The 54,102-nt window shown below is 60.1% G+C and carries 66 protein-coding genes (1 of these 66 only partly in view); 34 read left to right on the forward strand and 32 right to left on the reverse strand.

Translation table 11 applies throughout. From position 1 onward, the window contains the following. From repB to ACP15S_RS19315, 7 genes are all read right to left on the reverse strand, one after another. On the reverse strand, positions 1-811 hold an 811-nt coding region (gene repB / locus ACP15S_RS19285), incomplete at its 3' end, for a plasmid partitioning protein RepB (protein ID WP_425041312.1). A gap of 73 nt (positions 812-884) precedes the next feature. Next, a complete protein-coding gene (gene repA, locus ACP15S_RS19290; protein WP_425041313.1) occupies positions 885-2,102 on the reverse strand; it encodes a plasmid partitioning protein RepA in 1,218 nt (405 codons plus the stop codon). Between the two features lie 515 nt (positions 2,103-2,617). Then, positions 2,618-2,956 (reverse strand): DUF736 domain-containing protein, encoded by a 339-nt coding sequence (locus ACP15S_RS19295; protein WP_013959932.1) that lies wholly within the window; start codon positions 2,954-2,956, stop codon positions 2,618-2,620. A gap of 821 nt (positions 2,957-3,777) precedes the next feature. Continuing rightward, positions 3,778-5,634 (reverse strand): ParB/RepB/Spo0J family partition protein, encoded by a 1,857-nt coding sequence (locus ACP15S_RS19300; RefSeq protein ID WP_425041314.1) that lies wholly within the window; start codon positions 5,632-5,634, stop codon positions 3,778-3,780. Between the two features lie 133 nt (positions 5,635-5,767). Then, on the reverse strand, positions 5,768-6,136 hold the full coding sequence (locus ACP15S_RS19305; RefSeq protein ID WP_425041315.1) for a hypothetical protein: 369 nt from the start codon (positions 6,134-6,136) through the stop codon (positions 5,768-5,770). A 529-nt stretch (positions 6,137-6,665) separates the two neighbouring features. Then, a complete protein-coding gene (petA, locus tag ACP15S_RS19310) occupies positions 6,666-7,223 on the reverse strand; it encodes a ubiquinol-cytochrome c reductase iron-sulfur subunit (RefSeq protein WP_425041316.1) in 558 nt (185 codons plus the stop codon). A gap of 108 nt (positions 7,224-7,331) precedes the next feature. Then, entirely contained in the window at positions 7,332-7,856 is a 525-nt protein-coding gene (locus ACP15S_RS19315; protein ID WP_425041317.1) for a hypothetical protein, read from the reverse strand. 76 nt (positions 7,857-7,932) lie between these two features. Here ACP15S_RS19315 and ACP15S_RS19320 point away from each other — a divergent pair, with 76 nt between their 5' ends. Beyond that, positions 7,933-8,496: a Crp/Fnr family transcriptional regulator gene (locus ACP15S_RS19320; RefSeq protein WP_425041318.1), complete on the forward strand. Its 564-nt coding sequence runs from the start codon at positions 7,933-7,935 to the stop codon at positions 8,494-8,496. Here the strand turns inward: ACP15S_RS19320 and ACP15S_RS19325 are convergent. From ACP15S_RS19325 to ACP15S_RS19345, 5 genes are read right to left on the reverse strand one after another with little or no spacing between them, the layout of a single operon-like run. Beyond that, complete coding sequence (locus tag ACP15S_RS19325; RefSeq protein WP_425041319.1) at positions 8,493-8,942, reverse strand: DUF411 domain-containing protein; 450 nt, start codon at positions 8,940-8,942, stop codon at positions 8,493-8,495. The genes ACP15S_RS19320 and ACP15S_RS19325 overlap by 4 nt on opposite strands. A 3-nt stretch (positions 8,943-8,945) precedes the next feature. Next, positions 8,946-9,854, reverse strand: a complete 909-nt coding sequence (locus ACP15S_RS19330) for a sterol desaturase family protein (RefSeq protein ID WP_425041371.1) — start codon at positions 9,852-9,854, stop codon at positions 8,946-8,948. Further along, entirely contained in the window at positions 9,854-10,852 is a 999-nt protein-coding gene (locus ACP15S_RS19335) for a cation diffusion facilitator family transporter (RefSeq protein ID WP_425041320.1), read from the reverse strand. The genes ACP15S_RS19330 and ACP15S_RS19335 overlap by 1 nt, the downstream gene beginning before the upstream one ends. A gap of 1 nt (position 10,853) precedes the next feature. Beyond that, positions 10,854-11,513 (reverse strand): TVP38/TMEM64 family protein, encoded by a 660-nt coding sequence (locus tag ACP15S_RS19340; protein ID WP_425041321.1) that lies wholly within the window; start codon positions 11,511-11,513, stop codon positions 10,854-10,856. A 3-nt stretch (positions 11,514-11,516) separates the two neighbouring features. Beyond that, positions 11,517-11,903 carry a DUF6010 family protein gene (locus ACP15S_RS19345; RefSeq protein ID WP_425041322.1) on the reverse strand — a complete coding sequence of 129 codons (387 nt, stop codon included), beginning with the start codon at positions 11,901-11,903 and terminating at the stop codon, positions 11,517-11,519. 245 nt (positions 11,904-12,148) lie between these two features. Between ACP15S_RS19345 and ACP15S_RS19350 the strand changes: the two genes are divergently transcribed. The 8 genes from ACP15S_RS19350 (at position 12,149) to ACP15S_RS19385 (ending at position 18,915) form a co-directional block, all read left to right on the forward strand. Beyond that, positions 12,149-12,877, forward strand: a complete 729-nt coding sequence (locus ACP15S_RS19350; RefSeq protein WP_375231067.1) for a response regulator — start codon at positions 12,149-12,151, stop codon at positions 12,875-12,877. A gap of 5 nt (positions 12,878-12,882) precedes the next feature. Continuing rightward, on the forward strand, positions 12,883-14,328 hold the full coding sequence (locus tag ACP15S_RS19355; RefSeq protein ID WP_425041323.1) for an ATP-binding protein: 1,446 nt from the start codon (positions 12,883-12,885) through the stop codon (positions 14,326-14,328). Between the two features lie 121 nt (positions 14,329-14,449). After that, positions 14,450-15,022 carry a L,D-transpeptidase gene (locus ACP15S_RS19360; protein ID WP_425041324.1) on the forward strand — a complete coding sequence of 191 codons (573 nt, stop codon included), beginning with the start codon at positions 14,450-14,452 and terminating at the stop codon, positions 15,020-15,022. An 84-nt stretch (positions 15,023-15,106) separates the two neighbouring features. After that, positions 15,107-15,451: a copper resistance CopC family protein gene (locus tag ACP15S_RS19365; RefSeq protein ID WP_375231041.1), complete on the forward strand. Its 345-nt coding sequence runs from the start codon at positions 15,107-15,109 to the stop codon at positions 15,449-15,451. Positions 15,452-15,454: 3 nt separating this feature from the next. Beyond that, positions 15,455-16,321, forward strand: a complete 867-nt coding sequence (locus ACP15S_RS19370; RefSeq protein WP_425041325.1) for a copper resistance D family protein — start codon at positions 15,455-15,457, stop codon at positions 16,319-16,321. Continuing rightward, positions 16,318-17,703 carry a multicopper oxidase family protein gene (locus tag ACP15S_RS19375; protein ID WP_425041326.1) on the forward strand — a complete coding sequence of 462 codons (1,386 nt, stop codon included), beginning with the start codon at positions 16,318-16,320 and terminating at the stop codon, positions 17,701-17,703. The genes ACP15S_RS19370 and ACP15S_RS19375 overlap by 4 nt, the downstream gene beginning before the upstream one ends. Further along, on the forward strand, positions 17,700-18,176 hold the full coding sequence (locus tag ACP15S_RS19380; RefSeq protein ID WP_375231038.1) for a c-type cytochrome: 477 nt from the start codon (positions 17,700-17,702) through the stop codon (positions 18,174-18,176). The genes ACP15S_RS19375 and ACP15S_RS19380 overlap by 4 nt, the downstream gene beginning before the upstream one ends. Positions 18,177-18,186: 10 nt before the next feature. Continuing rightward, positions 18,187-18,915, forward strand: coding sequence for a DsbA family protein (locus ACP15S_RS19385; protein ID WP_425041327.1), 729 nt, complete (start codon positions 18,187-18,189; stop codon positions 18,913-18,915). Here the strand turns inward: ACP15S_RS19385 and ACP15S_RS19390 are convergent. Together ACP15S_RS19390 and ACP15S_RS19395 are read right to left on the reverse strand one after the other, a co-directional pair. Next, positions 18,902-19,102: a heavy-metal-associated domain-containing protein gene (locus ACP15S_RS19390; protein ID WP_425041328.1), complete on the reverse strand. Its 201-nt coding sequence runs from the start codon at positions 19,100-19,102 to the stop codon at positions 18,902-18,904. The genes ACP15S_RS19385 and ACP15S_RS19390 overlap by 14 nt on opposite strands. A 53-nt stretch (positions 19,103-19,155) precedes the next feature. Continuing rightward, entirely contained in the window at positions 19,156-19,449 is a 294-nt protein-coding gene (locus tag ACP15S_RS19395) for a DUF2933 domain-containing protein (RefSeq protein ID WP_425041329.1), read from the reverse strand. A gap of 207 nt (positions 19,450-19,656) precedes the next feature. On the opposite strand from ACP15S_RS19395, the gene ACP15S_RS19400 reads away from it, so the two are divergent. Then, entirely contained in the window at positions 19,657-22,167 is a 2,511-nt protein-coding gene (locus ACP15S_RS19400; RefSeq protein ID WP_425041330.1) for a heavy metal translocating P-type ATPase, read from the forward strand. A 12-nt stretch (positions 22,168-22,179) separates the two neighbouring features. After that, positions 22,180-22,581, forward strand: coding sequence for a Cu(I)-responsive transcriptional regulator (cueR, locus tag ACP15S_RS19405; RefSeq protein WP_338551266.1), 402 nt, complete (start codon positions 22,180-22,182; stop codon positions 22,579-22,581). An 82-nt stretch (positions 22,582-22,663) separates the two neighbouring features. Here the strand turns inward: cueR and ACP15S_RS19410 are convergent, their stop codons facing one another. The 3 genes from ACP15S_RS19410 to ACP15S_RS19420 form a co-directional block, all read right to left on the reverse strand. Continuing rightward, positions 22,664-24,778, reverse strand: coding sequence for a protein-disulfide reductase DsbD family protein (locus tag ACP15S_RS19410; protein ID WP_425041331.1), 2,115 nt, complete (start codon positions 24,776-24,778; stop codon positions 22,664-22,666). Positions 24,779-24,794: 16 nt separating this feature from the next. Further along, entirely contained in the window at positions 24,795-25,208 is a 414-nt protein-coding gene (locus tag ACP15S_RS19415) for a rhodanese-like domain-containing protein (protein WP_425041332.1), read from the reverse strand. 101 nt (positions 25,209-25,309) lie between these two features. Then, the gene (locus ACP15S_RS19420; protein WP_425041333.1) at positions 25,310-26,092 is read right to left on the reverse strand and encodes a DsbA family protein; all 783 of its coding nucleotides are present in this window, start codon (positions 26,090-26,092) and stop codon (positions 25,310-25,312) included. Positions 26,093-26,265: 173 nt separating this feature from the next. Between ACP15S_RS19420 and ACP15S_RS19425 the strand changes: the two genes are divergently transcribed. Together ACP15S_RS19425 and ACP15S_RS19430 are read left to right on the forward strand one after the other, a co-directional pair. Continuing rightward, positions 26,266-26,778 (forward strand): disulfide bond formation protein B, encoded by a 513-nt coding sequence (locus tag ACP15S_RS19425; RefSeq protein ID WP_425041334.1) that lies wholly within the window; start codon positions 26,266-26,268, stop codon positions 26,776-26,778. 211 nt (positions 26,779-26,989) lie between these two features. Further along, positions 26,990-27,631: a L,D-transpeptidase gene (locus ACP15S_RS19430; protein ID WP_425041335.1), complete on the forward strand. Its 642-nt coding sequence runs from the start codon at positions 26,990-26,992 to the stop codon at positions 27,629-27,631. 19 nt (positions 27,632-27,650) lie between these two features. Here the strand turns inward: ACP15S_RS19430 and ACP15S_RS19435 are convergent, their stop codons facing one another. Continuing rightward, complete coding sequence (locus tag ACP15S_RS19435) at positions 27,651-27,881, reverse strand: hypothetical protein (RefSeq protein WP_425041372.1); 231 nt, start codon at positions 27,879-27,881, stop codon at positions 27,651-27,653. 219 nt (positions 27,882-28,100) lie between these two features. Here ACP15S_RS19435 and ACP15S_RS19440 point away from each other — a divergent pair, with 219 nt between their 5' ends. Both ACP15S_RS19440 and ACP15S_RS19445 read left to right on the forward strand, forming a co-directional pair. Next, positions 28,101-30,467, forward strand: a complete 2,367-nt coding sequence (locus tag ACP15S_RS19440; RefSeq protein WP_425041336.1) for a heavy metal translocating P-type ATPase — start codon at positions 28,101-28,103, stop codon at positions 30,465-30,467. Between the two features lie 96 nt (positions 30,468-30,563). Continuing rightward, positions 30,564-31,040: a L,D-transpeptidase family protein gene (locus tag ACP15S_RS19445; RefSeq protein ID WP_425041373.1), complete on the forward strand. Its 477-nt coding sequence runs from the start codon at positions 30,564-30,566 to the stop codon at positions 31,038-31,040. Between the two features lie 35 nt (positions 31,041-31,075). Here ACP15S_RS19445 and phnE read toward each other — a convergent pair whose 3' ends face one another. Genes phnE through ACP15S_RS19465 form a run of 4 tightly spaced genes read right to left on the reverse strand, consistent with a single transcriptional unit; the run spans position 31,076 to position 35,368 of the window. Then, a complete protein-coding gene (phnE, locus tag ACP15S_RS19450; protein ID WP_338551259.1) occupies positions 31,076-31,834 on the reverse strand; it encodes a phosphonate ABC transporter, permease protein PhnE in 759 nt (252 codons plus the stop codon). Beyond that, positions 31,834-32,616, reverse strand: coding sequence for a phosphonate ABC transporter ATP-binding protein (locus tag ACP15S_RS19455; RefSeq protein ID WP_425041337.1), 783 nt, complete (start codon positions 32,614-32,616; stop codon positions 31,834-31,836). Before ACP15S_RS19455 ends, phnE begins: the two co-directional genes overlap by 1 nt. Next, the gene (locus ACP15S_RS19460; RefSeq protein ID WP_425041338.1) at positions 32,613-33,488 is read right to left on the reverse strand and encodes a phosphate/phosphite/phosphonate ABC transporter substrate-binding protein; all 876 of its coding nucleotides are present in this window, start codon (positions 33,486-33,488) and stop codon (positions 32,613-32,615) included. Before ACP15S_RS19460 ends, ACP15S_RS19455 begins: the two co-directional genes overlap by 4 nt. Further along, entirely contained in the window at positions 33,488-35,368 is a 1,881-nt protein-coding gene (locus ACP15S_RS19465) for a cytochrome c peroxidase (RefSeq protein ID WP_425041339.1), read from the reverse strand. The genes ACP15S_RS19460 and ACP15S_RS19465 overlap by 1 nt, the downstream gene beginning before the upstream one ends. Positions 35,369-35,461: 93 nt before the next feature. Between ACP15S_RS19465 and mntR the strand changes: the two genes are divergently transcribed. Continuing rightward, on the forward strand, positions 35,462-35,932 hold the full coding sequence (gene mntR, locus ACP15S_RS19470) for a manganese-binding transcriptional regulator MntR (RefSeq protein WP_338551255.1): 471 nt from the start codon (positions 35,462-35,464) through the stop codon (positions 35,930-35,932). Between the two features lie 33 nt (positions 35,933-35,965). Here the strand turns inward: mntR and lspA are convergent, their stop codons facing one another. The 8 genes from lspA to ACP15S_RS19510 form a co-directional block, all read right to left on the reverse strand. After that, positions 35,966-36,448, reverse strand: coding sequence for a signal peptidase II (gene lspA / locus ACP15S_RS19475; protein WP_338551254.1), 483 nt, complete (start codon positions 36,446-36,448; stop codon positions 35,966-35,968). A gap of 84 nt (positions 36,449-36,532) precedes the next feature. Further along, positions 36,533-36,988, reverse strand: a complete 456-nt coding sequence (locus ACP15S_RS19480; RefSeq protein ID WP_425041340.1) for a DUF411 domain-containing protein — start codon at positions 36,986-36,988, stop codon at positions 36,533-36,535. Between the two features lie 3 nt (positions 36,989-36,991). Continuing rightward, the gene (locus ACP15S_RS19485) at positions 36,992-38,146 is read right to left on the reverse strand and encodes a M23 family metallopeptidase (RefSeq protein WP_425041374.1); all 1,155 of its coding nucleotides are present in this window, start codon (positions 38,144-38,146) and stop codon (positions 36,992-36,994) included. A 215-nt stretch (positions 38,147-38,361) separates the two neighbouring features. Next, on the reverse strand, positions 38,362-38,988 hold the full coding sequence (locus ACP15S_RS19490; RefSeq protein ID WP_425041341.1) for an SCO family protein: 627 nt from the start codon (positions 38,986-38,988) through the stop codon (positions 38,362-38,364). Beyond that, entirely contained in the window at positions 38,988-39,428 is a 441-nt protein-coding gene (locus ACP15S_RS19495) for a copper chaperone PCu(A)C (protein WP_425041375.1), read from the reverse strand. The genes ACP15S_RS19490 and ACP15S_RS19495 overlap by 1 nt, the downstream gene beginning before the upstream one ends. A gap of 50 nt (positions 39,429-39,478) precedes the next feature. Continuing rightward, positions 39,479-40,138, reverse strand: a complete 660-nt coding sequence (locus ACP15S_RS19500) for a DsbA family protein (protein WP_338551251.1) — start codon at positions 40,136-40,138, stop codon at positions 39,479-39,481. Further along, positions 40,135-40,557: a disulfide bond formation protein B gene (locus tag ACP15S_RS19505; RefSeq protein WP_425041342.1), complete on the reverse strand. Its 423-nt coding sequence runs from the start codon at positions 40,555-40,557 to the stop codon at positions 40,135-40,137. The genes ACP15S_RS19500 and ACP15S_RS19505 overlap by 4 nt, the downstream gene beginning before the upstream one ends. A gap of 5 nt (positions 40,558-40,562) precedes the next feature. Beyond that, a complete protein-coding gene (locus tag ACP15S_RS19510; protein ID WP_425041376.1) occupies positions 40,563-41,126 on the reverse strand; it encodes an SCO family protein in 564 nt (187 codons plus the stop codon). Between the two features lie 207 nt (positions 41,127-41,333). Between ACP15S_RS19510 and ACP15S_RS19515 the strand changes: the two genes are divergently transcribed. The 6 genes from ACP15S_RS19515 (at position 41,334) to ACP15S_RS19540 (ending at position 44,836) form a co-directional block, all read left to right on the forward strand. Beyond that, the gene (locus ACP15S_RS19515; protein ID WP_338551249.1) at positions 41,334-41,762 is read left to right on the forward strand and encodes a MerR family transcriptional regulator; all 429 of its coding nucleotides are present in this window, start codon (positions 41,334-41,336) and stop codon (positions 41,760-41,762) included. Positions 41,763-41,853: 91 nt separating this feature from the next. Further along, a complete protein-coding gene (locus ACP15S_RS19520) occupies positions 41,854-42,615 on the forward strand; it encodes a transglutaminase-like domain-containing protein (protein ID WP_338551248.1) in 762 nt (253 codons plus the stop codon). After that, a complete protein-coding gene (locus ACP15S_RS19525) occupies positions 42,605-43,543 on the forward strand; it encodes a cation diffusion facilitator family transporter (RefSeq protein WP_425041343.1) in 939 nt (312 codons plus the stop codon). The genes ACP15S_RS19520 and ACP15S_RS19525 overlap by 11 nt, the downstream gene beginning before the upstream one ends. A gap of 16 nt (positions 43,544-43,559) precedes the next feature. Next, positions 43,560-44,102, forward strand: coding sequence for a methyltransferase family protein (locus ACP15S_RS19530; protein ID WP_338551246.1), 543 nt, complete (start codon positions 43,560-43,562; stop codon positions 44,100-44,102). Between the two features lie 290 nt (positions 44,103-44,392). Then, a complete protein-coding gene (locus ACP15S_RS19535; RefSeq protein ID WP_044025801.1) occupies positions 44,393-44,605 on the forward strand; it encodes a helix-turn-helix domain-containing protein in 213 nt (70 codons plus the stop codon). Positions 44,606-44,638: 33 nt separating this feature from the next. Next, complete coding sequence (locus ACP15S_RS19540; RefSeq protein ID WP_148264524.1) at positions 44,639-44,836, forward strand: hypothetical protein; 198 nt, start codon at positions 44,639-44,641, stop codon at positions 44,834-44,836. Between the two features lies 1 nt (position 44,837). Here the strand turns inward: ACP15S_RS19540 and ACP15S_RS19545 are convergent, their stop codons facing one another. Further along, positions 44,838-45,086 (reverse strand): hypothetical protein, encoded by a 249-nt coding sequence (locus ACP15S_RS19545; RefSeq protein ID WP_044025800.1) that lies wholly within the window; start codon positions 45,084-45,086, stop codon positions 44,838-44,840. A 158-nt stretch (positions 45,087-45,244) separates the two neighbouring features. Here ACP15S_RS19545 and ACP15S_RS19550 point away from each other — a divergent pair, with 158 nt between their 5' ends. Beyond that, positions 45,245-45,709, forward strand: coding sequence for a helix-turn-helix domain-containing protein (locus tag ACP15S_RS19550; protein ID WP_425041344.1), 465 nt, complete (start codon positions 45,245-45,247; stop codon positions 45,707-45,709). Further along, complete coding sequence (locus ACP15S_RS19555) at positions 45,706-46,284, forward strand: PIN domain-containing protein (RefSeq protein ID WP_084066302.1); 579 nt, start codon at positions 45,706-45,708, stop codon at positions 46,282-46,284. The genes ACP15S_RS19550 and ACP15S_RS19555 overlap by 4 nt, the downstream gene beginning before the upstream one ends. A gap of 15 nt (positions 46,285-46,299) precedes the next feature. Here ACP15S_RS19555 and ACP15S_RS19560 read toward each other — a convergent pair whose 3' ends face one another. Next, positions 46,300-46,878 carry a hypothetical protein gene (locus ACP15S_RS19560; RefSeq protein ID WP_425041345.1) on the reverse strand — a complete coding sequence of 193 codons (579 nt, stop codon included), beginning with the start codon at positions 46,876-46,878 and terminating at the stop codon, positions 46,300-46,302. Between the two features lie 128 nt (positions 46,879-47,006). Here ACP15S_RS19560 and ACP15S_RS19565 point away from each other — a divergent pair, with 128 nt between their 5' ends. The 10 genes in view from ACP15S_RS19565 to ACP15S_RS19610 are tightly spaced (at most 21 nt apart) and all read left to right on the forward strand, a layout consistent with a single transcriptional unit that may run on beyond the window. Next, complete coding sequence (locus ACP15S_RS19565; RefSeq protein ID WP_318527446.1) at positions 47,007-47,363, forward strand: hypothetical protein; 357 nt, start codon at positions 47,007-47,009, stop codon at positions 47,361-47,363. After that, positions 47,326-47,928 (forward strand): lytic transglycosylase domain-containing protein, encoded by a 603-nt coding sequence (locus ACP15S_RS19570; RefSeq protein ID WP_425041346.1) that lies wholly within the window; start codon positions 47,326-47,328, stop codon positions 47,926-47,928. The genes ACP15S_RS19565 and ACP15S_RS19570 overlap by 38 nt, the downstream gene beginning before the upstream one ends. A 21-nt stretch (positions 47,929-47,949) precedes the next feature. After that, a complete protein-coding gene (locus ACP15S_RS19575; protein ID WP_013959853.1) occupies positions 47,950-48,231 on the forward strand; it encodes a TrbC/VirB2 family protein in 282 nt (93 codons plus the stop codon). Next, the gene (locus tag ACP15S_RS19580) at positions 48,231-48,509 is read left to right on the forward strand and encodes a type IV secretion system protein VirB3 (protein ID WP_425041347.1); all 279 of its coding nucleotides are present in this window, start codon (positions 48,231-48,233) and stop codon (positions 48,507-48,509) included. Before ACP15S_RS19575 ends, ACP15S_RS19580 begins: the two co-directional genes overlap by 1 nt. Beyond that, positions 48,499-50,880, forward strand: coding sequence for a type IV secretion system protein B4 (locus tag ACP15S_RS19585; RefSeq protein ID WP_425041348.1), 2,382 nt, complete (start codon positions 48,499-48,501; stop codon positions 50,878-50,880). Before ACP15S_RS19580 ends, ACP15S_RS19585 begins: the two co-directional genes overlap by 11 nt. After that, positions 50,871-51,056: a hypothetical protein gene (locus ACP15S_RS19590; RefSeq protein WP_425041349.1), complete on the forward strand. Its 186-nt coding sequence runs from the start codon at positions 50,871-50,873 to the stop codon at positions 51,054-51,056. Before ACP15S_RS19585 ends, ACP15S_RS19590 begins: the two co-directional genes overlap by 10 nt. After that, positions 51,053-52,159 carry a lytic transglycosylase domain-containing protein gene (locus ACP15S_RS19595; RefSeq protein WP_425041350.1) on the forward strand — a complete coding sequence of 369 codons (1,107 nt, stop codon included), beginning with the start codon at positions 51,053-51,055 and terminating at the stop codon, positions 52,157-52,159. Before ACP15S_RS19590 ends, ACP15S_RS19595 begins: the two co-directional genes overlap by 4 nt. Next, the gene (locus ACP15S_RS19600) at positions 52,156-52,929 is read left to right on the forward strand and encodes a type IV secretion system protein (RefSeq protein WP_425041351.1); all 774 of its coding nucleotides are present in this window, start codon (positions 52,156-52,158) and stop codon (positions 52,927-52,929) included. Before ACP15S_RS19595 ends, ACP15S_RS19600 begins: the two co-directional genes overlap by 4 nt. After that, positions 52,926-53,324, forward strand: coding sequence for a hypothetical protein (locus ACP15S_RS19605; protein WP_425041352.1), 399 nt, complete (start codon positions 52,926-52,928; stop codon positions 53,322-53,324). Before ACP15S_RS19600 ends, ACP15S_RS19605 begins: the two co-directional genes overlap by 4 nt. After that, positions 53,324-54,102, forward strand: partial view of a type IV secretion system protein gene (locus ACP15S_RS19610; protein WP_425041377.1) — the 5' portion only. It continues 235 nt past the right edge of the window; 779 of the gene's 1,014 nt are visible here — the first part of the coding sequence; it begins with the start codon at positions 53,324-53,326; its stop codon lies off the right edge, out of view. Before ACP15S_RS19605 ends, ACP15S_RS19610 begins: the two co-directional genes overlap by 1 nt.

Consider the following 54,102-nt stretch of genomic DNA (forward strand, 5'->3'; position numbering starts at 1 on the left):
GGGTGGCTTTCGCCGCCCGGCGCCGGGGTGCCCTGCCCGCCTCGGTCACCTTGCTGTGCAGAATTTCGAACTTTGTGTCGCTGTCGAGCTGGTCAAACCCCTCCGTGGCCAGGATACGGTCGGCCACCGCGACATTGCTTTTGACCGCCATCAGCTTCTTGAAGTCTTCCCAGCGGTCGCGCCCGATCTGCTTGGCGGGTCCGATCGCGGCGATGACATGGCCCGGCACGGTCCCCGCCACCGACAGCATGCGCGACAAGAGCGTGCCGTCGATGGTCAGCGCCTGCTGGATCACCTCCTTGGCCTGGCCGAGATCATGCAGGTTCCTGGCGAACAGCGCCTTCTCGATGAAGGAAAGATCGGCCCGGGCGGTGTTCTCCTGGCCCTGCGCCAGCACATGGGCGACATCGTCCATCTCCTTGACCACGGCGCGGACCGGACGTCCGAGCGCGCGCGCGACGCGGACCCGGCGATGCCCGAAGACGACCATGTAGCGATTGGCGGCCTCCGGATGCGGCCTAAGCAGGACCGGCGTGTCCTGTCCGCTTGAGGCGATTGACGCCTTCAACTCCTCGAAGGCCTCGTCATCGCCGCTGAGCCGGTCATTGACGAAGGAGGCATCGATCAGGGCGGGATCGATCTCGACGATGGTTTCGCCTTCGAGAAGGCGTTTGGAGTTTTCGGCGAGACTGTCGATCGAAACCTTCATGGATTTCGAGGCACCCCGCATCGCGTAGCTCGAGCGGCCCCCATCGACCGGCGGGTCTGTCGGCTGCCCGATCACGGATTTCAACAGGTCTTTTCTGGCCATGATGCCCTCCTTTCCGGCGCACGCGATCGCCCGTCTGCACGGCTGTCAAAACGCATCTGCACGGCTATCAAACTCATGGGCTGTCGCGCCCCCAGGCCTGATGCACGAGACCGGCGATCTCGTCGTTGACGGCGTTCAGAGAGGTGATCGCGCGGTCATAGGTCGACCGCACGAACTGCGCCCGCTCGACCTCGTAAAGCGTCTGCTTGGTGATCCCGGCATCCGAGATCGCCGTCGACTTCACCATCTGCGCTTCGAGCATCTGGTTGGGAAACATTGCCTGCAGGAAGCCGACCATCTGCTTTTGCGGCCCATCGGTGGGTTCGAACCGCGTGACGAGATAGCGGAACCATTTGAGCCGCATCTCGGCCCCGGCTTCGCGGATGGTGCGCAGGATACCACCCAGCATCAGAAGGAACTGGCTCATCGACATCACGTCGAGCATCTGGGGATGCACGGTGATCAGCACCGAACTCGAGGCTGTCAGTGCCGTTAGAGTCAGATATCCAAGCTGAGGCGGGCAATCGATCACCACCACGTCGTAGCGGTCTTCGACCTCTTCCAGCGCTTTTGAGATGCGGGTGAAGAAGGCGCGGCCTTCGGAGGGGTCGCGACTGGTGAGGGCCACCGGCGTGTCGTATTCGTATTCCTGCAGATCGAGGCTGGCCGGGACGATATCGAGGTTCGGGAAGTTCGTGGGCCGGATGACCGCGCTGATCGGCTGGCGTTCCGCATCATAGCGCAGAGTCTCGTAAAGCGAGGAAACAGAGTCTAATTCAGGCTGAATCCCGTGCAACGCGGTGAGCGAGGCCTGGGGATCGAGATCGACCGCCAGCACACGGTGGCCTTTGAGCGCCAGGTGCTGCGCTAGATGGGCGGCGGTCGTCGTCTTGCCGCTGCCGCCCTTGAAGTTGACGACGGAGATGACATGCAGCTCTTCGCCTTCGGTGCGGTGGGGCAGGTACCGCCGCTTGCCCGGACGGCCATGGGCATCGAGATAGGCGCGCAGCTCGAGCATTTGTGCTGCGGAATAGGATCGCCGCCCAGAGGCCGAGGTTTGTGGCTCCGGCCCTTTGCCCTCCAGATGAAGCTTCTTGATCGTCGACTGCGTGACGCCGAGGAAATAGGCCACCTCGGCGAGAGAAAACTGCCGCAGACCCTTCTGGGCATCGGGGGGGTATTGTTCCTGACGCAAGATATTGAGTCGATCGGAAATCAGTTCTCCTTGCTGGAGAATGATTTCATCGAAGGCCAACTCGCCTGTATCTTGCCGGAATGGTGCTGTCGCCATCCTGCCGCCTCGCCTAATATCGCTTTTATCGCGATTTCTTTCGTTAAACTGTGACTACCGCGGAAGTGGGTTATCCACAACGATTTTTTCAGCGGGCGGCAAAGCACTGCCGGATCATGGCACAGATCGGGGAGACCACAAGACACCGCAGATAGGGCAAAAGGGACCGCAATATCTGGTAGGGTGCAATGCCAGTCCAGTCCATACGTCTTTGCGAAGAAGGCGGCGGAATTACTATAGATGGTTGTTTTTAAACATATTTCTAGATTTGCACGGCTGTCAAGAAAGATAAATCACGATCCGAGCACAAGGGCCGTGGCGCCAGATGGCCGTTGCCTGCGACCACCCGTGCAGGCTTGTGCCACAATCACGGTCGTCTGCACGGAGCGCACCGGGGTCTCGCTCGGAGGATCCCGGCAAGAAACACCCCCAGCCCACCCATAGGGGAGAATCGGGCCCCGATTCTCAGGCCCAAGCCCGGGTGGGTTGGCCGGGTGTCCCGGCCAACCGCGGGCTCACGCGGCCTCTTTGGGGCCCCAGGGGATCACCGCCTGCAGGGTCGGGTCGTCCTGATGCGCCGCCTGGCCGAGATTGGCATTGAACCCGTAGTCCCGGATCGTCAGCGTGAAATAGTCCGCGCCGGTCTCCCGGTTCTGTTTGCGCCAGATGCCGCCGCATTCGACGAGACGGCCGCGGGGCGAGCGGCCGAGCACCCGGTGGGTGGGTGCCATCGGATTGTCGCTCGTCACGGGTTCCACAGAGATGTCGAGATCGAAGGTCAGGGTCGAGATCGACCCGGTGCCTTTGGCGGTGCCGATCTCGGCGGCGTCAAATTTGATGCAGTTCGGGGTCATTGCGTGTCTCCTTGTCTGGTGTTGCAATGCCGGTGACCAAAGCAGGGAGCCCTGGGGCAGCACCGCAGGCGCAGCGCAGCGGAGAAGGGCAGGGGGGCGCCCTTTTTGACCCGCGCGGAATGCCCGGCACGGGCAGGGGAAAAAGACGGGCCCCAACCTTTGCGGCTCCCGGGGTGCCCTGCCACCGGCGACGCTCAGCAACACCGGTCGGAGACGGGCCGGACCCCCGGACAACAACAGGTGCCCGCCACGATCAGCGCCAATGGCTTGGACAGGATCTGCGCCTCGGCAACGTATGTCGCCGGAACGCAAGGACAGCACGCCATCCCGCCTCTCACCCGGGAACTTGCTGGCCTGGCTCCGGCACCGGTCACCGCCATGGGTCCCATGCCGCAAACCTTGGAGGCCGCTGCACTCAGGCTTAGCCCCAGGCGATCCCGTGAGATACCAATCAGGGTTTCGGCACAGGTCGCAGCGGACAGGCCACCTGTCCGAGCGCCATGCCGGCGCACCGGGTGTCAGGCTCCCGCCCCGCCACATGGGCCACTGGGGGCGAGCCACTGGCCGCAACGGCGCGCCCCGGAGCTGCCACAGGCGGTCACTCCACGCCCCGCAGGCCCGACGCCCCCCCTGAGTGTCTCCCCGGCCCCTCCCGTCGCGCAGCGACCCCCGCGCGGGCAGCGCCGGTCCGGCGGCGGGGCAGGGGGCATTCCTCTGCCCCACCGCCGGACAATTTTGGGCCATCCCGTACCCGTGCTTGACCGAGCACAAAAAAAGACCCCGCCGGAGCGGGGCCAGGTGGTCTTCCCACGAAGGAAGGCTCAGAGGCAATCCGGGACCCAGATCGCCAGCTTGTCTTTCTGCTCGGAGGTCAGCCCCATGAGTTTCTGCGTGGTCGCATCGCCGATCAGCTTTTCCAGCTTCTCGGCCTTCTCCGCCTTCTTGAGTTTGCCGAAGGCCACCACGCGCGCGTCGCGGCTATCGCAGTCGAGAAAGGTGCAGAGCAGGTCGGTCAGCACCCCGGCGGAGACGCGCGAGAAGAAATTCTCCGCCGTGGGCGTCCAGTGGGCTCGAATATCGGCCTTGGCCTCGGCGGCGATGGCTGCAAAGAAACCTTCGTTCCCGGCCTGATCGGGCAGGGCGCGCGCGAAAGCTTCGGTCAGGACCGCGTTGCGGGCCTTCTTGCCGCTGGCCCGAAAGGCGGCGAAGGCCTCCTCCAGATCATCGACGCGGGTACCGGTCTGCCACGCGGCGGTCGGGTCGAGACCGTGATCAAGCCGCGGCTCGCGGTCAAACCCATCCTCGATGCTCGGGACGTTGTTGGGACGTCCGAGGCGCAGATCAAAGAGGCTTTCGAACGACCCGGAGGCTTCCGACAGGCCGAAGGCCAGAAGATCGAGCACAAGGTCCGGCTTGGCCAGAAGGGCCGATTGCACCGCCGCCAGCCGGATCGCTTGCATGTCGGCCCTCAGCTTCTGGGAGTAGGGGGATTTCGGCGCGGGGGCAGGGCGGTCGGGGGCTGTAAGAACGCCCGCCGCGAGGGCCGCATCCTTGTCTTCGGGGCGCACCAAACCAGCAGTGATCTCCACCTTACCCGATTGATTTACAAGGATAAGGCAACCGGAGACGCGCTTCTGGTCGTCGGTGTATGAGCCGTCGAGGGTGGATTGCAGATCGGCCAGCCGCGCCTCGCCGTCCGCGTCGAGCACACCCGCCTCGCACATCTCGGCAAGTTGGTCGTAATCCTCGGCCTCCGCGTCGCTCAGATCGCCCTCGACCGGGTAGAGCCGTGTCAGCTTGGCTTGGTCGATTTCATAGTAGTTGAGCCATGGCTCGCGCTTGGCCTCGGCCCAGAGCCAGCCCGCATCCGACACCAGCGCGGCACGGGCCGCCTCAAGCCGTTCGTCAAAGAGATCATCCAGCAGAGCCGGATCGGTGAAATAGACCGCCTGCGAAAACAGGTCCCGCGTGATCGCGCCGCTTGCGGCCTCATAGGCCTCTTGGCCGACAAAGAGCGCGCGGCGGTCACTGCCGGTCACCGCTTCGGGGGTGAGCGCGGATTTCAGTTGCGCCTCCGAGATCGGCTGCCCCTTGATCTGCTCGAGAAGGGTGAGCGTCAACGCCGCATCCTCCGACAATGTGAAGGCCTTGGCCGCGCCGAGGGTGATCTCGCCTGCCGCCAGCGCATCAATGACCGGAGCGGGCAAGGCGGCAAGGGCCAGCCGCTGATAAACGCGGGACTCGCTGGTGGCGAAGGCCAGCGCGATATCGGGCACCGTCGCGCCCTTGCCCGTCATCGCCCCGAAAGCGCGGATTTCATCCGCCGGGGTCAGGGCTTCACGCGCGGCATTTTCGGCATTGGCCCAGATGGCAGCTTCCTCGGCATCCTCGGTGATGCGCACCGGGACGGTGACCGGGGCAGGGGTTTCGGCCTCGGTGGCGATCTTCTGCAATGCCCGCAGGCGGCATCCGCCCGCGACGATCTCGACGCGGCCTTTCTTTGTGCGCAGGCCTGCAAGGTTCTGGATCAGTCCGAAGCGGGCGATGCTGGCTGCCAGCGTGTCGATATGGGCGTCCGAGACGCTCTTGCGCGGATTGAGGTCCGAGAGCGTGAGGGCGTCGAGCGGCACCAGTTCGATGCTGCCCGTGTCGGTGAGGATCGGGTCTTGCTTGGTCATGGGGAAGTCTCCTTGAGTTTGTGGGTGGGATGTGGCGCCTACCGCGCCGTGGCGGCGCAGGAGGACGATGGAAGGGGAAGAGCAGGGGAAGGCCCCCAAAAGACGCTCAGGGCGTCTCTGAGGCGCTGTCGGGTTACCACCAGCAGGAATAGACCACGGTCGATCCGGCCTGCATTTCGGCCCGCGCCCAAGCGCAGAAGTCCAGGTCGTAGGTGCGGCAGTCGGCAGCCTGTTCGTCCTGGAACTGGTGGCCGTAGAAAAAGCCGCCCTCGCACCGGGGCAGGGTGCCGTCGGTGACGGCCCGTTCCAGGCGGTCGATGTCCTCCGGCGCGAGGATCAACTCGCCGCAGTTGAGGTCGCTGGCCGAGAGGCCGGTGCGGGCGACATAGAGGGTTTCCATGAATGTCTGCAGCTTGGAATGCTTGCGCCAGACAAAGGCGGGCACTTCCCCTTCGTCTCCGCTTTCGGGTGTCTTGAGATAGGCATATTGATCGAGGCCCATGGTCTCGCTCCTTTCCTTCGTGGTTGGCGCGGCATGGGTTTCTTGTGCATTGGCCCATTGTCCGCCTTGGGCGCGGGCCATCCCGGTCTCTGACGTTCGGAAGACCCCCGCGTCTTCCGAAGGGCAGAGCAGGGAAGGGCGCAGCCCGACCTGCGGCCGGGCGGCGGCGGGACACAGGGGGCCGGAGCGGTGAAATCGGGAGGGACCCGGCGGCATCGACCGACGGGAGGCACCGGATTTCTCCGGCGGAGGCTGACGCGCCAGCGGCACCCGAGCCCCTGTTGGCGCCGTCGCCCGGATGTCAGGCGGAGGAAAAATGCAAAACCGTCGGGGGTGCCAAAGCAGAGCGACGGCACCCCCGTCGATTGACCGCGTGATCGCGGGCACGCCCGCGATTGCCTTTGTCTTGTGCCTGAAGGATCGTTACCCGGAAGGGCCGAGACAGTATTGGCTCCGGGGCATCTTGTGCCCTAGAGCCTGCCCAGCCGTGCGGTTGGCGGGCCAGTCAAGATGACAACGCCGCATGCGCCTAACCGAGCGTCAGCACCATGTTGTCGGACAGGGCCAGAGGTGGAATGTGCAGGTTCTCCGGCGCAGGCCCTTTGCGAATACGACCCGCGGTATCGTAGTGCGACCCGTGGCAGGGACAGAACCACCCTCCAAAATCGCCCGCGCCATCGCCAAGCGGGACACATCCCATATGCGTGCAGACACCGATCATCACCAGATAGGCGTCATGGCCCGGAATGGCGCGGTTCTCATCCCGCGCTGTGGCCACGCCGGGAAGATTGGGATTGCGCGCATCGGTGTCCGGCAAGGTGGAGACCGCCTCTTCACGCGCCTGGGCCATCTCCGCTTGCGTCCGGTGGCGAAAGAAGACGGGCTTTCCGCGCCAATTGACGGTCAGTTGCGTGCCTTCCGCGAGCCCGGAGATATCCACCGAGATAGTCGCCAGGGCGCGCACATCCGCCGATGGGTTCAATTGATTGATCAGCGGCCAGAGCGCCGCACCGGACGCGACCACGCCCGCGCCAGCAGTGGCATAATACAGGAAATCCCTGCGTTCAGTGTCGTCGGTGGCATCCATAGCACAGCGAGTGTGCAACCTTCCCGCCCCGGAACGTCAACGCGGGTTTTGTAATGTTTTGTCTGCAACGCGGGGGCTGGCGGAGGGAAACTGTGGCGGATCTTCAGCTCAATGGTGGGGCGGTTCGCCTTTTGCCATCATGAGGTGATGCTCCTGGTGATGCGCGCCGATGGTCATCAGCCCGAAGAACCCAAGACCCTGTATCTGGTCGGACTCGCCATCGACGAGGAGGGCGACGCCGTCCCCGAGATCCTCTGTCGTGACCTCCCAACCCGTCTCGGCTGCAAGGAACGGCGCATGGGCAGGCACCATGGCGCGAATGGCTTCGAGGACGCGCGGTGCCCCCCGGATTTCGAACCGGATACCGGCGGGCCGCACACTGCGGGTAACCTCGGCCTCCATCGTCAAAAGCTCCATGTCCACGAGATGTCGCCTGAGAGCCGCGATATCGACGTTTGCCCAATCGGTGTCGGGATCGGCGCGCAGGAGCGCCACGATCTCCGCCATGGCGGCAAAAGCGGATTGCCCGGTTTCCTGCGGACCCGGCATCGCATGCCCGGTCGCGGAATGGTTGTGCTGGGCCGCGACGGGTCCAGACAATGACAGGGCAAGCAGAAGAGCAACAAGGCGCATGGGGGGATCCTTTTGAACGGCACGATACCCGTTTTTCCTAGCACGCAGGCCTGCTCTAGGATATGATTTCAATCATATGCTGCCAGAGCCATACGACCTTCTCCCGAAATCTGCGCTTCGGCAGCAAACAATTGCGGCTGGCGACGTGCTCTTTCGACAGGGCGCACGGACCCGAGGCCTCTATGTGCTGAAGACCGGGCGTGTGCATCTCGAACGGGTTGGTCCGAATGGCGAGCGACTCATCATTCACCGGGCGGCACCGGGGACCAGCTTTGCCGAAGCCTCGGTCTTTTCGGAGCGCTATCATTGTGATGCCATCGTGATGGATGCAGGCGAGTTGATCCGGATCGACAAATCCGCGGTTCTCGCCGGCTTTGCGAACCCGGACTTTGCGCGGGCCTATGGACGCCAGGCGGCCCAACAGGTTCAGGCGCACCGGCAGATCATGGAAATTGTCGGCATCCGACGCGCCGAGGATCGGGTGATGGCGGGGATCGTCGCGGGTCTTCTAGATGGCACCGTCGTCGACTTTGCCGCGCGCCTCCAGCTGACGCATGAGGCGACCTACCGTGCGCTGCGGGCGCTTGTGGAAGCGGGTCGGGTCAACAACCCATCCCGCGGAACCTACCGATTGGCTTAGCTATGACTGGCAAAGACCGATGTCGCGCCATCGGGCCCGACAAGCAGCGTATCAAACGTATCGCCGGCACCGGGACCGCCCATGCCAGGGGAACTCATCGGCATACCCGGCACGCTCAGCCCGCGCGCCGCCGGTTGCTCTGAGAGAAGCCGGGCGATGTCTTCTGCCGGCACATGGCCCTCAATGAAGTAATCGCCCACCACAGCGGTGTGGCACCCGGCCAGTTCCGGCGCGATCTGGAGCTTGTCTTTCAGCGCATAGAGGGCGTCCTGACCGACATCCCGGGCCTCGACCTGAAACCCGGCCTGCCGGACATGATCGACCCACGCCGTGCAGCATCCGCAGGTCGGGGATTTCAGAACCTTGATGGACGGTGCGGTATCGGCCATCGCCGGGAGCGCGAGCGTCGCGGCAGCGCCGGTCAGCAGAAAGCTACGTCGTTTCATTCATCAATCCCTCTCTTCGGTATCTGGAATATTGGTCTTATCGGACTGGGAGTCGAGCGCCTGTTCGGACTGCGGTTTGCTATACCCGGACATATCGAGCGCATATCCGCTTGCGGGTCCCCGGATCGGCTGAACCAGCATTCTGTCGATCCACAAATCTCGCGTCGTCCGAAATTGCTCGATACCGATATCCATGCCGGTGTGACCCTTGGCGGGTTGCGCGATATAGGTTCCGAGAAGTCGATCCCACCAAGGCAGGTTGAACCCGTAGTTCGAGTTCGTTTCCCGCGGATCGACCGAGTGGTGGACGCGATGCATATCGGGGGTGACGACAATCCACCTCAGCCAGCGGTCGACGGACGGCGGCAGACTGATATTGGCGTGGTTGAACAGGGCCGTGGCGTTCAGGATCACCTCGAACAACAAAACCGCGACGGCCGGGGGTCCCAGGGCCGCGACAACCGCGAGCTTGAACACCATCGAGATCAGGATCTCGATTGGATGAAAGCGCAGGCCGGTCGTTGCATCGAATTCGAGGTCCGCATGATGCATGCGGTGCAGGCGCCAGAGCGCAGGAATGGCGTGAAACATGACATGCTGAAGGTAGATCGCGATATCGAGGAGAAGCATTGAGACGAGCACAGCTGCCCAGACGGGGACCTCCAAGGTGTTGAACAAACCCCAGCCTCGGTCTTCGGCGATAACGGCGAGGCCCACTGCCAGAATGGGAAAGGTCAGTCGCAGGATTGCCGTATCGATCACGACAAGCGCAAGATTGTTCGTCCATCGGATGACGCGCGGAATGTCACGCCGACGGCGGGGAGCGGCGATTTCCCATAGCGCCATGATGGCCAGCACGCTGAGGAAGGCGGCCAGTCGAAGTTCAGGTTCCGCGTTGAGAATGGCGTCAATCACTCGTTTTTCTCATGCATTGTCGATTCGATGTTTTCGTGGGCGTGCACATCCGATGATGAACCCTTTGCACCTTCAGAACCACCCGGTTGCGACCGCGTCACGTCCAAATCGTCCGCGTGGCGCTCGTCGAGGCAATCGGTTTCAAGCTGCAGGGTCACCATGTGAAACCCGTGATGCTTGGTCAGGTGCATATAGGCGGTCTCAAGGATGCGCGCGGCATCGGCAGGTTCTGCATGGCGCAGATGGGCCGAGAAGGCATGCTTGCCGCTGGTCAGGGTCCAGGCGTGGACATGGTGGACATCGAGAACGCCGTCCTGCGCGCGCAGATCAGCGGTCACGGCCGAGAGATCAGTATCCGCCGGGGTGCCTTCCAACAGAATATGCACTGCCTCGCGGATAACTCCGATCGAGGCCCAGAGGAGCACGACCCCGAAGGACATACCAAGGATCGGGTCGATCGCCAGAAATCCAGTGAACTCGATGACGAGCGCGGTCACGATGATCAACAGGCTGCCGACGAAGGTCTGGATGATGTGCCAGAGGGCCCCGCGGGCATTCAGATCATCCTGGCTGGATTTCCACATCAGGCCGAGCGAGATCACCTCGGTGACCAAGCCACCGAAGGCCACCCAGAGCATCGGTCCCGTGGGCAGATGGATCGGATTTCCGAGCCGCATCGCCCCCATCCAGATCACCAGAAGCGCCATGCCGAGAAGAAAGCCGCCATTCACGAGCGCGCCAATGATCTCTGCGCGATACCACCCGTAACTGCGCGCCATATCCGCCGGGCGGCGCGCGATCCGCTGCGCGATGATGGCGACGAGCACGCCCCCGACGGCGGACAACGTGTGAAACGCATCCGACAGCACCGCGATCGAGCCGGTCCAGAGCCCGACGGCCAGTTCGATCACGAAGTAGATGCCGGTCAGCCAGGCAGATATGACCAGAGCTTTTCCCGACGACGGCATATGTCCCGCATGTGAATGAGTGGCCATGTCAGATCTCCTTTTTCGGCGTGCGGCGGTCGCGCCAGATCGCAAAGAGGACGGACGCGGCGGTAAATGCGCCAAGCGCCAGCGCCGTCCAGGTGGCGGTTTGCACGTCCCCATTCATGGCTTCGCTGCCGAGATGGGCGAGCAAGAAGCTGGCCGGAATGATCCCCGCGAGGGTCGCCAGGGCAAACCGCCAAAGGTGCAAGACGCTCAATCCTGCAGCGTAGCTGACCATGTCGAAGGACAGGAACGGCAGCAGTCGGCTTCCGAACACCAGAAACGTCAAGGTATTCTGTGACCCCAGAAGTCCACGTCCGATCGTCTCGCCGACATGGCGTTCCACGAAAGGGCGCCCCAGCCCGCGCGCGAGCAGAAACGCGGCAAGCGCGCCGATCTCTGCGCCGAGCACGACGAGCAGGGTTCCGAAGGTGTGACCGTAGGCGGCCCCGGCAGCCAGCGCGATCGGCGCCGAGGGCAGGGGGCTGGCCACGATCGCCAGCGTCATCAGCGCCACGACCAGAAGCGGACCAAGAAGACCAGCCGCCTCGATCCAGCGCCGCAGGTCGTCGCGCTCCGGCAGATCGGCATCGAGCCCCGCAAGGTCCGGACGCGCCAGAACGAGAAACAAGAGCCCCAGAAGGACAAGAACAACGACACGCACCATGGCCTACCTCGTATAAAGCAGCACAAGAAAGGCTGCCGCCATCAGGTCAAAGACGACGCAAAACGGGATGTACCAGTGTGGGACCCGGGCGAGGCGGACCGCATTGTGATGGGCAAGATCCCACAGCGCATGGAGCGCGAGACCCAGAGGCAAGGCTGCCCAATGCCAAAGGAGACCCGCTACGGCCGCCGCCCCAAAGACGAGAGCAACCGCCAGCTCAGACCAGAACACGGAGCGACGGCCATCGGCGGCACCGAACCCGATATAGGCTCCGCCGATCAGGGCCGGTGTGACCGCTGCCAAGGCAAGCGAGTCTGCCTGTTCCAGGAGGAGGTGGGCGGGCATTGTGACCACAAAAAGCGCAAATCCGATCCAAGCGGGCGCCGCCATGGTCCGGTGCGCTGATTGGGCGGGATGTTGTCCCGATATGTCTGGTCTTGCGCCTGTCATGCCGCGTCAGATGGGGCTTCCAGCAGCTGGAGGGTCAAGACATGTCAGGTCTATTGATACATATTGCGACAAACGAGGTGCGGGTCTTTCCCGAAAGAACAATCTATTCTGGGTGTTATGGAACTCAATCTATTGAACAGAAGGCCGATCGGCCAGACGTGCCGATGTGTGGGACCCGATCGCTGATGGCGGCATCGGCGCATATTCTGGTCGTCGATGATCATGCCGAGATCCGGCATTCCGTGACGCGCTACCTGGAGAAAAACGGGCTGCGCGCGACGGGAGCCAAAAGTGCGGGCGAGATGGATGCACGGTTGGGCGAGGACAAATTCGATCTGATCGTGCTCGATATCATGATGCCGGGAGAGGACGGGCTCGCGGCCTGCGCACGGCTGCGCAGGGAGCAGCAGAAAACGCCGATTCTCATGCTGACGGCGCTCGGCGACGATGACGCTCGGATCAAGGGGCTCGACACCGGTGCAGATGACTACTTGGCCAAGCCCTTCAATCCGCGCGAGCTTCTGGCCCGGATCAATGCGATCCTGCGCCGTGCGAGAGACGGATATGCACCCCATGGCGGAACATTTGCGGGCAAGCGGGCCGTATTTGCCGGAATCACATTCGATCACGACGCCAGCCATGTCATTTGCCCCGATGGCACGGTCAATACACTGACCACGGCCGAAGCAAAGTTGCTGACGGTGTTATTGGAGCGTCCCCGGGCGGTGATCGGCCGGGATGAGCTTCTGGAGTTGAGCGCCGGCCGTGTCGCCGGACCATTTGACCGTACGATCGACAATCAGGTTTCGCGCCTGCGCCGGAAAATCGAACCCGATGTGCTTCGCCCCCGGATCATATCGACGGTGCGCAATGGCGGGTATTGCCTGAACTGTGATGTGGAGGTCGAGGCTTGATGCGGATGGGATTCCGCTCACAGATCGCCCTTTTGGTGGTGGTGGTCCTGTTCGTGGCGCAGGTCGTGGGTCTGTGGCTTTTTGTCGATGAACGGTCGCTTGCCGTGCAAGCGGCCATCGGCAGCGAGGCAGCCGGACGCGCAGCAAACGTCGCCCGTCTGATCGAGGAAGCACCGCCGACGTTGCATGAGGATATCGTGGCCGCGGCAAACTCGCCCCTTGTACGCTTCGATCTCGGCGACACGCCTGCCGTAACGCACACCCACCATGATGAGAACGGAGCGATCGAAGCGCGCGTGCGTGCGCTTTTGAACGATGGCTACACCCGCGATATTCGGGTCGAAGTGCATGAGATTGAACAGGGGCTGTTGCCGCTGCCGAACCTCTCTCCGGAAATGGCGGAAATGCACGCCGAGATGATGCAGGGCACCCTGGCGGCCCTCGAAATGGAGGTCTCGATCGCCATTGCCGGCGGCCAATGGCTGAACGTCGCCACCCGGTTCGAGCGGCCGCCGATACAATGGTCCTGGGCCTCCACCCTCTCTTTCGTGTTGACGGCAGCCGTTTTGCTGCTGGCGATATTCTGGTTTCTGCTGACGCGCCTCACGCGGCCTCTGAATGATCTCGCCGCGGCTGCCGAGGAGTTCGGGCGCGGTGGCGGGCAAGGACCCCTCACGCCGGTCGGCCCAAATGAAGTGCGGAACCTGACGACGGCCTTCAATGACATGCAAACGCGCCTGGCTCGCTTCGTCACGGACAGGACGCAAATGCTGGCCGCCCTGGCTCATGACTTGAGATCGCCACTCACCGCGCTCAGGGTTCATGTCGAGATGGTGGAGGATGCGGAGACCAAGACCGGCATCACGGCCTCTCTCGACGAGATGCAGGATATGGTGGAAGCCACGCTGGCCTATGCGCGCGGTGTGGGACAGGACGAGGCCCTGCAACGGACCGAGATTGGCGCGTTCCTGACCGACATTCGGGACGCAACCCACGGTGCGTTGGACGTGCGCCCGGGACCCGAGGCAATGGTGCAGATCAAGCCCAAGGCGCTGCGCCGTGCTTTGCGCAATCTCATCGACAATGCGGGGCGCTACGGGCGCAACCCGACCCTGACCTGGGGCATCTTTGACGAGAGCATCGAGATTTTGGTCGAGGACGATGGGCCGGGAATCCCCGATGACCGGTTGCGCGATGTCTTCCAGCCCTTCCTGCGCCTCGAGGGATCGCGCTCCCGCGAAACCGGAGGCCATGGGCTGGGCCTTTCAATCGCCCGCAGCATCGTTTTGCAACACGGCGGCGCAATCACCCTGTCGAACCGCACAGAGGGCGGGCTCTGTGCACGCATTGTTTTGCCCGTAACTGCGAATCAAGCTGCAATGACATCTCCGTCAGAGCATCCCGAAGCGCGCGCCGAAACCGGATTTTCGGCTCGAACCAAGAAAGTGTAGCGCCACCATCCAGCCGGCGGGTTGATACATAACCTTACAAAATTTCGGGCCTTCCTGCATTCCGTCGCTCACTGATCTTCGATAGAAAACAAAGCGTTCGACATGGAAACGAGGCAGGCCCATGCAGTCAAGAAACCGATTTTTTTTCACCCGGCGCAGCTTTGCGCGCGGGCTTGGCGCCACGGTGCTCTTCGCGCCTTCTCTTGTCAGAGCGCAGGAGGTCAACTCGGTGCGGCGCAATGTGTCGTCCTTTCGAACGCATGCTTGGCAGGACCATTTCGACGCGCTCGGTGTCGGCTTGATCATCTCTGACACCAACTCGAAAGTGCTGCAGCATTGGACAGCCGATGGCGAAATGCGCCTCTATCCAACTTCCGTTCCCATGACAGAAGAATTGACGAGGCGTGGGTACACCGAAGTCGTCGAGAAGCGGAAAAATCCAAGTTGGGCGCCAACCCCGTCCATGCGCGAGCGCAATCCCGAATGGCCGGCAAGAATCCCTGGCGGCGATCCTGAAAACCCCCTCGGGACGCGTGCGCTATACCTGTCGTGGCAATATTACCGAATTCATGGCACGGCGGACACGCGCAAGATCGGACGACGGTCCTCCAACGGCTGTATTGGTCTCTACAACGAACAGGTTGAAGAATTGTTTGACCGAGTGCCCGTTGGCACGAAAGTCAGGTTGATCTGATATGGCGCGGCAGGATCATGCCAATCACCAGGGTAGCTCGCAACGGGCACAACCGATCGTGATGCTTAACGAAGGGGTATTCCAGTGAAGTACAATTTCTTTTTTGCCATGGTTTTGACTTTTATCGGTTCGACTGCTCTTGCTCATTCTGAGAAGGAAAGCATGACGCCTGCAAATGGTGCCGTTCTTGAGGTCGTGCCAGAAACGATTGAACTGCGCTTCAACGATGGGATGCGTTTGACGAAAGTCGAAATGACCCATGCTGAAACGCACACCGAGGCTCTGGACCTCGGCGCCCAATCCGGTTTTGTCAAAGAATTCTCGCTGCCTCTCACGCCGATGGGGCCGGGGATGTATCACATCGAATGGCGCGGGCTTGGTGTTGATGGGCACCCGATGAACGGTGTCTTCTCGTTTGAAGTGAAGTGAGCGGTGCCGGATATCTGGGGACAGGCTGCGGTTGCCACAAAGTTTTTGCTCTATCTCGGCGTCCTCACGAGTGCCGGGCTGATATTCTGTCGCCAAGTCTTTTCCGAGCAGTTGGCTGGGCTCGACCGTTTTCTACGCGCCTGGGCCGTTTTCTTTGCTCTTTTGGCGGCTGCAATGTCATTCCTCGGCTTTGCCGTGCGGGGCGCAGTGCTCATGGATGATGCTTCAGGCATGACTGATCTGGCGATCCTGGCGTTGCTCTGGGAAACGCCGCCCGGAGACGCCCTGCTGTCGCGGCTACTGGGCCTGGGCGCACTCCTGACCGGTGTGGCCTTGGGGGGACGGTGGCTATGGGTCGCGCTCTTGGGCAGTTTCTTGGCAATCTGGAGTTTTTGCGAGATCGGTCATGTCGCCAGCGAAGATCGCCTGTGGTTTCAGAGCGTCTTGTTCGGTCATCTGATCGTTGCCGCATTCTGGATCGGCGTCCTTCTTCCGCTCCATAAGCTTTCCGGGTCTGCGGACACGCTGCCAGTTGCTGGCGTGCTTGGACATCGCTTTGGACAGGTCGCATCTGTTGCGGTCCCACTCTTGCTGCTCGCTGGCGTGGTAATGACCTGGCGACTGGTTGGTTCGTTACCCGCGCTTCTCGGCACTGCCTATGGTTTGACACTTCTGGCAAAGATTGCCGTCGTGACGCTGCTTCTGGCCCTTGCCGCCATCAACAAAACACGGCTTGTGCCCGCTTTGCAGAGCGGTGATCCCAAAGCTGGGCCGCACCTTGCAAGATCGATTTCTCTCGAATGGGTTTGTATCGGTGTCATCTTGCTTGCCACGGCTGTCTTCACCTCAATCCTAACGGTGCCATCATGAAACTTTCAAAACGCGATTTTCTTCGCATGAGTGCTGCCGGTTTGGTGTGCATGCCGAATGCACTGTCTGCACAATCAGACATGCGCGCGGTGACAGCCCGGGTCGCCGACATGCAGCTTTTACCTGACGACTACGGAAAAACGCAGATCTGGGGGTTCGATGGTATCGCACCGGGCCCGGAAATCCGGGTTATGCAAGGCGCGCGGGTACAGAGGCGTGTTATCAATGACTTACCCGATCCGACATCGACCCATTGGCACGGGATTCGCATCGACAATGCGATGGATGGAGTAGCGGGTTTGACGCAGGATGCCATTCGCCCCGGGGACAGCTTTGACTATGATTTCGTCGTCCCCGACGCGGGCACATACTGGTATCACGCGCACAACCGCTCGTTCGAGCAGGTCGCACGTGGTCTTCAGGGTGCGCTGATCGTCGAAGAGCCGGAGCCGATCGATATCGACCGGGAAGAGGTCCTGATCCTTGACGATTGGCGCATCGATCCGGAAACAGCTCAGATCGCGGATACCTTCGGGGCGATGCATGACCTCAGCCATGCCGGGCGCCTCGGGAACTACATCACAACGAACGGCGTCTACAATCTCGCAAAGAGCGTGAAACGGCATGAGCGTCTGCGCTTGCGGCTGATCAATGCGTCCAACGCCCGGATTTTCCAACTCGCGCTGGAGGGGCTCGATGGCTGGATCGTGGCCATGGACGGGATGCCGCTGGCCACACCGCAACATGTGAAGGGTCCATTCCTGCTGTCGTCGGCACAACGGGTGGACCTGATCGTCGACGTGACCGCAGAGGCCGGCAGCGCGGGCCATATCGTGCAATTGAGCCGCGATGAAAGCTTTTCTCAAGTGGCCTTCGAGGTGAAAGGCAACGGCACACGAGCGCGGCGCGAAACGCCTCAACCCCTGCCGCCGAATGCCCATGCCATGCCCGATCTGGCATCGGCAAGGGACATCGCGTTGCTGATGGAGGGCGGGGCCATGGGCGGCATGCGCGGTGCCATGATGGGCGGACGGATGTCTTCGATGCGCGACATGATGGAGGCAGGAAACTTCTGGGCCTTCAACGGCGCAGTGGGGGGCATGGATGGCCCGCCACTGGCGGAACTGTCGCGTGGCGAAACCGTCCGGCTGAAGATCACCAATGACACATCGTTTCCGCATGCCATGCATCTTCATGGCATGCATTTTCACGAGATCGCACCCGATGGCAGCCTCGGCGCGCTGCGCGACACCACGCTGCTCGACCGGGGCGAAGTGCGCGATATTGCCTTCGTGGCAGACAACCCCGGAAAATGGCTGCTGCATTGCCATATGCTGTCACACGCGGCGTCCGGCATGATGGCATGGGTCAATGTGGCATGAGAGCTATGACTGCCATCCTGGGGATTGGTGTCCTGGCGGCGCTCGGAGCGGCGGCTTATGTCTGGACCGGGTCTGCCGGTGATGTCCAAAGCGGTGTGATGCCGGAAAGCGTCGATCTCGTCGCCGGCAAGGCGCTTTATGCCGAGACCTGTGCCGCGTGCCATGGGGTCAATCTGGAAGGTCAGGACAACTGGCGGAGTCCGGGCGAGGACGGTCGGCTGCCCGCACCACCCCATGATGAAACCGGTCACACCTGGCATCACGAAGACCAGGTTCTGTTTAACTACACGAGACTAGGAGGCCGCGAGATGATGGCGGCGCAAGGCATGGAGTTCGACAGCGGCATGCCCGGCTTCGGAGATCAACTCACCGATCAGGAAATCTGGAACATTCTCGGGTACATCAAGTCGACCTGGCCCGAGGAAATTCAGGACATGCAGGCCGCGCGCACTAAGGGCGTGGCGGTGAACTAGGAGAACGCTCATGAAGATCGCAACGGCAATGGCACTGGTTGTCACTCTGGTTATCCCACTCGCGTCTCATGCCGACGCACTCAACGAAGACCGGGTCAAGGAATTGGTTCTGGAGGCCATCCGCGAAAACCCGGAAATCGTCCTCGAGGCGGTTCAGATCATTGAACAGCGTGAACAGGCGCGGCAGGCGGCCGCAGCGGCGAGTGTCCTCTCCGAAAACCGCGATCTCCTCGAGAACGACCCGAACGCGCCGGTTCTCGGGAATCCAGACGGCGACGTCACGGTCGTGGAGTTCTTCGATTACAACTGTCCCTATTGTCGTCGGGTGAAGCCGCATATCGAAGCACTGCTGGACGAAGACCCCAACGTGAAGCTGGTCTATCGAGAGTGGCCGATCCTCGGTGATGGCTCGGTGTTTGCCGCGCGCGCCGCATTGGCCGCGCGAGAGCAGGGCAAATACGAGGAGTTTCACTGGGCGTTGATGGGCATGCAAGGCCGGGCCGAGGAAGCGTCCGTCATCCAGGTCGCACAGGAGATTGGTTTGGATATCGCGCAGCTGCGACGGGACATGCAGGCGCCTGAGATCGATGCCCATATCGCGGCGTCAATGGAGATGAGCCGCCAGCTCGGCTTCAATGGCACCCCGTCTTTCGTGATCGGAGATGCGCTGGTTCCGGGCGTCATCGAGGCAGATCAAATGATCCGTCTCACCCAAGAGGCGCGGGCTATGAAGAAATAGGTTCAGCTGCGTATCCGGCAGTTTTGATCGCCTCGACGACAGCACTGATCGTGCACGACGTGTCCACATCGACCGTTCGCGAGTCTAGGTTAGCCCTAACGCTCGCCGAAGTGTCCAGGGCCGTGATCTCTTTGGTGATCGCTGCGGTACAATGACCGCATCTCATGTCCGGAACGTGAAGTCGCATGGAGCCCCCTTTCTTTCACCAGATGAGAGACGGGGCTTCCGGTTAGTAGAAGGTCAAGCGTCCATTGATGTCTGGACAGGGATTTTTGCCACGCCGGGCGCGTCGCTGTCCGATGACTTGCTGCCTCCATGACAGGACTTCCCCATGAAGAAGAACATCACGCCATGTGCGCCGAGGCAAAGGACGATCGGGATTAGAGCGCCGAAACTGCCCGGCAGGCCAGAAACTGTGCCGCCGCGGGCAAAGAAAACAAGCAGTGGAAGCAGCATCACCGCGCAGCACACCCACATGCCGACGTGCATCATCTTTGAATTCTGCAGCTGCTTTTCTTGATCTGACATATTCATCGAACATACTCCTACCTCGGAGATAGCGCACCAATCGCTCGTGCGACAAGTTTACAAATCGATACATTTCAATCGGAAACAGGGGTTTAGAGAGACTGTAGGTTGCTGCTGTGCCGGCCCCAAAAAGAAACCTCCGATAAACCCCTTGAGCTTCCAGTGACTGGAAGCCCTATATCTGTCTCGAGCACGCAATCGAGGTAACACGCCATGACCGACACCAGCCAAACAACGCTCAGCATCGAAGGCATGACCTGTGCATCCTGCGTGGGACGTGTTGAAAAGGCCTTGGCGGGGCTCGACGGGGTTTCCGAAGTCGCCGTCAACCTCGCGTCTGAGACGGCGCGCCTTTCGCTGGATGATCCGTCTCGGCTTACCGACGCCACGCAGACGCTTGCCTCCTTGGGGTATCCCGCGCGGACATCCAAGGTCACCTTGAACATTGCGTCCATGTCCTGCGCATCCTGCGTCGGACGGGTGGACAAGGCACTGGCGGACGTGCCCGGAGTGCTTTCCGTCAGCGTGAACCTGGCGGCAGAAACGGCGACGGTTGAGTATCTCGAGGGCGCGGTGTCCTTGGGCAACTTGATGGCCGCATCGGCGGCGATTGGTTATCCGGCCGAGATTGCAGAGGCGCAGGCGAGCCAGTCTCGCGTCGCACGCAAGGCAGAAGAAGCCGACGGACTGCGCCGCAGCGTCCTTTTGGCAGCAATTCTAACGCTCCCGGTCTTCATCCTAGAAATGGGCTCCCATCTTATTCCGGCATTTCATCACTTGGTGATGACGACGATTGGTCTCCAAACGTCTTGGATCATCCAGTTCATCCTCGCAACATTCGTCCTCTTCGGGCCGGGACGCCATTTCTACACCAAGGGGTTTCCCGCGCTTTTCAAGGGCGCGCCGGACATGAACAGCCTCGTCGCCGTCGGCACCGGCGCGGCCTGGGGATACTCCGTGGTCGCAACCTTTCTTCCCGGACTTCTGCCAGAAGGGGTACGCGCGGTCTATTTCGAAGCCGCAGCGGTCATTGTCGTCCTTATCCTGATTGGCCGCTGGCTCGAGGCACGCGCCAAGGGCCGCACCGGCGCCGCGATTCAGGCTCTGCTTGGCCTGCAGGTGCGCACCGCGCGCGTCGTCCGGGGTGGTGACACGGTAGAGGTCGATGTCGAAGCACTCGCCGTCGGCGATGTGATCCTGGTCCGACCGGGTGAGCGGATCCCTGTGGACGGCGAGGTGACCGAGGGATCCAGCAATGTGGATGAGAGCATGATTACCGGAGAGCCTGTGCCCGTGCAGAAGGCTGCAGGTGCCGCCGTAACGGGCGGGACCGTCAACGGCACAGGGAGCCTGACGTTCAAGGCCGCACGGGTCGGGTCGGATACCACGCTCGCACAGATCATCCGCATGGTCGAGGAGGCGCAAGGCGCCAAACTGCCCATCCAGGGCCTTGTTGACCGCGTGACACTATGGTTCGTGCCTGCGGTCATGGCGCTGTCCGCGCTCACGGTGATGGTCTGGTTGCTTGTCGGACCGGACCCGGCTTTGACCTTTGCGCTGGTGGCCGGCGTCTCGGTTCTGATTATCGCCTGTCCTTGCGCCATGGGCTTGGCCACGCCCACGTCGATTATGGTGGGAACGGGGCGCGCCGCAGAGATGGGGGTGCTGTTCCGTAAGGGCGATGCGCTCCAGGCCCTGTCCGAAGTCGATGTCATCGCGCTCGACAAGACGGGGACTGTCACCGAAGGCCAGCCGTCGCTGACCGATCTGGTTACCGCCGACGGTTTCGACCGAGACAAAGTGCTGAGCCTAATCGCCGCTGTTGAGGCCCAGTCTGAGCATCCCATCGCCGAAGCTATTGTCCGCGGCGCGCAGACAGAAGGGATCGCCGTTCCAAATGCCACGGGCTTCCGGTCGATCACGGGTTATGGCGTCGCCGCGACCGTCGAAGGACAGGAGGTGATGGTCGGCGCGGACCGCTACATGGACCGCGAAGGCATCGATATCGCCGCTTTGGTCGAAACGGAAGCCGAGCTGGCAGGGCGGGGCCGGACAGCGCTTTATGCGGCTATCGACGGCAAACTGGCCGCAGTGATCGCCGTGGCAGACCCCGTGAAACCCGCCAGCCAGGAAGCCGTTGCAGCCCTGCACGCGCGCGGTTTCAAGGTTGCGATGATCACCGGAGACAAACGCGAGACGGCGGAGGCCATCGCGCGCGAAACCGGAATCGACCATGTCATCGCGGGAGTCCTGCCGGATGGCAAGGTCGCAGCGCTCGACGATCTGCGCGCGGGAGACCGAAAGATTGCTTTCGTCGGCGACGGCATCAATGATGCACCGGCCCTGGCCCATGCGGATGTCGGCATCGCCATCGGCACCGGAACCGATGTCGCCATCGAATCCGCCGATGTGGTCTTGATGTCAGGCGATCTGCGCGGCGTGGTGAATGCGGTCGAGGTTTCCAGGCGCACCATGACCAACATTCGCCAGAACCTCGTCTGGGCCTTTGGCTACAATGTCGCGCTGATCCCGGTCGCCGCCGGGGTTCTCTATCCGGCCTTTGGTTTGCTTCTTTCCCCGGTCTTCGCGGCGGGTGCGATGGCCCTGTCGTCGGTATCGGTTCTGACAAACGCCCTGCGTCTGCGCCGCATCGCGCCGGCCTTGCGTGAAGACAGAGACATCACCGCACCACGGATCAGTGCACAGACCCAACCCGCAGAATAGGAGGATCGTCTCATGAACATTGGAGAAGTTGCAGAGCGGTCCGGCATCCCGCCCAAAACCATCCGCTACTACGAGGATATCGGCCTGGTCAGGCCGCAGCGCAGCGGCAACGGATACCGTGCGTTCCGCGAGACCGATCTGCACAAGCTTGCGTTTCTGGGTCGCGCGCGCGCGCTCGGGTTCTCGATCGAGGATTGCCGCAATCTCTTGAGCCTTTACGAGGATGAAACGCGGGAAAGTGCCCAGGTAAAGACCATAGCTGAAGAGCACCTGAGAGCGATCGACGACAAGATTGCCCAGCTTCAGGAGATGCACGAGACGCTGTCTCATCTCGTCGAGGCCTGTCACGGAGATCACCGGCCGGATTGCCCGATCTTGAAGGATCTCTCTGGTGAATTGAAGAACCTCCCCTGAAAACGCATCTGGTTTAGGAAGCCTCCAGCGCCGGACGTTTGATTCTGAAAAGGGCGCGGGAGCTCCAGCGTAAGAAATGGCGTCATTCCCTAGCAAGACTGCGCACAGAAGCGGTGTCGAGCGCGTCGATCACGGCCTGTGGTGTCAGTATCTCCGGGAGTGCAATACCAGAAGGCGCCCCCGGGCCGAAGACGATATTGAAAGGGATACCGTAGCGGTCATACCGCTCGAGAAACCGCGTGATGTTGTCATCCGGCCTCGTCCAATCCGCTTGCATGGCGATCACGGAACCGCCGCGCAACCGCGCACGCACTGGATCCCTGTCGAGCACGAGAGACTTGTTGGCTTTGCAGGTCAGACACCAATCTGCAGTCACATCGACGAACACGATCTCTCCCTCAGAGACGCGGCGCGCGATGCCGAGAGGTTCGAAATTCTGCCAGTGAGATGTCGCATCAACCCCCGGAGTGGTGCGGTCAGGGGTTGAGATGAGACCTGCCCCGAAAATCGCCAGAAAAACACAGGCGCTTAGAACCGCACGCCGTACCCATTGGTTTGCCTGTGGGATTGATGCGGCGACGATGAACACAGCTGTGAGTGCCGAGATAAAGGCAGCTGCCCGCCCACCCGCCACGCCGATAAGAACGAACAAGAGCCATGCGGCTGTTGCCAGCAACAGACCGCCAAGAAGGATCCTGACCAGAAGCATCCATCGCCCGGGCCGGGGCAGTCGCGTGACCAACTCGGGACGTGCGGCAATGACGAGGTAGGGGAGGGCCAGTCCAAGACCGAGCGCCGTGAATATCACCATCACGTCCAGTGATGTACCCGCGAGCGCAAAGGTAATCGCGGTGCCGAGAAACGGTGCGGAACACGGCGTAGCGAGGATGGCCGCAAGCAGTCCGGTGCCAAAGTCTGAGATGTACCCGGCTCTGGCACTGCTTGCACCCAGGCGGTCTTGAAGGGCCGCGGGCAGGGTTATCTCGAATGCACCGAAGAGATTGGCGGCAAAGACGGCGATGACCATGAACATCAGCGTCACGAAGACCGGATTTTGGAATTGTATACCCCAGCCGACAGATACTCCGATCCATTGAAGAAACACTAAGGCAGCCGCAAGCGCCCAGACAAATGTCAGTACCCCCAAAGCTGAAAACAGGAATCCGTTGCGCGTCATCTGCCGGGTTTGACCGGTTGCCTTCAAAACGGATGTGAGCTTGATCGATAGAACGGGTAACACGCAGGGCATGACATTCAGGATCAGACCACCGAGAAAGGCGATGGCGGCCACCGCCACGACTTTCAGCACACTCGCGCGAGGGTTCGCGCTTGAAAACGGTGGGGCAGGGGGATCTGAGGTAAGAGTGATCGGCGCCGTGATTGCACGTGCGGTGTCTGTGATCGTCAACGAAGGCTCTGCGTGCTCTTCGGTCCAGGCGTTGATCGGTATTTGTGCCCAGAGTTCCGTTCTATCGCGATCCAATCGGATATCTGGTTTGCCAAAGGTCACAAGGGGTCCGAATTCCGGGAACACGTCGACTTTACCGAACGGCGTGTCGCTCGTTGCCATAACTATGAGAGCCGAGTCGCGCGAATCGAGGGCCGTGACCGATATCCTGATGTCGCTGTTCTCGGGTACCGCGGGAACGCGATCGGCATAAGTAGCAATCTGGCGAGCCGAGTCTGTATCGATCCCGATGCCTTGTGGCAGGGCGAGTGAAAGTTCGAAGTCATGAGGCACACAGACCGTCGAACATGTCAGCAAGGACACGCGGGCACGCAGTTCCAGAGGGTGGCCGGCGTCCTCAAGTCTCGCGCGGATCGGCAAGACAACCCGACCTGAATAGCCGAAGTTCTCGATCCCGAAGGCCTCGAAACGTTCCGGCGCGGGCCAGAGGAGCTCGGCGGATTTCAGATTGGTTGAACCCGACCAGTTGATCTCGGGTGCCAAGCCAACCTCGCCGGGCGTACGCCAGTATCCTTTCCAGCCCTCGCCGTACTCCAAGGCCAATCCGAGGGAAACGGAGGCGGCATCCGGCGCAATCCCGTCTTCGGCCGAGATCAGACGCGCCGTGACCGCAGGATTTGAAAAAGTCTCGGATTCCGCGGCATGGGCACCATCGAAGACGAGGATGCTTACGCAACCCAAAACAATCGACAGCAATCCAGCCCAGATTTGAGAAACCGCTCCCTTCATGGACGCGGACCCACGATCAACGGAGAACGTCCGGCAGATTGGCCAAGGCCGCCTCCAGATCCATCACAGGCAAACCCCGTGCGATCCAGCCTGGCCCTTTCAGTGATCCCAACATGCCTTCTGAGACATCGATGAAGCCCGGGTATCCCGCTCGATTTAGAGCGCTCAAGAGACGGCCACTCCGCCCTCCGGTGGCACAGATCAAGGCGATTGGTTTTTCGCCGGACAGATCGCGTGCAGCCAACAACCTCTGCTCAAACCTCGGTTCATGCATGCTGATCGGCCAAGCGTCTTTCGCCACAGCTGTCTCCATCCACTCAACGCGTGAACGAATATCAATCAGGGAAATCTCGCCCTGCGCCAACGCGGCCGAGGCTTCGACGGCTGACCAGACTTTGCGCGTGGCGGCCGTCACAGAAAAGGGGACCATGACCAACGCAGAAGCTAGTAGGATGAAGTGCCGTCTATGCATTCCGTCTCCAATTTCGATAGAAGAGGAAGGCGGAGAGAACAGCAGACAGCATAGGTTTGTCAGGCCGACACACAGGCAACGTCCCAGCCTTCCTCGCGCTCAAGGTCAATGATCCTTCGTATCATTCTGTCGCTGACCTGACCTTGGACAACTGTACGGCCAATGACGAGGGCAGGCGTGCCAACAAAGGCAAAAACCTGCGCGAGAGCCGCGCTGTTTTCCAGCTCGCGCGCGACTTCGGGGCTCTCCATGTCGGCGACCAATTGTTCGCCATCAACGCCCAGATCTTCAGAGAGGCGGGCGAGGTATTCCGGTGTGGCTTGAAATGGCGAGGTCATCAAACGTTCCTGGAATGCGACGTAGGCACCTTGACGCTTGGCGGCCAGGGCTGCCTTTGCTGCCAGATTAGAGCTGTCGCCCAGCAAAGGAAGCTCGTGCCATGCTATTGCAACCTGATCTGGCATTTTACTTGTCATATCGGCGAAGCTCTTGGTTTGTACTCTGCAAAAAGGACAATAATAGTCAGAAAATGACGCCAAAGGGATACGTGCCCTGCTCATGTCGAGGTCTCCGTAGAGAGCGCCGCAAATATCTGCTGAGACTCGCTCGATAGCCGCAGCCTTCCGTGCTGCGACATCCACACTGTCCGGACTGTCCAAGCCGACGAACGCGTCAAACGATCCGGATGTCTCACCGGCGATAAATCTCCGGAAGCCTTTCGGACGATCGAGTGCTTCAAGTTCAAGTTTTTCCGGCAGCAAAGAGGGCACGGTTCGAAGCGCTGCATAGCCCGCGATGATCGCACTGATCGTCAAGAGTGTTGATCGTTTCTTGGAATCCATCTGAGGCCTTGCGAAAGGGATCACGTGCGACGTCGTACCGCCCCGTCTTGGAGTAGGTCAACATTACAAACCGATACATTTCTTCTCGTGAAAACACTGAGTTGGCGCGATACGGAAATACTCGAAGCTCGGGCGCGCCTACATTCTGCAAGACCCCGACAGGAAACAGAACAATGTCGGTTACGGGAAAACACTTTGGGCTGTTAGCTGCGATCGGGTCAGCAACACTTCTCTTGTCGGCATTTGCTTTTCAATCGTTTGGCTATGCGCCGTGTGCGATGTGCATCTGGCAAAGGTATCCTCACGGCATCGCTGTGGCAATTGGCGTACTGCTCCTGACAGGCGTGCCCACCCTACTCCTCTTGACGGCAGGTGCTGCTGCCGCGCTCACAACAGCAGGCATTGGTTTTTTTCATACAGGCGTAGAGCGAGGATGGTGGGAAGGACCGACGTCATGCACTGGTTCTGGTCTTGATATATCGAACTTGTCAGGCGCGGACCTGTTGCCAACCGCGGCATCGGGACCGTCAACCTTGGTGATGTGTGACGAAGTTGCGTGGGAGTTTTTGTCCCTTTCAATGGCCAGTTGGAACGCAATTTTTAGTCTTGCGATCGCAGTGCTTTGGGCCCTTGCCGCCTACAAACACCTTGTCGCTCGCTCTCGGATTGCCCAATCAAACCCTTGATGACGAGATAGGTGCATCCAAGACGGTCGAGGACAAATGACATGTGAAAAGTCAAATTCGGCTGTTTGATTAGCCCCGTTGCTCAAGAAAACTTGACCAGAAAACCGGGATGGATACTTGAACCTATAGTTGCTTGAGGTTGTATCACCACGATACAAACCTGATGACAAATGCCGCAAGACTGTTCGAATTAGAAGCCGGAGTACGATTAATGCTGACACGACGTCATTTCATTTCAACGAGCGCTGCATTGTTCTCGGCACCGTTGGCAAGCCCCGTGTTGGCAAAAAGCTGGCCGACAAATAGCGAGAAGGCCGCCTGGGATGCGCAAGTCACTCCAGTAGGGTACGATCCGGCGACGTCAAACCCATGGGGGCTGCAGTCTCGGTTTCTCCCGCAGCGGGTGGCTGCGAACGATGGGCTGATACCCGGGGACATCCACGTCGATGCGGTTGCGCGCTATCTCTATCACATCGAGGATGGCGGCACAGCGATGCGCTATGGTGTGGCGATTGCGAGGGGTAACCTTTACGAGCCGGGGACCTACACAATAAGGCGCAAGGTTGAATGGCCGCATTGGACGCCAACGGCCTCCATGATCGAGCGGAACCCCGAATACGCTCAATGGGCAGATGGGCAAGAACCGGGACCGAGGAATCCGCTTGGATCCCGTGCGCTTTACCTCTTTGTTGGCAATCGAGACACCTATCTGAGAATACATGGATCGCCTCAGGCGCGATCTATCGGTGGTCGGGCCAGTTCAGGCTGCGTCCGTATGGTGATGGCGCATATCAACGATCTCTATCCGAATGTTCAGATCGGCTCGACGGCATACCTTTACGCTGCCGAATGACCTCTTCCGCAAGGAACAGTCAGGCTTCTTTGGCCACGCAGATCGGGTTACCATTCGCTGTGCGCAAAGGTAAGAGCGTGGTTTCGACTGGCCCGTTGTGTTCGTACCAGTAGCAACCGTCTTCTGGGCGAAGGCGGGCTGTAGCCAGATTCTGACCTGGCCCGGCCAATTCCACAACGGCCTCCGGAGCGTTGCCGATATTCGATGACCCGTTTGGAGGCGTCGTGGTTGAACACGCGCTCAATAAAATAGCGCCTACCAATAGTGTTCCTGATCCAATTCGCACGACAACCCCCTGCCAGTTCACACAATTTGCATTTCTACGGATATCAATCGCATTCTCTGCGCCATGTTGCAACGACCTCAGTTGTGCCGTTTGGAAATCTACAACGACATTGGAGTTAGGCCTTGAACCTAAAGCCACTGGAGACATTAGAGTCGTTTCAACATATGATTCTGGAGAGAACAAATGGCGGCAAATTCCGAGACCGAGCAACACGACGTCTCTCACGCACATGACCATTCAACGCATGGGTCTGGTGAGGCAACCTGCTGCGGTGGCGGCGCGGGATCTGCGGGCGCAATCCCTTCAACGCTGCCCGAGCATGGCCGAAGCTTTCAGGTGAGTGGCCTCGACTGCGCCGAAGAGGTCTCCATCCTCTCCAAAGTCGTCGGTCCGAAACTCGGCGGGGCAGAGCACTTGGCTTTTGATGTGATCAACGGTCGGATGACCGTGCTGGAAAGCGCCGCACAGATTTCGGACAGCCAGATCTTGGACTTGGTTGCCAGCACGGGGATGACGGCCCGTGCGTGGGACGCGGACAATGCCAGCGCCGATCAGGCGGCGCATCTCGCCAAGCAGAAATGGTTCACGCTTCTGAGTGGCGGGTTTTGGGCCGCAGGGTTCGGGTATCATATCGTGGAAACTGGCTTGGGCGGCGCACTCGGTCTGTTCTCGGGACATGGCGAGGCTGCAATGCCGGTTGCCGAGGTCGCGCTTTTCGGGTTGGCAATTCTTTGCGGTGTTTGGTTGGTCGCACCGAAAGCATGGTCGTCTGCGCGTCGAATGTCTCCCGACATGAACCTGCTGATGGTTGTGGCCGTGGCAGGTGCCATCGCGCTTGGGGAATATTTTGAGGCCGCGACTGTCGCGTTTTTCTTCTCTTTGTCTCTCTATCTGGAAAGCTGGAGTGTCGGGAGGGCCCGAAACGCGGTCTCAGCGCTCTTGGATCTCGCACCGCCAAAAGCACGTGTCCTCTACGACGACGGATCCGAGGCAGACGTTCCGGCTTCCGCAGTCGCCGTTGGGGCGCATTTCATTGTCAGGGGTGGCGATCGCATCCCACTTGATGGTGAGGTATTGGACGGGGCAGGGGCGGTTGATCAGGCTCCGATCACAGGCGAAAGCGCGCTTGTCCCGAAGGAGGCCGGGGATGAGGTTTACGCAGGAACCATCAATGGTGAGGGAACGCTCACGGTCCGCGCGACGAAAGCGGCGACTGACACGGTGCTGTCGAAAATCATCCGCATGGTCAGCGACGCGCACTCCAAACGCGCTGAGGTCGAGCAATGGGTCGCAAAATTTGCTCGGATCTATACGCCGATCGTGATGGCACTTGCCGTCGCAATCGCCGTCCTGCCTCCGCTTCTTTTGGGCGGTGAATGGAACTACTGGTTCTACAACGCACTGGTCTTGCTGGTCATCGCCTGTCCGTGTGCGCTGGTCATCTCGACGCCAGTGTCCATTGTCGCCGCCCTCGCGGCTTCCGCGCGCGCTGGAGTGCTGATTAAAGGCGGCGCCTATGTTGAAGCGCCCGGCCGCACCACGGCCCTCGCCTTGGACAAGACCGGCACGATCACCATGGGCGAGCCGGAGGTGGCCGCAGTGTATTCTTTGGGGGATGTGTCCGAAGCCGATCTCCTCACCATCGCTGGGGCTTTGGAGGCCCGGTCGTCGCATCCCCTCGCGCGCGCCATTCTCGGCAAAGCCGAGCAGGACGGGATTTCGGTCAAGGCCGCCGAAGACACCCGCACGGTTCCGGGTCGTGGGCTGGAAGGACGCATGGACGGGCGGAGTGTCTGGCTCGGCTCGGATCGCTTCGCGGTCGAAAAGGGCTTTGGCGACACCATTCCATCTGATCTGCGGAACCGGATCGAGGAAGCGGGCAGCACGCTTGTAGCGGTAGGCAATGAGAACGGTGTGACAGGGCTTCTGGAATTGCGCGACCGCATTCGCCCCGATGCCAAAGGTATTGTCGCACAGCTGCACGCGCAGGGCGTCACAAAGATCATCATGCTGACCGGTGACAACGAGCGCACAGCCCGTGCCGTGGCCGACGAGGTTGGCATTGATGAGGTACGGGCCGAGCTTTTGCCCGAAGACAAGGTGACGGCTATTGAGGAGTTGGTCGCAGAGCATGACATGGTCGCGATGATCGGGGACGGGGTCAATGATGCGCCTGCCATGGCGCGGGCGCATTACGGGATTGCCATGGGCGCTGTCGGCTCGGATGCGGCCATAGAAACTGCTGATATCGCTTTGATGACCGATGACATTGGCAAAGTTCCCTGGCTGATCGGTCACTCGCGCCGCACGATGTCGATCATTCGGCAGAACATCGGCATTTCTCTCGCCACCAAAGCCGTTTTTGTGGGGCTGACGGCCTTTGGCATGGCGACGATGTGGGGGGCAATTGCCGCAGATGTTGGCGTGTCACTGCTGGTGGTCGCAAATGCGCTCAGACTTTTGAACGGACACCGTGCGGAGTCTCCACCCCAAGGCGGTGACCGCGTCGGTGACAGATTGGCCGAAGGTGCTTTGGCGCACGGCCATTGAATGGGCTGGCACGCCACGTTAGTGTCAAATTCGGAAGAGACCTCACGAAAGAGGCATAGAGCAGTGAATTTTCGAGTTTCACGTCGCACGATCCTCCTGGGAGCGCTGGCGACCTTTCTTTCTGGATGTGCGAACAAGTTCCGCACTTACAGGGGGCCGGAGGTGACCCGGCTGAGGGTCTATAAGAGTCAGCGCATGATTGTCCTCGATGGGACAGAAGGTGTTTTGCGCACGTTTCCCATGGGCCTTGGCTTCGCACCCGAAGGTCACAAGCAGTTTGAAGGGGACGGTCGCACGCCAGAAGGCTCTTATGTGATTGACAGGCGAAATCCTGACAGCCTGTTTCATCTTTCCATTGGGATCTCGTACCCGAACGAGGCGGACATCGCATTTGCGAAGGCGCAGGGGCGTTCGCCCGGCGGAGATATCTTCATTCACGGTGGCCCACGCCCTGATGTTGATCCCAAGGATAAGCGGGATTGGACGGCAGGGTGCATCTCGGTCACGGACCGAGAGATCGAAGACATCTACGCCATGGTCAGTGACGGTACACCCATCGAGATTTATGCTTAAGACGAAGGCCTCGGATGGGTCTTCGCTGGGTGGGTTTACGCAAACCGCCGTCTAAGCGCCACGTTGATTGCCTCGATGGTGATTACCATGGCGATCACGGCCAGAGTCACGCTTGCCGCTTTGTCGTACTGAAACGACCGCACATAGGTTTGGATGTAGAACCCAATTCCTCCAGCACCTACGATGCCCAGGATAAGCGACTCCCGCAGGTTCAATTCGAACCGGAAAATTGTGTCTCGCGCGACGACGGGTGCCATCTGCGGCCAGATTGCGTGCCTGAGCCGCGCTAGCGGTCCCGCGCCAGCGCTTTCCAGTGCGGCAATCGGTGCGCGGGATACGCTGTCGATAGCTTCGGCATAGAACTTTGCGAGCATGCCGGTCGCGTGAATGGCAACCGCGATGATGCCAGGCAGAGGGCCAAGCCCGACCGCGCCGACCATGAGCATAGCGACGAGGATCAGCGGGACCGCGCGAATGAGGGCAAGCAAGGTGCGGACGGGACGAAAGACCGCCGGGGACACCATTGTTTCGGACGCGAGTATCCCGAGCGGTACGGAGAGAAACACCGCGCCCAAGGACCCCAGGATCGCGATGCGCAATGTTTCTGCGCTGCCTTTCATGATTTCATTCATGACAGTTGGATCGGGGGGCACCATGCGGCCGAGGAAGTCGGCAATCCGAGGACCTGCTGACAAGAGACGCGACAGTTCGACGTCGGTCGTCAAAAGGGACCAAAGAATTGCGCCAGCGATGAGAAGCCCGGCGGCGAAACTGCCTAACCCGCGCGACCTCATCAGCTGACCGCCCTGAGGCCGGTACCGGGAGGGATCCCAGCCTCGCGATAAAGCTCGACCGTTGCGGCTTCACTCAGGTCATCAACAGCCACCTCAAAGGCAATCTGCCCGTCCCGCATGCCAACAATACGATCGGCAAAGCGCCGGGCGAGATCAGGCTGGTGCGAGGAGAATATCACGGTCGCGCCCCGAGCGCGCGCTGCCCCGGTCAGCAGTGTCAGGATCTCTGTCGCACGTGCAGGGTCGAGGTTGCTGACCGGTTCGTCAGCGAGGATCAGCCGAGGTTCCTGCGAAAGACAGCGCGCTATTGCAACCCGTTGCCGCTGCCCCCCGCTGAGACTGTCGACTCGACGCTCTGCCAGATCCGCGAGGCCGCAATCCGCAAGTGCGGCCCGCGCAAGATTTAAGTCTCGAGAGGTGGGTCTCCAAAGGACCGCGCGCAATGGAGACATGCGGCCAAGACGGCCATTCAGCACGTTGCGCAGCACCGAAGAGCGCTCGACCAAGGCAAATTCCTGGAATACAAAGCCGGTGTCGGGCCGTCGGGCGCGTGCGGGCGGATGATCGGGGTCAAGGGATGCCCCCAGAACTGAAGCGCGACCGCGCCAGCCACGAAGTCGCCCATCGAGCAGTGTCAGCAATGTGGTCTTGCCCGCACCGGACGGACCCAGCAAAGCAATACTCTGGCCTGCAGGCGCGGCAAGAGAGACATGCTCCAAAGCACGAAAGTCTGAACCCGGATGCGTGTAGCTGAGATCGTCAATTTGAATGGCTGACTTCATCCCAGCAACCCGTATCGCCGCGCCATGGCGCGCACCCCTTCATAGTTGGCCGTATCCGCCCTGACATATCCATCGGGTCCATAGAGATAGCGGAGAAGGTTGCGGTTTTCCGAAGCGTTCAGCCGCAACATGGTGTCGACAAATCGCGCCTGAAGCCCTGCATCAAGTCCAGGCCGCGCGATAACCACATGGCTGGGGATCGCATCGCTCTCCGCAATCCAGGTCACCTGGGCTTGTTGTTCGGGGCTGAGAAGTAGATCGGCGTACTGGCTCGCTCCTGCGGCGTCGACGAGGCCCTCGGCCATCGCCTGCATGGCCTGCTGATAGCCACCTGCAAAAAACACGCGACCAAAGAACGCGTCTGCGTCTCTTGGTGCAGCGAACAAGCCTGCGTCCACAAATTCGGCGAGCGGATACAGGTAGCCCGATTCTGAAATGGGATCGGCGAACGCGATGTCCTTGTTCCGCAAATCCGCTAGCGTCTCGATCCCGCTGTCTCGGCGCACGAAGATTCGACCTGTGTAGCTCGGTTGGTCACGGTAAACCTCGGACAGGAGCGGTATTGCACCGATCTCGGCCTCTGCCAGCACGAAGGGCAGGGCACCCATGAACGAGATATCTGCGTCTCCATTGCGAAGCGCCTCGACGGCAGCAGCGTGATCAATCGTGACAAACCCCTCGACGGGAGCGCCGATTTGTTCGGCAAGCCAGTTGGTGATTGCCGCAATATCGCCAAGCAACTTGTCAGGATTTTCTTGCGGAATGAAGGCGAGGCGTAGGCTCGTCTCTTGCCCCGCAAGAGGTGTTCCCAGAGACAATGCACCGGCGACGGACAGGGCCAGCAATGATCTGCGATTCAAACGGACCTGCATCAGAATGCCCTCGCTTCGAGTGTCATGGCCTCGGCTTTGAATGCCGCCCAGCTTGCTTCTGCGGTGTCCCAGTCCTCTGCGCGCACGGCCGCGCCAACCTGGTTCAACCGCTCGGCAAGCGCATAGACGTCCGGGCGGGCAGACAGATTGGACATCGTACTTGCGTCAGCCGAAAGGTCCGCCCCGACCGTTTCGACCAAGAGAAGGATGTGTTCCGCGTCCCGGCGGGGCAGCAGCGTATCCAGCGTCGACGCGAATGTGGTCAGTTCCGCGAACGCAAGGCGGAAGGGCGTATTCTCGGCATCGAAGGCCTCATAGGGTTCGTCCGCCGCGCCGATGGTTTCGAGATAGGCGGTCAGATCTGCCTGATCAGCCTCCGTGAGGCCAAGCGATTTCGTGTCGTTGAACCAGTCAACGACACTGGCAAGTGTCGGCAGCGATCCATCGTGAAAGTAAGGTGCTGTATAGACCGTTCCAAGAAGCGTGGGCGTATCGAGGGCACCTGAGCGCGCGCCCGAATAACCCGGAGCAACCGATCCGATATCATGCGCCTGCCGGTCCAGGAAGTTGCCGCTTGGCACATGACAGCTGGCACAGGACCGGTCGCCGAGCCCCTCGAAGTTTTGGTTGAAAAGGATTTCCCCGCGCACCGCCGCATCTGTGGCGGCCTCGGTCAACTGGCCGTCCTTTGTCAGCATGGCATTTGGAAGAAAATCGAATTCCTGCATATAAGCGACCAGCGCATCCAGCATGAAGGGTGTTGGTTCCGCGCCAGCAAATTCGTTGACGATCACATTGCGTGTAAAGTCGCGCAGTGATGCAAACCGACCGTCCCGGCCATAGGGTCCGGTAAACCGCAGGCCGCGCAGGCTGGGAATATCGAGCGGATCGTCACGCCGGTCGTTGAAGATCGGATTGAAGAAGGCGCCGTCGACATCGACGGCACCGGGTTGATGACTGGCACCCGGAATGAAGAGCCGCTGATTGATGTCCGACCGGTTGTGACACGTCGAACACGCGATTCCAAGATCACGCGCGGGGCCGCCGAATATCTGGGCACTATCGAAGAGCATGTCGCCGTAGGCGATCAGAGGCAGATCGGTTTCATCGATGCCCTGTTCCTCGAAGTTCAGGACAAGCAGCGGCAATGGGTCTTGATCAAAGATATCCGCCCCCGGCGGAAGGCTCGGCGGTAAGTCGATATCGCGCCCACTGAGTATGGCTGTTTCAGGCAATGGGGTAAGCAGTCGCCTCGGGGCGAAGTCTTCGGCCAGGTAATTCTCAGCGAGATAGCTTGAGATGGTCGTCCGTGCAGCGACCATCGCTTCTCGGTCGGCAGGTGTCGCTCCCGCGCCGAGAACTCCGGCGGAGCCGGTGCTGTTGTTCAGTTCCAGCCATGCACGGCCAATTTGGCGCGCTGCATCGGCATCGGCTGCGCCGATGCCATCCGCAAAGGCGCGGTAGAGTTTGCGCGCGGTCTGTACCGCCTGCTGCGCGGTGGCTGGGTCGTCCGCGTTGAGCGCGCGGTCCAATTCCTCTTCGATTCTGTGCGCAATTGTTTGTGTCGCAGCTTCGAAAAGGGCTTGACGATCTCTTCGCGCAATCGCGTCCAGTACGGGTTCCGCACCGATGTCGCTATTCGCGCTCAGCCATGCAAGCGCGCCCGCAGAGAACTCCGAGCCGTGATAGGGATCGGACCAGGCGGTTTCGACCTGATCCCAAGGGATTGGCTCCAAATTTCCCAGAAAGAGGGTCAGCCGATAGGCCGCTGCATCTGGCAACCACGGCGCTTCCTTTGCCGGTGTTGCATGGGAAGGCCCAAATGAGACTGTTGCGCCAATCCACGCCGCAACCAGCAAGCCTGAGAGTTTCCGGATCACTTTAGTCTCCAACCCCAAAAGTTAGCCACGTCTAACTTATCTACCCAAAGCAAACAAGTTGTCAATTGCTCAGTTGGAAGGCAAAGTCCTGATATGACAAAGCTGCAATCACATGACCGTGAAACCATTCAACCCATGGAACGGGCTCCGGAAGCTCAGGCGGAAGGTTTTGCGATCGTGCGCCAAGCGCATGAAAGCGAGATGGCAGAGGATTATGTCGAGCTGATCGCAGAGTTGATTGAAACCCGAGGAGAGGCGCGACCTGTCGAAATTGCCGAACGATTAGGTGTGAAACCCCCAACCGTCACAAAGAACATTTCGCGATTGAAGTCGGCAGGTTTGGTGCGACGTGAACGCTACCGCGCGATATTCCTCACCGAGCGGGGCCAAGCCTTGGCCGAAGCCTGTCGTAGACGGCATCGGATTGTGGTTGCATTTCTTCTAAGCCTTGGAATCGACGCGGAAACCGCAGAACGTGATGCGGAAGGGATCGAACATCATGTGAGCGACGAAACACTGGCTGCATTCGAAAAAGCTATTGGCAATACCACCGGAGAAGGCTGAGGCTGTTCTTCGTGCACCTTGATCAGGTTTGGCTCACGGGTCAGTCCGGGACCGGTTCAGAAACTTCGTCGGGATCAGAAGCAATCCGACACCGCCAACCACAAAAAAATCAGCCATGTTGAAAGCCGGCCAGTGCGCGGAGCCAACATAGAAATCGAGGAAATCTGTCACGGCCCGAAATCTCACGCGGTCAATAACGTTGCCGAGCGCGCCTCCGAGGATCGAACCGTAGGCAATCGCTTCGATGCGGTTCCGTGTGCGAAGCATCATGATAGCGAGCCAGGCACAGACAGCGAGTGCAAGAACCACGAGGCTCCACCACGGCGCACCTCCGAGAAGTCCAAAGGTCACGCCATCGTTGCGGTGGAACGTAAGATTGAACCCGGGGACCACCGACACCCCGGCATTCAAAGCGGTCGCATTTGATACGACAATGGCCTTTGTGACCTGATCGACCGCGAAGGAAGTGAGGGCGGCCAGCACCCCTATGGCTGGTTCTCCTTTGAACGAATGCATTGCGTCACCCACCCCAGACGTCGGCAATGAGCGCGGAGAATGCGCCGCGTATGTTCGGGCACGTATAACCCATCCTAAAAATGCTCAGCCTTCGGGGTAGCTCGAATAGATCTCGGTCGAACCGTCCTCCTGTATCAAGAAGACGTCGTAAGCCTCGCGGTCCTCCTCGGGTCCCATGCCGGGCGAACCATAGGGCATTCCTGGCACTGCCAGGCCTACAGCATTGGGACGCTCCTCTAACAGGCGGCGGATGTCGGCGGCAGGCACATGACCCTCGATCACGTAGCCGTCAACGAGTCCGGTGTGACAAGAGACCATGCGCTGCGGTACTCCGTTGTCGAGTTTGAAACGAACGAGAAGGCCGCCGAACATGTCCTGGCCCGTTGGCGCGAAGCCGTTCTCTTGGAGATGGTTCATCCAGGACAGACAGCAACCGCATCCATTGGTCTTGCGGACGTCGATTGGGGTTGCCTCCGCGAAGGCCTGCGCCGCCGGGAGAAGGGCGAGTGTGATGGCAAGAGCTTGGGTCATGCGTCTCATGGGTCAGAGCCTTTCGGTTGTAGTTTCGGCAATCTCGCTGCCGAGGTTTTCATTCAGAAGCGCGCGCGTCTCGGCCAGACGCAAAAGCGCGGCTGTATCATCCGCTTCGCTCTCAGCCGCTTCGGCAAGTCGGTCGTCAGAGAGCGGGTCAGTAGGGCGTCCATCCACGAGGACTTCGTAGTGCAGGTTCGGACCAGTCGCCGTGCCAGTCGCGCCGACGCGACCGATCACATCTCCCGCCGCAACGCGTTGGCCTTGTGCCAGGCCCTCGGGTACAGCGCTGAGATGCGCGTAGCGTGTCATTGTGTCTGAACCGTGGGCGATTTCGACCACGCGACCATAGCCGCCCCGCCAGCCGATGAAGCTGACCCGTCCTGGTGCTGTCGCTTGAACCGGCGTTCCGCTTGCCGCCGCGAAATCGACACCTGTGTGCATCCGGACATTGCCGTAGACCGGGTGCGTACGGCGTCCAAATACCGAGCTTAATCGCGCCCCTTCGACAGGCTGTGCAAAAACGCGGAGAACCGTGCCATCGACGTAGATCGTTGCCTGACCGCTCCCGTTTTCCGGCCAGACGACCTCATAAAGTGCGCCGCCGATCTCCAGCGATGCAAAGGTCAGTTCCGGCTGGCCAATCCTGTCTTTGCCAACACGGGCCTCGCGCCACAGTAGACGAAGCGTTTCTCCGCCGGTCATCTCACGACGGAAGTCAACGGTTCCACCCAGCATCTGTGCCAGATCGACAGCGAAGCGGGCGGGCATTCGAGCGTCTTCGAGCGCGGCGAAAAGCGAGCTGTCGATCACTGCTTCGCCCGCCAATGTTATGAACTCGGGATCCGGGGTCACGACCTGCGTGGCCAGCTCTTCGCCAAAGATCGCCTCGATCCGCACACCGTCCTCGACGGAGAGCGCGACGCTGCGCGGGCTGCCGTCCATCGTCGAGACAACGGTGACCGAGTGCCCCGGCCTAAGTCGCCTCAGATCATATTCCGCGCCGAGGGCCAGAGCGACCTCGGTACGGTCGGTCGCTGAAAGACCTGCTTCTTCAAGAACGGTGTCGAGCGTCTCGCCGGTGGCGATATCGCGTGACCAGTTGGCGAGCGGAGGTTCTATCGTCGTTAAGAGAGTATCTGCGATCGCGACATTCAGCTGTGGCATGGGCTGGAGTGGTCTTGCGGGCGCCGCACTTGGTTGTGCGAATTGCGGCAATTCCGTTTCAATAGATGTGGGAAGCCGGAGCTGAGCTGGCGACCACGCGGTGGCAGCGGCCACATCTGGAGGGACCGGATCCTTCGACCAGATACCCGATATTGCCAAACCCCCGGCCGTTAGTGCCGCGAAAATTCCGAAGCCTGCCGTGATTAGTCTGATCTTCATGTTGCCCCCTCAGTTTCTTCATTGAGCGCTCGCTGGATTTTCGGCACCGCGAATTCCTTCGGCTCGTGATAGTCGATCATGGTGGTGAACCGGCCTTCGGCGTCGAACAGGAAAACGCTGGCGGTGTGGTTCATGGTGTAATCGCCGCCGTCGGTCGGCACCCGCTCATAGCGTGCGCGGAAGCCCTGTGCCGCGCGCGCAATTTCCTCTTCCGGGCCAGTCCACCCGCGTATCGATGGATGGAAATAGCCAACATACTCGGCCATCGCCTCGATAGTATCCCGCTCCGGATCGACGGTGATGAACACCACATTCATCCCCTCCGCCTCTTCACTGAGGTCATCAAGCCAACCGGAGATGTCCGACAATGTCGTCGGACAAACGTCTGGGCAGTAGGTGAAGCCGAAGAAGATCATCGTTGGGCTGCCGATTAGGGTTTCGGGTCCCACCTCGTTTCCCTCGTGATCGGAGAGGCGGAATTCCATTTCGGATAGGGCGACCGGTCGAAGTTCCGTCTGTTCGGGCGCACCGGGGCCATCAACCCGCCACCACCCGACAACAAGTGTCAGGGCAACCGCCGCGATACCTGTGAAGGCATACTTGAGGGCCGTGCGCCGGATCATCAGCCCTCTGGACCGCGCGCGGCAATACCCAGAATCGGAACCTCGACCATGATCTCACCGCCGTCCGAGAAGTCGAGTGTCAAAGAGAAGCTTTCTCCCTCGGCCATCGGTCGCTGCAAGCGCATCAGCATGGCGTGCAGGCCACCCGGTTCCAACGACACAGATTCACCCGGCGCAATCTCAATTTCGCCTGCGGGGGCCATAGAGCTGACACCTTCGGCGTTTGTGGATGTCTGGTGAATATCAGGCATCATCGCCAAATCCGTGCGGAGGCCGGTGAGTGTCACAGCCTCCTCGCCTGTATTGCGGATTGTCATATACGCGGCCCCCGGACGGTTTACGCCGATTGACGCGCGCGCCCAGGCATCTTCGACGACAATGTCCTCGGAACCAGCGATAGCGGGCATTGCGGCGTTTGATGCGAACATGAGGGCGGCCATCAGGCCATAGACTACTGTCTTCACTTTGATTTTCCCTTTTCTCTCATGCGTCAACTGTTGGCCGCCGTGACTTCATCTGCCACCAAACGGCGCAACTCCGCCTCCCCAAATGGATCCAGCGGTTTGCCGTTGACGAAGAAGGTTGGTGTTTGGCGCACACCGACGGTCTCTACATCGGCGCGATCCTGGTTGAGAACGCCGGTTGTCTGTGGCGCAAGAAGTTGCGCCTGCGCTGCTTCTGGATCCAGTCCGGCAGATGCTGCTATCCCGATCAGCAACTCCGGCCGCATGCCGCCATGAGAAGCCCATTGGGGCTGATCCCGCAGGACAGCCTCCAATACAGGTTCGAAGACGCCTTGCATGCGCGCGGCCTCAAGAACGCGGATGGCTACTTCCGAGCCCTCACCATGAAACGGCGTGTAGCGGATGACGACGCGCACGGCATCGCCATGCTCAGCCATGATGTCCTTCACAATAGGATGAAACGCCCGGCAGGCCTCGCAGGCGGGATCGAAAAACTCGACGATGGTTACAGGCGCGTCCTCCGGACCAAGAACAGGAGAGTAGGGCCGTATCAGAACTTCTGCCAATTCCGGGGCGACGGCTTCTGTCTCAGATACCGGGGCAGGGCGGTTTACATACCAAGTTGCTCCCCCGAAAGCGGCGGCGCCTAGGGCTGCTACAGAGAGAATGAGGCCACGACGGTTCATGCGTGTTTGTCCTTTAACGAAAGAGCGGACAGCGCCGCGATTGCGGCAAAAGCAGCAAGCGCCATCAGCGGGATTGGGACGCCCAACACCAATTGGTTGTCGTCCGTGCAGGAGGGGCCTGTTGCGGTGCAGGGTTGAATCCGTTCCGGGATGACACCGAAATAAAGCCCCAGGTGCCAGAGCGCGACAGCGGCACCGCCAATGGCGAGCGCGATCCCATACCGGCCCACGCGATCATCTCGCCACCAGAGGCCAAGTCCTAGCACGATGGCGAGGGGAAACATGAAGGCCCGTTGGAACCAACAGAGCAGGCAGGGTGTCTGCCCCAGGACCTCGCCAATGAACAGAACGGCCAGCGAGGCTGCAAGCGCGATCACCCACGCCAGCCCGAGGGCCGTTTCTCCGTATATGCGGATCATTTCGGTCAGAGCCTCTCTCTTAGGTCGGCGAGGATCTCTTCGGCGGGTGTGCCGTAAGCCCACGAATCCGCGAAGCCCGCGTCGGGATCGAACAGGAACAAATGCGATGTATGGCCCATTGTGTAGCCATCTGGCGCGGAGGCTTCTTCAATCCGCTCATAGAAGATCGGAAAGGTCTCAGACGTCTCTGCGATCTGCTCCGGCGTTCCGGTCAGCCCGATGATACCTGCATCAAACAAGGGCACGAACTCGGCCAGCGCAGCGGGAGTGTCGCGTTCAGGATCAATCGTAATGAAGATCGCTTGTACTTTTTCTGCATCCGTTCCCAGGTCTTCCATGACGGCTGCAACTTCGGCGAGCGTTGTTGGGCACACATCCGGACAGTTCGCGAAGCCGAAAAAGACGAGCATCCACCGCCCGGAGAAGTCGCGCTCGGTCTGGATCATTCCCTGGTGATCTGTCAGTTCGAACGCCGCGCGAAAGGCTGGGTCAGACATGTCTGCGTCGGTATCGGTCCGATGTCCGGCAAACTGAAAAACCGCAAACACAAGAAGCGCTGTGCCTGCCAGAACCCATAAAACCTTTTGTATGCCTGAAAGACGCAATTCGTCCTGCCTGTTTGATTCTTAATTTTCAAGCTGGGTTACACCCTCTAGCAACTGTAGGTTCAAGAGGTTTTGTAAAGCGCGCGCCGGAGATCGCCAAAACGTGAGTTCCGCGGTTGCGCTACAGGCGAGACAAATCTACATTCACTGGAGGATTAACGGGGTTTCATCATGCTCACGATTGGTACGCTCGCGAAGAAGACCGGCACCAAGGTTCAGACAATCCGGTACTATGAGCAGATAGGCCTGATGCCGGAGCCCGGCCGAACCGAAGGCGGGCAAAGACGCTATGGTGACGCTGAGCTCGATCGTCTCGCATTCATCCGGCATAGCAGACAATTGGGGTTTCCACTCGACGCGATCCGCGAGTTACTTGATTTGTCGGACGCACCGGATCGGCCCTGTCATGAAGCTGATGAAATCGCGCGCCGACAATTGAAGCTCGTTGAGCAGAGGATGGAACGGTTGAAAGCGTTGCGCGCGGAACTGAAGCGCATGGTCAAGGAATGCAGCGGCGGTAACGCCGCGCAATGCCGTGTTCTTGAGGTGCTTAGAGACCATTCAGAGTGTCTGACCGAGCACGATCAGATTGGCGCCTGAAAAGGCACGGCAAACTTTTCGATATTCTTACTTGAACCTACAGTGACTGTAGCAATTATTTATATCCTCGAAAGATTCGAGGAGACCCATTGTGGCACATGAAAACCCCTTGCTGACGGCAACCCCAATCCTGGATTTTGGCGCGGCCCCTATCGCGCAGTTAATTGATGGAAGGGGCTGGCGCGATCTGTCCGATACCGACAAAATCGGAGCTGTCTATGACTTTGTGCGCAACGAAATCGCCTTCGGATACAACCGCGCCGACGACATTCCAGCGTCCGAGGTGCTGTCCGATGGCTATGGTCAGTGTAACACCAAGGGCACGCTCCTTATGGCGCTCCTTCGGGGTGTAGGCATAAAGTGCAGGATCCACGGGTTCACGATCCACAAGGGCCTTCAGCGCGGCGTTGTGCCGGAACTAGTCTACCCAATTGCACCGGAAGAGATCCTACACTCGTGGATCGAGGTCGAACTGGACGGCAGATGGATCAACCTGGAAGGCTTCATTCTTGACAGCGCATTTCTGAAGATTCTGCAATCTTCGTTTGCCGACCGCGAGAACCTGTGCGGTTTCGGCGCGGGAACGGATTGCCTGAGCGCGCCGCCCGTCGAATGGAACGGCCAGGACACCTACATTCAGGAAACCGGGATCGTTCAGGATTTTGGAACTTTCGACACGCCCGACGTCTTCTATGCAGAACATGAGCAGAAGTTCGGTCGTCTGCGCGGTTGGCTCTATCGCAACATCATCCGGCATTGGATGAACGCCCGCGTGCGAGCCTTCCGCGCGGGCCGTCTGAAACCCGACGCGTCCGTTGCGCACCAGCATGAGGGAGAGACCCATGCCGCATGATCACCACGGTCATAGCCATGCCCACTTGGACCCATCCAGCGGGGATCGCCGCGTGGCCATTGCGATTTGGGCCAACGGTCTTCTGACCGTTGCGCAGATCGTGGGCGGCATTTTTGCAGGCTCACTCGCTCTGATCGCGGATGCGCTCCATAACTTCTCGGACATGGCGGCGCTTGTCATTGCCTTTGCGGCCCGCAAGATCGCGCGTCGGCCTGCCGATGAACGGATGACGTTTGGCTATGGCCGGATCGAGACCGTGGCAGCACTGATCAATTACACGACGCTGATCATGATCGGCCTTTATCTGATCTACGAAGGCGGCATGCGCTTGTTTGAACCACCCGAGGTTCAGGGGTGGACTGTCGTCATCATCGCGGGATTAGCGTTGGTGATCGACGCCCTGACAGCGGCGCTGACCTATTCTATGCAGAAGGGCAGCCAGAACATCCGCGCCTTGTTCCTGCACAACCTGTCCGACGCTTTGGCCTCGGTCGCCGTGATCGTCGGCGGCACGCTCATTATTCTCTACGACATGCGTTGGGTTGATCCCGCGATCACGATTGGGATCGCGATTTACATCCTGTACCTGGCATTCGCTGAGATTGGTGGCCCGATCCGCACGCTTATGCTCGGCAGTCCACCGGACATCGACGGAGGGGAGGTGGTGGCCGTTCTGCGCCAAACAGATGGCGTTAAGGACGTCCACCACGTGCACTTGTGGCAGATGGAAGAAAACGCACCAGCACTCGATGCACATGTCGTCGTTGAGGACACAGCTTGGGCCCGGCTAGAGCAGTTAAAGTCTGAGTTAAAGTCACGAATTGGTGCAGAATTCGGGATTACACATTCCACGCTAGAGTTCGAGCGCAACGGTGTCTGTGACGGTGAGGCTCCACTGTTCGGCCATGACAAGCTCCACAGTCAGTAGGTCTCAGGTGTCTTCCGTGCTTATAATCATCGGCCTATTGATTGCCGTGGCAACTCTCGGTGCGCTGGTTTGGTCGATCGCCTGTCCTGCGAGGCGCATATGGCCACCGAAAGCCTACAGTGTCTGGACGCCGATCCTTGTTTGGGTTCCCACCTTCGCATTGTTTGGGACGCTCATTGCACTTGGAGTGATTGGCTGGGGCCAAATGGAGTTGCCGGTTTGGATGCGGTATGGGTTGGGCATCCCAATCATAGTATTGTCGAATATCGTGGTCTGGAGTGCCGTCCGAGGATTTGGAATTGCTCAGACAGGTGGTGCTCAGGGTACGCTTAAGACCGACGGCCTGTATCGCTACTCGCGAAATCCGCAATATGTTGCAGATGCCTGCATGATTTTAGGATGGCTCCTGCTTTCCTCTTCCGTAGCGGCACTTCTCGTGGGCGCGGCTGCAATAACTGTTCTTCTTTTTGCACCCCATGCAGAGGAAAGTTGGATGAAAGAACGCTACGGCGAAGCTTACGAAGCCTACTTGAAAGTGACACCTAGGTTCTTTGGATAACCATAGGCCAAAAGCTAGAAAGCTATCCTTGAATTTACATAATAAACCTTATCAGACTCAGAATACCCGCTGCGGCGCACCCCTGCCTCAGCCGCGACGATGGGCAAAACTTTGCCCAACAGGACCACTCCGCCTCGCTGCATGAAGTCACCATGCTATCTTATTCAACCAAATGGCGAGCTTGATCGACAACTTTAGAAACCGAAAATCACACAGTATCAGCCGCTTCATCGTCGAATGTATAGTATATTGCGTGGTTAAATACGCCACATCATGGCCGAGCTTCGGTCATGAATCTGAAGGAACGAGTAGGTCTGAATCTTCAAGATGCCCGGCGCGCCAAGGGCATCAGTCAGGAGGAATTGGCGCATCGTGCAAGTGTGAACCGCGGCTATGTCGGCAAGATCGAAAACGCCAAGTATTCCGCCTCGCTGACAACGCTCGAAAAGATCGCCCAAGCTCTGAACATCGATCCTTCGGAACTTCTCAAACCCCGCAGCTAGGAGGCCGGACGACACCCTGCTCCGGGATGGCGGGTGGATGATCGTCCGCTCAAAGGCGTGCCCGTGCGCGAAGGCGTAGCAATCGTGAACGGGTCAGAACTTGTCGTCTGGCAAGAGCATCTCTGGAACACCGGCGACCGCACGCGGGTCTGGCTCGTAAGGCCCGAGGAGATTTGCGTAGTCAATATCATCGAACGAGATATCGATCTCGATAGATCCGGACCCGCCTAGTCTAGCGCGCCTTGTTCGATTGCGAGAGAACCGTTCCTGCCAACGATTTCGTGTCACTGCTGTACTTGTCGCTTTGCAGGACCTTGGAGGCTTTGTCCTCCATCGCCGCCCCCGTCTGTTTACCAGTCCCGGACTGCGCCAGCGCGGATGCCGCCAGGCTCTTGGCGGTTGCGGAGGCGTTCGGGTCGCTTAGCGTGGCCGCTGCCTGCGATGCGACTTTCCGCGAGGTGCGTTTCGTGTTCTTGCCCATGATACTGCTCCGTAAGGCGATTCTGTTCCTGTTTTGTTTACACCCTATGGCGCGACCCGTCTATCAAATCTTTACACTTATTTCACTTATTCCGTTTATTTCTCTTGCATGCGTGACTCCCTGGGTACATCTAAGGGGGTGAACCGAGGAGAAAAACCATGGCCGATACCGCGGAAAGACCAGCCCAGAGCGGCCTCATGGAGCGCCCGCCGACCCCGGAAGAAATCGACAGTGCCGCGCATGCCGCAACGGCCATCGCCGTGGCTATGGAGCTGGACGGAGGCTTGAAAGTCTCGGGAGAGAACGGCGATCCGGTCTCCATCGCGCCAGAGGTTGGAAAACTGATCATCGAACTGCTCGGCCATGTGAGCAATGGCAACATGGTCACGCTCGTTCCGGTCGGCACCATGCTCACAACCCAACAAGCCGCCGACATGCTGAACGTATCCCGCCCTCATCTCACGAAGTTGCTCAAGGAGGGGAAGATCCGATTTGAAGAGGTGGGCAAGCACCGGCGCGTGCCTCTGACGGCGCTCATGCAATACCGGGAAGAGAAAGAGCGGCGCCAGGAGCAGGCGATGCGCGACCTTGCGCGATTGGGTCAGGAGTTCGACAACGCATGAGCTTTGTGGCCAACCCCTTCGTGGTTGTCCTCGATGCCAACGTCCTGTTTCCGTTCCGGGTTCGGGACGTCCTCTTGACGTTCACACAAGAAGGCCTGTTTCGGGCCAGGGTCACAGATGAGATTCTCGACGAATGGACACGCAACCTGATCGCGCTCAAACCACATCTCGAAGAGAGCATTCGCCAGCAGGAAGCCGCGATCAGAGAGACATTCGAAGAATGTTTCGTGACCGGATACCAGCCCTTGATTGCTGGTCTGGACCTGCCGGACCCGGACGACAGACACGTTCTCGCGGCAGCGATCCGATGCTCGGCACAGGTTATTGTGACAGAAAACCATCGAGACTTCCCAAGCGAAGTTCTCGACGATTATGGCGTCGAAACGCTCGGCGCGGATGACATGCTCGCCAATACCTACGACCTGTATCCATCCGGCGGCGCCCGTGCACTCCGCCGCGTGAGAAAAAGGTATGAAAACCCGCCGATGACACCGTCCGAGTTCCTGCTCGACCTGACCCGGCATGGCCTGTCGAAACTGGCGGCGCAGGCCCGTGCCGATATCGAATACCTTTAGTTGCCGAACGAAGCCTCAGTATCTGACCCAATCGGTGTAATCCATGGCGCCGTCGTAATCGCCATACTCCATCATGACGGCGCGGCTATAGAAGGTCCAAAGCCCACCCGAGCTAGGTGTCGGGATGTCCTGACCGTTTTCCGACGCGAACGAAGCCGGCCAAGGCGAATGTGAGCCGTAGACGCGCACGATGTAATGACAGTTCTTGTTTTCATGATCGCAGGATCTGATGGACCAGTCCCACTGACGTGGTTCATCGCGCGGCTCATAAGATCGACCGCGCCACCAAAGCACGCGCGTTCGGCGTAGCCATTCGTAGTCCGGTGTCGAAATATCGAGAGCATCCTCTGCACCCGGTCCGCCCAAAGCAACCGGAACGGCAGCATAGGTGCAGACCCCAAAGGGTGGCCGGCTCGGCCAAGGCGTAATCCGCCGGATCATTTCGGCATAGGCGGCTGAACACACAGCACTCGACGGAAACCCCCCGGCCATACACAGCATGATGGCGCAATCCATATCGTAGGCACGGGCTTTCTGGGCATCGACCGTCAGCCCGGCTGCCAGAACCAGTGACGCAAGGCGGGTGTGTCTCATATCGGCCTCCTGGAGTGGTTAGGCCAATTCTCGCTCAAAATACGTATTGCGCAATATTATATATTGCAGAGTGATGGCTTTCTGCGGAATGCTGCCGATTGTAGAAGGACTCCCAGTGGGGGAGTCCGGTGCCGATCGCAAGAGACCAAATCTTGATTACTATTGATGGGGTGAAGGACCTCATCGGGTCGGGAGTCGACTTCCGCTGTCGGTACGAGCTTGTCGAGTTCACGGACGATGGTAAGCCCCGCTATCAGTGTGTCTACCTGCGCGAAGGAGAGCCCGAGGCGATCCTCGTCTCCACACGGTTCGGACCTTACGGACCAGAACCCCGCCTCTTCAACATCTGGCCCGGCCTCTTCAAACATCACCACGAGTTCGGCGATGGTCGCACTCTGTGTTTTGACAGCGACTACTCTATCCCCTTCGACGCTCCCGGCGGAGGCGATGATCTTCGGAGCGGACGGAAGCGTCAGAACAACTGACGGCTGGACGGTTCACGGCCGGGAAGACAAGAACCCCCCGCCCACACACTCGCAAAGCTTTGCGACCACGGCCCTGTCGGATGTGCTGGCGGCCATTCATGCGACAGCTTCAAGACATGAACGCAACCGGGCCCTACGAGCACTCGAGATCAGCTCCGATGACTGGCTGGCTCTGTTCCGCGCCCTGATCGAAGCTGAAAGCGCTTATCGCCCTGACGCCATAAGTGACAAAGGCGCTTATGGTCTCGGCCAACTCATGGCTGCCACCGCACGCGACCTTGGCGTAGACAGAGCCGATATCGCGCAGAACCTCGACGGGTCAGCACGGTATCTTTTGGCGCAGCTGGCATCCTTCAACGATGTCGATCTGGCGCTGGCCGCCTACAACGCCGGGCCGCATCGCGTCGTAGAATACGGGGGCGTGCCGCCCTTCACGGAAACACGCGACTACATCGCCCGGGTGCATCGCATCCGCGCCCGCCTTTCCGGCGCAGCCACGCAAGACCTGACCGGACCGACGATGCGCGACGCCACGCGTCCCGTCGTCGTGCTCGATCTGAAGTAAGACCTGAAACGAGGGAAACCGATGCGAAGATTGCCCCCAGGATACCTGCCTCCAATCATTGGCCTTCTGGCCTTATGGGCCTCCCCTGCCCTCGCCCAGGACCTCTCGCCCATCCAGACAATGCTCGAGACAATCGAAGCGGCGCTCACCGGCCCAATCGGCATCGCGGTCGCGACGCTCGCCGTCATCGGCACTGGCTTTATGTGCATGATGGGGCGGCTCAACTGGGGATGGTTCGCCTCCGTGGTGATCGGGATCGTCCTGATCTTCTCCGCGGGCACCATCGTTGACGGGTTTACCTGATGGCCATGCGATCCCCTCTCTTTCTCGGGTTGGCCCGTCCGCCGAAATATCTCGGCTTGCCGGTCGGATATCTCGTCGTGCTCACGCTTGGCGTGGTCCTGCCCTTTATCTGGACGAAGTCACCGGTCTTCTTTCTGGTCGGCGCGCTCGTCTATCCTGTCCTCTGGTTTGTTGCCGACAAGGAACCGCATTTCTTCGAAGTTCTGCGAGTCTCCTACGGCACGGTGCGCGGCACGCGCAATCGAGCGCTTCACGGCGGAGACAGCTATGGCGCTTGACGGGATGAAATATGCAAAACCCAGCCCGGCGGTCATTGAAACCAGCGGCGCAGCCTTGGCACGCGAAAGCCATCTCGCCGAGCATTTGCCCTACGTCGCCTTCGCCAAATCCGATGTCATGGTCTTGCGGGAGGGCGATCTGATGGCCACGCTCCGTCTCGAGGGACTTGCGGCACCGACAACGCCGGACGCCGATCTTGATGCCATGAAACGCGCGGTCGCGGCCGTCATCGCGCAAACGGGCAATCTCTACGGCTTTTATGTCCATCGCATATTTGTCCCTCAGAAGCTCGCGATGCGTCCTGTACAAGGCGACGGCTTTGCAGCGGAGATCGACCGACGCTGGCAAGCTCACATCGCGCAACTCGCGCCCAAGAAACCGCAACTTTATCTGAGCATCTTGCGACGTCCGGAGATCGGGGCACGGGTCCCGCTGCTCAACGCCTTTGCCAAGCGAACCTGGATGAAAGACCGCGCGGGCCGTGCGCGGGAACTCGATGAAGTGGCCGGATTCTTCGAGACTGCGCTTGCACCTGCAAAACCCGTTCGTCTCGGCAACACCACCGGCGAATGGCTCGGGTTTCTTGCGACGCTGCTCACCGGCCAATACGCCCCGATTGCCCGACCGAACGCCCCGCTGCCCCTGACCTACGCGCTTGGGTCCTGCCGAGCGACTTTTGACGGAGATACGGCTCGGATCACATGTGGCACGACGGGCGAGACACGGTATGGGGCCCTCTTCAGCATCAAGAGCTATCCCGCGATTACGGATGTCTCTCTGTTTGACGGTCTCGACCTTCCGCTTGATATCGTGCTGACCAATTCCTTTACCCCGATCCCCACAAACATCATGGCAGAACGGATTCAACGGATCGTTCGGCAGATGCGTGCGGCCGATGACGCGGCAGTCTCCTTGCGGGATCAGCTCATGGAAGCGGCCGATGATCAGGAAGCCGGGCGCATTGCGTTCGGCGATCATCACCTGTCCATCGCCGTCTATGCGCCCGATCAACCGACGCTCGAACAGGCCGCAGCCGAGATCAAACGTCTGGGGCAGGAAATCATGGCCGTGATCGTACGAGAGAACATGGCCCTCAAGGCAACCTATTTTGGGCAGGCTCCCGGTAACTACGGCTACCGTGCTAGAAAGACACCGATCTCCACGATCAACTTTGCGGATTTCTCGGCGCTGCATGGATGCGTCGAAGGACGTTCGGACCCTGAGACACCGTGGGGATCGCGCGCGACAGTCTTCCCGACGACGGGCACCTCTGCCTACGGCTTCAACTTCCACGAACCCGGATCGCCCGAGCGCGAACCGACTGTTGGCCATACGCTTGTTCTGGGCCGAACGGGCAGCGGCAAGACCCTCACGACTGCTTTTCTCGCAGCCCAAGCGCAGCGGGTCGGCGCGCGGCTGTTTTTCTTCGACAAGGATCGCGGGCTCGAGATGGCGGTGCGCGCCCTGGGCGGTCACTACAATACGATCCTTGCCGGTATCCCGACGGGCCTCAACCCGCTGCAGTCAGAGACGGATGAACGCGGACGGGCCTGGCTGTCGGACTGGCTGGCGACGCTTCTGGCGCGGGCGGGCGATCTGTCCGGAGAGCAGTCTCGGCACGTTCAGAGCGCGGTGTCGCAGAATGCGGATGCCGGCCCCTCGCTGCAACGGTTTGTCTCTTTTCAAACCCTCTTCCAATCACTCGACGACGATGGCGAGTTGCAGGCGCGTGTTGGGGAATGGGCACCGGGCGGTCGTTATGGCTGGGTCTTCGATATGCCGCAGGACAACGATGCCATGCACATGGACGGCGACATTGTCGGATTCGACATGACCGAGATCCTCGACATGTCGACCGAACGCATGGCCGTCCTGTCCTACATCCTGCGCCGGATCGAGCGGATCGTAGAAGATCGCCGACCGACAGTGATTGTTCTGGACGAAGCCTGGAAGCTTCTCGACGATCCCTATTTCGCGGCGAGACTTGAGAACTGGCTCGTCACCCTCCGCAAGATGAACTGCGTCGTCGTGATGATGACCCAATACCCCAGCCAATTGCGAGAGGCTCGGGTCGGCAAGACCATCATCGAGACGGTACCCACGCAAATACTTTTCCCCAACGAACGGGCGACGCCCTCCGACTACGACTTCCTGCGCGTGAACGAAAAGGAGGCCGAGCTGTTGACAAGACCCACAGCAGGTCAGCGCATCTCGCTGGTGCGATCCGCGGGCGACAGCGTCTTTGTCGATGCGGATCTCACAGCACTTGGACCACTTCTTACCATTTTGGGAGGAGGTCGATCCGCTGAGGCGCAGCTTGGCAACAACTGGCGCAGCTCTCCTGAATTCTGGAGGCAGCTATGCGATTAGCACTGATCCTTCTGGCAACCATACTCACCGCCTGTGAACGCTACACGGATGCCACCTCTCCGTGCTTCGGTCGCGACGGCGCGCCTGCCGTGAGCCGGGCGAGCACAGAGGTACTCTCCTTTGCAGCGCAAGGCACCAAGGACTGCGACTTCGAAGCGATCGGGCGCAACCCATGAAACCGGCGGCCTCTCTCATTGCCATTCTGGTCTGCTCGACGCCCCTCGCCCAGGCGCAAGGCGTGCCGACGCAAGACAACGCAGGGCTTGGGCAGCTTTTCACCATCCTCTCGAAACTGGGGGACGATATGGAGGCGCAGCGCGACCAACTAAACACGGGAGAAACGCTCTCATCGGTTCAATCCGATCAGCTTCGGGTGCTGGAGGCGATGTCAGCCGCACTCACCGGCCCGGGGCTCGACATTCGCGCGCTGGACGGAAACGCGGACTTCCCTGCGGGCGATGTCTACCCCGCTGCCGCAGATCATCCCATGGACAGCCGCCTCTTCGGGGAGGGACGCGAGACCGTCGAGATGATGATTGTGCGGGTGGCCGATGAATATGCCGGAGCGGCCGGAGTGCGGCGGGCCGGTCTTTCGTCCACCCAGTGGCGCTGCCTTTTCCAGGCGCTGATCAAACAGGAAAGCCGGTTCAGCGTCACCGCGCAAAGCCCCGTGGGCGCCTATGGCCTGACGCAGCTCATGCCGGGAACGGCGTCCGACATGGGCGTCGACCGCTACGATGTGATGGACAACCTCCGCGGCGGCGCGCGGTACATCACGACGCAGCTGAACACCTTCGGAAACATCCCGCATGCACTTGCCGCCTATAACGCCGGACCTGGCCGGGTCCATGAATATGGCGGCGTGCCACCCTTTGCCGAAACCCAGGGCTATGTCCGGAATATCTCGCGGTTCTACAACGAGTACCTCGCCGTTGTCGGTGGGGCGGATGCGCTTGGCACGCTTTCACCAACGGACATGGCGCTGGCAGAGTACAGCAGCATCTCAGAAGCCAGTGTTTACTACGCCGCCGATAGCCACGCCACGACCGAGCAAGTCATCAATCGGCTCGCCGCGATCATCCGGCAGATCGACGAGACGCCGGATATCAAGCGCGCGTTCGAGCTCAACACCTACGCCAAGGCCGAAATCGGCCGCATCCTCAACCTTCGCGTTCGTCTGATGGCTGCCAACCGTCAGCGCGAGGCAGCCCATGGCCAACATCTGGCCGCGGACCGGCTCTCTGAGCGCGACTTCATGCGCATGGGAGTCATCCGATGAAAGGAAAAACCTTCGGCACCGCCTTCGCCACGCTTCTCGCCGTCACGCCCGCAGATCAAGCCGATGCCCAGGGTGTCCCGACATTTGACAACTCAAACCTTCGACAATTGGTCTTGCAGCTCGAACACATGGCAGAGGATCTGAATGTCCAGCTGCAACAGCTCGCGACGATGCGGCAGGAGTTGGAAACGCAATTGAGCCAGCTTCTGAACCTCGAGGGGCAACTGGCCTCTCTCATCGATGGCAATGAATTGGGCCAACTCTTTGCGACCGTCGAGGAGTTCGAGAGGGTCCGTGGCAAGCTGACAGCACCACTCGCGACAGCTGAAGCCATTTCGAGCGGTGACTTTCTGAGCGGCTTTCGACCGGGGGCGGAGCTGGATGCTGCCGTTGAACGGGTTCTGTCCGGCAGCGGGTTCACACAAGAGCGTCTGACATCCCTGGCGACCAGCGATGAGCCAGCAGACAATCGGATCGCAACGCAAGCCGGGTCCAGCGCGATGCTGTCGGTGGCCGCACAGGAAAGCCATGTCGAAGCCGGGGAAAGCCTTGGCCGTCTTGAGGCCATGGTGGGGCTCATCGACGACCAAGGCGGTCTGAAAGCCGCGGTCGATCTCAACACGCGCGTGACTGCCGAACTCGGCATCATCCTCACGCAGATCTGGCGTCTGGAAGCGGCCGCCGGCGTCAATGGCGGGCAGTTGGGTGTCGTTGATGCCGCGACCCTCGCCGAGGAGCGAAAATTCCGCTCCATGGAGGTGCCGAAATGATCCGAGTGGGCCCCGTTTCCCTGACCGCGCTTGCGCTGGTCTGCCTGCCTCTGACGCTGAGCGCTCAAACCTCCCAAAGCGGGTTCGAAACCATGGCGCAACCGACCGAAGACCAAACAGAATGCAAGGCTCCGCGGCCGCCGAAGGACCTTGCGGAAACCGCATACATTCGTAATGGCTACCGCGCGATTTTGCGCATCATCGCTACAGAGCATTGGAGGCAAACAGGTGGCTGCGACTGCCAGATCGCGGAGTTTTCGTGGCGGGAGGTCGTTGAACGTTCCGAAGAATTTGTCACCTCTGGCAACCCGCGCTTGCCGTTTGACGTCGTTAAATTGGACGAAATGGCAACTGAGTTCGAGGAAGCCCGCACTGTGGCATGCTCGGCAGACTGATGGGAATAATAAGGGACATACTCGAACAAGTCGATGACGCCATCGATACGGTTTCGCAAGATGGATTTGTCTCTTCTGCAGGTGCCGTCGGTGATGTTCTTTCGATTGGGTCAGCTGTCTTGCTCATTTTAATCGGCACCAATGTAGTGATGCAAATCAGACCGATGACCTTTGGAAGTGGTTTTGCTTTTGGAATAAAGATCGCATTGATTGGAATATTTGCCCAGAGTTGGGACAACTTCCAAGTCGTGTACACGATTGTGACAGAAGTCCCAGAAAGCATTGGTGCATCGATTCTCGCGCTTACGGATTCCGGGAATGAAGCAGGGGTCTACGAAAGCCTCGACAGCATGGTGAACCGGATCACCGCCTATGGCGACGCCATCGGCGACCGTGCAGGCTGGGTGTTTGGCGCAGTGCTCGGAGCGATCTTCTTCGTTCTGTCCGCCATCTTCGCAGCCGTCACCGCCGGGATCATCGCCTACGCGCGTATCGTTTTCACACTGATGATCGTTATCGCGCCGTTCATGATCCTGACGTCACTCTTCAAACCGACCCAATCGCTTTTCGAAGCCTGGACCCGGGCAACCATCGGCTATGCCTTGATGCCTGTGGCTGCTGCCGGAGCCGCCGGGATCATCGTCGCCATCGCTGAGTCAATTGGCGACGCATCCGCCGACCCGGACAACGTCGAAACGGTCAGCCTTATCCTGCCGTTCCTCGTGATCTTGCTCCTTTCAGCTGGCGTGATGGCCGCCGTCCCGTTCATCGCATCCAA

The organism is Primorskyibacter sp. S187A (genome assembly GCF_049800955.1).
In the GTDB taxonomy this organism is placed as follows: Bacteria; Pseudomonadota; Alphaproteobacteria; order Rhodobacterales; family Rhodobacteraceae; genus JAKVBH01.

Bases quoted from the DNA above. Each gene is read 5' to 3' on its own strand.
- ACP15S_RS19605 (WP_425041352.1), top strand. From the start codon at position 52,926: ATGATCCGAGTGGGCCCCGTTTCCCTGACCGCGCTTGCGCTGGTCTGC.
- ACP15S_RS19400 (WP_425041330.1), top strand. From the start codon at position 19,657: ATGACCGACACCAGCCAAACAACGCTCAGCATCGAAGGCATGACCTGT.
- ACP15S_RS19345 (WP_425041322.1), bottom strand. From the start codon at position 11,903: ATGGCGGCGCCCGCTTGGATCGGATTTGCGCTTTTTGTGGTCACAATG.
- ACP15S_RS19570 (WP_425041346.1), top strand. From the start codon at position 47,326: ATGATCTTCGGAGCGGACGGAAGCGTCAGAACAACTGACGGCTGGACG.
- mntR (WP_338551255.1), top strand. From the start codon at position 35,462: ATGACAAAGCTGCAATCACATGACCGTGAAACCATTCAACCCATGGAA.
- ACP15S_RS19385 (WP_425041327.1), top strand. From the start codon at position 18,187: ATGAAGATCGCAACGGCAATGGCACTGGTTGTCACTCTGGTTATCCCA.
- ACP15S_RS19315 (WP_425041317.1), bottom strand. From the start codon at position 7,856: ATGCGCCTTGTTGCTCTTCTGCTTGCCCTGTCATTGTCTGGACCCGTC.
- ACP15S_RS19505 (WP_425041342.1), bottom strand. From the start codon at position 40,557: ATGATCCGCATATACGGAGAAACGGCCCTCGGGCTGGCGTGGGTGATC.
- ACP15S_RS19335 (WP_425041320.1), bottom strand. From the start codon at position 10,852: ATGGCCACTCATTCACATGCGGGACATATGCCGTCGTCGGGAAAAGCT.
- ACP15S_RS19600 (WP_425041351.1), top strand. From the start codon at position 52,156: ATGAAAGGAAAAACCTTCGGCACCGCCTTCGCCACGCTTCTCGCCGTC.
- ACP15S_RS19585 (WP_425041348.1), top strand. From the start codon at position 48,499: ATGGCGCTTGACGGGATGAAATATGCAAAACCCAGCCCGGCGGTCATT.
- ACP15S_RS19440 (WP_425041336.1), top strand. From the start codon at position 28,101: ATGGCGGCAAATTCCGAGACCGAGCAACACGACGTCTCTCACGCACAT.
- ACP15S_RS19480 (WP_425041340.1), bottom strand. From the start codon at position 36,988: ATGAGACGCATGACCCAAGCTCTTGCCATCACACTCGCCCTTCTCCCG.
- ACP15S_RS19420 (WP_425041333.1), bottom strand. From the start codon at position 26,092: ATGGATTCCAAGAAACGATCAACACTCTTGACGATCAGTGCGATCATC.
- ACP15S_RS19460 (WP_425041338.1), bottom strand. From the start codon at position 33,488: ATGCAGGTCCGTTTGAATCGCAGATCATTGCTGGCCCTGTCCGTCGCC.
- ACP15S_RS19355 (WP_425041323.1), top strand. From the start codon at position 12,883: ATGGGATTCCGCTCACAGATCGCCCTTTTGGTGGTGGTGGTCCTGTTC.
- ACP15S_RS19575 (WP_013959853.1), top strand. From the start codon at position 47,950: ATGCGAAGATTGCCCCCAGGATACCTGCCTCCAATCATTGGCCTTCTG.
- ACP15S_RS19425 (WP_425041334.1), top strand. From the start codon at position 26,266: ATGTCGGTTACGGGAAAACACTTTGGGCTGTTAGCTGCGATCGGGTCA.
- ACP15S_RS19495 (WP_425041375.1), bottom strand. From the start codon at position 39,428: ATGGCCGCCCTCATGTTCGCATCAAACGCCGCAATGCCCGCTATCGCT.
- ACP15S_RS19390 (WP_425041328.1), bottom strand. From the start codon at position 19,102: ATGCGACTTCACGTTCCGGACATGAGATGCGGTCATTGTACCGCAGCG.
- ACP15S_RS19415 (WP_425041332.1), bottom strand. From the start codon at position 25,208: ATGGTCCCCTTTTCTGTGACGGCCGCCACGCGCAAAGTCTGGTCAGCC.
- ACP15S_RS19500 (WP_338551251.1), bottom strand. From the start codon at position 40,138: ATGAACCGTCGTGGCCTCATTCTCTCTGTAGCAGCCCTAGGCGCCGCC.
- ACP15S_RS19535 (WP_044025801.1), top strand. From the start codon at position 44,393: ATGAATCTGAAGGAACGAGTAGGTCTGAATCTTCAAGATGCCCGGCGC.
- ACP15S_RS19380 (WP_375231038.1), top strand. From the start codon at position 17,700: ATGAGAGCTATGACTGCCATCCTGGGGATTGGTGTCCTGGCGGCGCTC.
- ACP15S_RS19490 (WP_425041341.1), bottom strand. From the start codon at position 38,988: ATGATCCGGCGCACGGCCCTCAAGTATGCCTTCACAGGTATCGCGGCG.
- ACP15S_RS19340 (WP_425041321.1), bottom strand. From the start codon at position 11,513: ATGGTGCGTGTCGTTGTTCTTGTCCTTCTGGGGCTCTTGTTTCTCGTT.
- ACP15S_RS19300 (WP_425041314.1), bottom strand. From the start codon at position 5,634: ATGACCAAGCAAGACCCGATCCTCACCGACACGGGCAGCATCGAACTG.
- repA (WP_425041313.1), bottom strand. From the start codon at position 2,102: ATGGCGACAGCACCATTCCGGCAAGATACAGGCGAGTTGGCCTTCGAT.
- ACP15S_RS19545 (WP_044025800.1), bottom strand. From the start codon at position 45,086: ATGGGCAAGAACACGAAACGCACCTCGCGGAAAGTCGCATCGCAGGCA.
- ACP15S_RS19550 (WP_425041344.1), top strand. From the start codon at position 45,245: ATGGCCGATACCGCGGAAAGACCAGCCCAGAGCGGCCTCATGGAGCGC.
- ACP15S_RS19325 (WP_425041319.1), bottom strand. From the start codon at position 8,942: ATGAAACGACGTAGCTTTCTGCTGACCGGCGCTGCCGCGACGCTCGCG.
- ACP15S_RS19430 (WP_425041335.1), top strand. From the start codon at position 26,990: ATGCTGACACGACGTCATTTCATTTCAACGAGCGCTGCATTGTTCTCG.
- ACP15S_RS19580 (WP_425041347.1), top strand. From the start codon at position 48,231: ATGGCCATGCGATCCCCTCTCTTTCTCGGGTTGGCCCGTCCGCCGAAA.
- lspA (WP_338551254.1), bottom strand. From the start codon at position 36,448: ATGCATTCGTTCAAAGGAGAACCAGCCATAGGGGTGCTGGCCGCCCTC.
- cueR (WP_338551266.1), top strand. From the start codon at position 22,180: ATGAACATTGGAGAAGTTGCAGAGCGGTCCGGCATCCCGCCCAAAACC.
- ACP15S_RS19590 (WP_425041349.1), top strand. From the start codon at position 50,871: ATGCGATTAGCACTGATCCTTCTGGCAACCATACTCACCGCCTGTGAA.
- ACP15S_RS19455 (WP_425041337.1), bottom strand. From the start codon at position 32,616: ATGAAGTCAGCCATTCAAATTGACGATCTCAGCTACACGCATCCGGGT.
- ACP15S_RS19395 (WP_425041329.1), bottom strand. From the start codon at position 19,449: ATGAATATGTCAGATCAAGAAAAGCAGCTGCAGAATTCAAAGATGATG.
- ACP15S_RS19375 (WP_425041326.1), top strand. From the start codon at position 16,318: ATGAAACTTTCAAAACGCGATTTTCTTCGCATGAGTGCTGCCGGTTTG.
- ACP15S_RS19525 (WP_425041343.1), top strand. From the start codon at position 42,605: ATGCCGCATGATCACCACGGTCATAGCCATGCCCACTTGGACCCATCC.
- ACP15S_RS19555 (WP_084066302.1), top strand. From the start codon at position 45,706: ATGAGCTTTGTGGCCAACCCCTTCGTGGTTGTCCTCGATGCCAACGTC.
- phnE (WP_338551259.1), bottom strand. From the start codon at position 31,834: ATGAGGTCGCGCGGGTTAGGCAGTTTCGCCGCCGGGCTTCTCATCGCT.
- ACP15S_RS19410 (WP_425041331.1), bottom strand. From the start codon at position 24,778: ATGAAGGGAGCGGTTTCTCAAATCTGGGCTGGATTGCTGTCGATTGTT.
- ACP15S_RS19515 (WP_338551249.1), top strand. From the start codon at position 41,334: ATGCTCACGATTGGTACGCTCGCGAAGAAGACCGGCACCAAGGTTCAG.
- ACP15S_RS19350 (WP_375231067.1), top strand. From the start codon at position 12,149: ATGGCGGCATCGGCGCATATTCTGGTCGTCGATGATCATGCCGAGATC.
- ACP15S_RS19360 (WP_425041324.1), top strand. From the start codon at position 14,450: ATGCAGTCAAGAAACCGATTTTTTTTCACCCGGCGCAGCTTTGCGCGC.
- ACP15S_RS19320 (WP_425041318.1), top strand. From the start codon at position 7,933: ATGCTGCCAGAGCCATACGACCTTCTCCCGAAATCTGCGCTTCGGCAG.
- ACP15S_RS19295 (WP_013959932.1), bottom strand. From the start codon at position 2,956: ATGACCCCGAACTGCATCAAATTTGACGCCGCCGAGATCGGCACCGCC.
- ACP15S_RS19305 (WP_425041315.1), bottom strand. From the start codon at position 6,136: ATGGGCCTCGATCAATATGCCTATCTCAAGACACCCGAAAGCGGAGAC.
- ACP15S_RS19485 (WP_425041374.1), bottom strand. From the start codon at position 38,146: ATGCCACAGCTGAATGTCGCGATCGCAGATACTCTCTTAACGACGATA.
- ACP15S_RS19560 (WP_425041345.1), bottom strand. From the start codon at position 46,878: ATGAGACACACCCGCCTTGCGTCACTGGTTCTGGCAGCCGGGCTGACG.
- petA (WP_425041316.1), bottom strand. From the start codon at position 7,223: ATGGATGCCACCGACGACACTGAACGCAGGGATTTCCTGTATTATGCC.
- ACP15S_RS19595 (WP_425041350.1), top strand. From the start codon at position 51,053: ATGAAACCGGCGGCCTCTCTCATTGCCATTCTGGTCTGCTCGACGCCC.